Annotated in this window: 49 protein-coding genes, 7 pseudogenes and 1 riboswitch; of the genes and pseudogenes, 42 read left to right on the forward strand and 14 right to left on the reverse strand. The window is 37.8% G+C overall.

The window, feature by feature from the left end:
* The first annotated feature begins 390 nt into the window (after positions 1-390).
* The 4 genes from ADA55_RS01920 (at position 391) to ADA55_RS01935 (ending at position 2,983) form a co-directional block, all read left to right on the forward strand.
* The gene (locus ADA55_RS01920; protein ID WP_048678328.1) at positions 391-1,065 is read left to right on the forward strand and encodes a VOC family protein; all 675 of its coding nucleotides are present in this window, start codon (positions 391-393) and stop codon (positions 1,063-1,065) included.
* Between the two features lie 66 nt (positions 1,066-1,131).
* Positions 1,132-1,581, forward strand: a complete 450-nt coding sequence (locus ADA55_RS01925; RefSeq protein WP_048678330.1) for a hypothetical protein — start codon at positions 1,132-1,134, stop codon at positions 1,579-1,581.
* A 174-nt stretch (positions 1,582-1,755) separates the two neighbouring features.
* Positions 1,756-2,133: a hypothetical protein gene (locus ADA55_RS01930; RefSeq protein ID WP_048678333.1), complete on the forward strand. Its 378-nt coding sequence runs from the start codon at positions 1,756-1,758 to the stop codon at positions 2,131-2,133.
* Between the two features lie 358 nt (positions 2,134-2,491).
* Positions 2,492-2,983, forward strand: a complete 492-nt coding sequence (locus tag ADA55_RS01935; protein WP_048678336.1) for a DUF6584 family protein — start codon at positions 2,492-2,494, stop codon at positions 2,981-2,983.
* 137 nt (positions 2,984-3,120) lie between these two features.
* Here ADA55_RS01935 and ADA55_RS01940 read toward each other — a convergent pair whose 3' ends face one another.
* Positions 3,121-3,765, reverse strand: a complete 645-nt coding sequence (locus ADA55_RS01940) for a YczE/YyaS/YitT family protein (RefSeq protein ID WP_048678430.1) — start codon at positions 3,763-3,765, stop codon at positions 3,121-3,123.
* 109 nt (positions 3,766-3,874) lie between these two features.
* On the opposite strand from ADA55_RS01940, the gene ADA55_RS01945 reads away from it, so the two are divergent.
* The 11 genes from ADA55_RS01945 to ADA55_RS01995 all read left to right on the forward strand — a co-directional run bounded on the left by ADA55_RS01945 (position 3,875) and on the right by ADA55_RS01995 (position 11,729).
* Positions 3,875-4,327: a MarR family winged helix-turn-helix transcriptional regulator gene (locus ADA55_RS01945; protein WP_048678340.1), complete on the forward strand. Its 453-nt coding sequence runs from the start codon at positions 3,875-3,877 to the stop codon at positions 4,325-4,327.
* Positions 4,328-4,352: 25 nt separating this feature from the next.
* On the forward strand, positions 4,353-4,871 hold the full coding sequence (locus ADA55_RS01950) for a GNAT family N-acetyltransferase (protein ID WP_048678342.1): 519 nt from the start codon (positions 4,353-4,355) through the stop codon (positions 4,869-4,871).
* 290 nt (positions 4,872-5,161) lie between these two features.
* Entirely contained in the window at positions 5,162-5,344 is a 183-nt protein-coding gene (locus tag ADA55_RS01955; protein ID WP_034310968.1) for a hypothetical protein, read from the forward strand.
* 67 nt (positions 5,345-5,411) lie between these two features.
* Complete coding sequence (locus tag ADA55_RS30210) at positions 5,412-5,543, forward strand: DUF6254 family protein (RefSeq protein WP_221408526.1); 132 nt, start codon at positions 5,412-5,414, stop codon at positions 5,541-5,543.
* 787 nt (positions 5,544-6,330) lie between these two features.
* Positions 6,331-6,675, forward strand: coding sequence for a hypothetical protein (locus tag ADA55_RS01965; protein ID WP_048678348.1), 345 nt, complete (start codon positions 6,331-6,333; stop codon positions 6,673-6,675).
* A 417-nt stretch (positions 6,676-7,092) separates the two neighbouring features.
* Positions 7,093-7,668: a TetR/AcrR family transcriptional regulator gene (locus tag ADA55_RS01970; protein ID WP_048678351.1), complete on the forward strand. Its 576-nt coding sequence runs from the start codon at positions 7,093-7,095 to the stop codon at positions 7,666-7,668.
* Between the two features lie 111 nt (positions 7,669-7,779).
* On the forward strand, positions 7,780-8,628 hold the full coding sequence (locus tag ADA55_RS01975; protein WP_048678352.1) for an alpha/beta fold hydrolase: 849 nt from the start codon (positions 7,780-7,782) through the stop codon (positions 8,626-8,628).
* Positions 8,629-8,642: 14 nt separating this feature from the next.
* Positions 8,643-9,701, forward strand: coding sequence for an alkene reductase (locus tag ADA55_RS01980; protein WP_048678354.1), 1,059 nt, complete (start codon positions 8,643-8,645; stop codon positions 9,699-9,701).
* A 104-nt stretch (positions 9,702-9,805) separates the two neighbouring features.
* Positions 9,806-10,798, forward strand: a complete 993-nt coding sequence (locus tag ADA55_RS01985) for an NADP-dependent oxidoreductase (protein WP_048678356.1) — start codon at positions 9,806-9,808, stop codon at positions 10,796-10,798.
* A 141-nt stretch (positions 10,799-10,939) separates the two neighbouring features.
* Positions 10,940-11,476 (forward strand): sugar O-acetyltransferase, encoded by a 537-nt coding sequence (locus ADA55_RS01990; RefSeq protein ID WP_048678359.1) that lies wholly within the window; start codon positions 10,940-10,942, stop codon positions 11,474-11,476.
* A gap of 64 nt (positions 11,477-11,540) precedes the next feature.
* Positions 11,541-11,729 (forward strand): hypothetical protein, encoded by a 189-nt coding sequence (locus ADA55_RS01995; protein WP_048678360.1) that lies wholly within the window; start codon positions 11,541-11,543, stop codon positions 11,727-11,729.
* A 25-nt stretch (positions 11,730-11,754) separates the two neighbouring features.
* Here the strand turns inward: ADA55_RS01995 and ADA55_RS02000 are convergent, their stop codons facing one another.
* Together ADA55_RS02000 and proC are read right to left on the reverse strand one after the other, a co-directional pair.
* Positions 11,755-12,813, reverse strand: a complete 1,059-nt coding sequence (locus ADA55_RS02000; protein ID WP_048678362.1) for a membrane protein — start codon at positions 12,811-12,813, stop codon at positions 11,755-11,757.
* A gap of 125 nt (positions 12,814-12,938) precedes the next feature.
* Positions 12,939-13,838 (reverse strand): pyrroline-5-carboxylate reductase, encoded by a 900-nt coding sequence (proC, locus tag ADA55_RS02005; RefSeq protein WP_065421095.1) that lies wholly within the window; start codon positions 13,836-13,838, stop codon positions 12,939-12,941.
* Between the two features lie 724 nt (positions 13,839-14,562).
* Between proC and ADA55_RS02015 the strand changes: the two genes are divergently transcribed.
* The 6 genes from ADA55_RS02015 to ADA55_RS02040 all read left to right on the forward strand — a co-directional run bounded on the left by ADA55_RS02015 (position 14,563) and on the right by ADA55_RS02040 (position 19,397).
* On the forward strand, positions 14,563-15,117 hold the full coding sequence (locus ADA55_RS02015) for a histidine phosphatase family protein (protein WP_048678367.1): 555 nt from the start codon (positions 14,563-14,565) through the stop codon (positions 15,115-15,117).
* A gap of 38 nt (positions 15,118-15,155) precedes the next feature.
* Complete coding sequence (locus tag ADA55_RS02020) at positions 15,156-15,533, forward strand: TIGR04104 family putative zinc finger protein (RefSeq protein WP_055348204.1); 378 nt, start codon at positions 15,156-15,158, stop codon at positions 15,531-15,533.
* 103 nt (positions 15,534-15,636) lie between these two features.
* Positions 15,637-16,392 carry a class I SAM-dependent methyltransferase gene (locus ADA55_RS02025; RefSeq protein WP_048678372.1) on the forward strand — a complete coding sequence of 252 codons (756 nt, stop codon included), beginning with the start codon at positions 15,637-15,639 and terminating at the stop codon, positions 16,390-16,392.
* A gap of 86 nt (positions 16,393-16,478) precedes the next feature.
* The gene (locus tag ADA55_RS02030) at positions 16,479-17,750 is read left to right on the forward strand and encodes an MFS transporter (protein WP_048678373.1); all 1,272 of its coding nucleotides are present in this window, start codon (positions 16,479-16,481) and stop codon (positions 17,748-17,750) included.
* 268 nt (positions 17,751-18,018) lie between these two features.
* Positions 18,019-18,837: an alpha/beta fold hydrolase gene (locus ADA55_RS02035; protein ID WP_048678375.1), complete on the forward strand. Its 819-nt coding sequence runs from the start codon at positions 18,019-18,021 to the stop codon at positions 18,835-18,837.
* Between the two features lie 176 nt (positions 18,838-19,013).
* Positions 19,014-19,397 (forward strand): YkvA family protein, encoded by a 384-nt coding sequence (locus ADA55_RS02040; RefSeq protein WP_048678377.1) that lies wholly within the window; start codon positions 19,014-19,016, stop codon positions 19,395-19,397.
* Between the two features lie 204 nt (positions 19,398-19,601).
* On the opposite strand, the gene ADA55_RS02045 is transcribed toward ADA55_RS02040, so the two are convergent.
* A complete protein-coding gene (locus ADA55_RS02045; protein ID WP_048678380.1) occupies positions 19,602-20,255 on the reverse strand; it encodes a Vat family streptogramin A O-acetyltransferase in 654 nt (217 codons plus the stop codon).
* Positions 20,256-20,280: 25 nt separating this feature from the next.
* Entirely contained in the window at positions 20,281-21,168 is an 888-nt protein-coding gene (locus ADA55_RS02050) for a virginiamycin B lyase family protein (RefSeq protein ID WP_048678384.1), read from the reverse strand.
* 421 nt (positions 21,169-21,589) lie between these two features.
* On the opposite strand from ADA55_RS02050, the gene ADA55_RS02055 reads away from it, so the two are divergent.
* Both ADA55_RS02055 and ADA55_RS02060 read left to right on the forward strand, forming a co-directional pair.
* Positions 21,590-22,690: a CotS family spore coat protein gene (locus ADA55_RS02055; RefSeq protein ID WP_048678387.1), complete on the forward strand. Its 1,101-nt coding sequence runs from the start codon at positions 21,590-21,592 to the stop codon at positions 22,688-22,690.
* Positions 22,687-23,820: pseudogene (locus ADA55_RS02060) on the forward strand (glycosyltransferase family 4 protein); the annotation flags it as partial. The gene ADA55_RS02055 and the pseudogene ADA55_RS02060, both read left to right, overlap by 4 nt.
* A gap of 554 nt (positions 23,821-24,374) precedes the next feature.
* Here the strand turns inward: ADA55_RS02060 and ADA55_RS02065 are convergent.
* Positions 24,375-25,715 carry a nucleobase:cation symporter-2 family protein gene (locus tag ADA55_RS02065; RefSeq protein WP_048678392.1) on the reverse strand — a complete coding sequence of 447 codons (1,341 nt, stop codon included), beginning with the start codon at positions 25,713-25,715 and terminating at the stop codon, positions 24,375-24,377.
* A 247-nt stretch (positions 25,716-25,962) separates the two neighbouring features.
* Here ADA55_RS02065 and ADA55_RS02070 point away from each other — a divergent pair, with 247 nt between their 5' ends.
* Complete coding sequence (locus tag ADA55_RS02070) at positions 25,963-27,147, forward strand: PucR family transcriptional regulator (RefSeq protein ID WP_048678394.1); 1,185 nt, start codon at positions 25,963-25,965, stop codon at positions 27,145-27,147.
* Positions 27,148-27,256: 109 nt separating this feature from the next.
* Here ADA55_RS02070 and ADA55_RS02075 read toward each other — a convergent pair whose 3' ends face one another.
* Positions 27,257-28,447 (reverse strand): PucR family transcriptional regulator, encoded by a 1,191-nt coding sequence (locus ADA55_RS02075; RefSeq protein ID WP_048678397.1) that lies wholly within the window; start codon positions 28,445-28,447, stop codon positions 27,257-27,259.
* A gap of 239 nt (positions 28,448-28,686) precedes the next feature.
* On the opposite strand from ADA55_RS02075, the gene uraD reads away from it, so the two are divergent.
* The 9 genes and pseudogenes from uraD (at position 28,687) to ADA55_RS02115 (ending at position 35,574) form a co-directional block, all read left to right on the forward strand.
* Positions 28,687-29,184 carry a 2-oxo-4-hydroxy-4-carboxy-5-ureidoimidazoline decarboxylase gene (uraD, locus tag ADA55_RS02080; RefSeq protein ID WP_105718765.1) on the forward strand — a complete coding sequence of 166 codons (498 nt, stop codon included), beginning with the start codon at positions 28,687-28,689 and terminating at the stop codon, positions 29,182-29,184.
* Positions 29,185-29,197: 13 nt separating this feature from the next.
* A complete protein-coding gene (gene pucL / locus ADA55_RS02085; protein ID WP_048678400.1) occupies positions 29,198-30,181 on the forward strand; it encodes a factor-independent urate hydroxylase in 984 nt (327 codons plus the stop codon).
* Entirely contained in the window at positions 30,181-30,540 is a 360-nt protein-coding gene (gene uraH, locus ADA55_RS02090) for a hydroxyisourate hydrolase (protein WP_034304629.1), read from the forward strand. The genes pucL and uraH overlap by 1 nt, the downstream gene beginning before the upstream one ends.
* A gap of 30 nt (positions 30,541-30,570) precedes the next feature.
* Complete coding sequence (tpx, locus tag ADA55_RS02095; protein ID WP_048678402.1) at positions 30,571-31,110, forward strand: thiol peroxidase; 540 nt, start codon at positions 30,571-30,573, stop codon at positions 31,108-31,110.
* Positions 31,111-32,016: 906 nt separating this feature from the next.
* Positions 32,017-32,871, forward strand: coding sequence for a hypothetical protein (locus tag ADA55_RS02100; RefSeq protein ID WP_053087354.1), 855 nt, complete (start codon positions 32,017-32,019; stop codon positions 32,869-32,871).
* A gap of 44 nt (positions 32,872-32,915) precedes the next feature.
* Positions 32,916-33,827, forward strand: a pseudogene (locus ADA55_RS02105) (VanW family protein).
* 37 nt (positions 33,828-33,864) lie between these two features.
* Positions 33,865-34,023, forward strand: coding sequence for a hypothetical protein (locus ADA55_RS29080; RefSeq protein ID WP_153246084.1), 159 nt, complete (start codon positions 33,865-33,867; stop codon positions 34,021-34,023).
* A 16-nt stretch (positions 34,024-34,039) separates the two neighbouring features.
* Positions 34,040-34,825, forward strand: coding sequence for a carbon-nitrogen hydrolase family protein (locus ADA55_RS02110; RefSeq protein ID WP_048678405.1), 786 nt, complete (start codon positions 34,040-34,042; stop codon positions 34,823-34,825).
* A 329-nt stretch (positions 34,826-35,154) separates the two neighbouring features.
* Entirely contained in the window at positions 35,155-35,574 is a 420-nt protein-coding gene (locus ADA55_RS02115) for a VOC family protein (RefSeq protein WP_048678408.1), read from the forward strand.
* A 273-nt stretch (positions 35,575-35,847) separates the two neighbouring features.
* Here the strand turns inward: ADA55_RS02115 and ADA55_RS02120 are convergent, their stop codons facing one another.
* A complete protein-coding gene (locus ADA55_RS02120) occupies positions 35,848-36,810 on the reverse strand; it encodes a D-2-hydroxyacid dehydrogenase (protein WP_048678409.1) in 963 nt (320 codons plus the stop codon).
* Positions 36,811-36,938: 128 nt separating this feature from the next.
* Positions 36,939-37,835: a 4-hydroxy-tetrahydrodipicolinate synthase gene (dapA, locus tag ADA55_RS02125; protein ID WP_048678412.1), complete on the reverse strand. Its 897-nt coding sequence runs from the start codon at positions 37,833-37,835 to the stop codon at positions 36,939-36,941.
* Positions 37,836-37,969: 134 nt separating this feature from the next.
* Positions 37,970-38,148: riboswitch (Lysine riboswitch) on the reverse strand.
* Between the two features lie 301 nt (positions 38,149-38,449).
* On the opposite strand from dapA, the gene eutB reads away from it, so the two are divergent.
* The 9 genes and pseudogenes from eutB to ADA55_RS02160 form a co-directional block, all read left to right on the forward strand.
* Positions 38,450-39,463, forward strand: a complete 1,014-nt coding sequence (eutB, locus tag ADA55_RS02130) for a hydroxyectoine utilization dehydratase EutB (protein ID WP_048678415.1) — start codon at positions 38,450-38,452, stop codon at positions 39,461-39,463.
* 434 nt (positions 39,464-39,897) lie between these two features.
* Positions 39,898-40,041, forward strand: a pseudogene (locus tag ADA55_RS31295) (lyase family protein); the annotation flags it as partial.
* Positions 40,042-40,121: 80 nt separating this feature from the next.
* Entirely contained in the window at positions 40,122-41,834 is a 1,713-nt protein-coding gene (locus ADA55_RS02135; RefSeq protein WP_048678417.1) for a PucR family transcriptional regulator, read from the forward strand.
* 61 nt (positions 41,835-41,895) lie between these two features.
* Positions 41,896-41,990: pseudogene (locus ADA55_RS31300) on the forward strand (hypothetical protein); the annotation flags it as partial.
* 610 nt (positions 41,991-42,600) lie between these two features.
* A complete protein-coding gene (locus ADA55_RS02140) occupies positions 42,601-43,788 on the forward strand; it encodes a M24 family metallopeptidase (RefSeq protein WP_048678419.1) in 1,188 nt (395 codons plus the stop codon).
* A 28-nt stretch (positions 43,789-43,816) separates the two neighbouring features.
* Positions 43,817-44,821 carry a cyclodeaminase gene (locus ADA55_RS02145; RefSeq protein WP_048678421.1) on the forward strand — a complete coding sequence of 335 codons (1,005 nt, stop codon included), beginning with the start codon at positions 43,817-43,819 and terminating at the stop codon, positions 44,819-44,821.
* 14 nt (positions 44,822-44,835) lie between these two features.
* Positions 44,836-46,035, forward strand: a complete 1,200-nt coding sequence (locus ADA55_RS02150) for a cystathionine gamma-synthase family protein (protein WP_048678423.1) — start codon at positions 44,836-44,838, stop codon at positions 46,033-46,035.
* A 35-nt stretch (positions 46,036-46,070) separates the two neighbouring features.
* Positions 46,071-47,318, forward strand: a complete 1,248-nt coding sequence (locus tag ADA55_RS02155; RefSeq protein WP_048678425.1) for a M20 metallopeptidase family protein — start codon at positions 46,071-46,073, stop codon at positions 47,316-47,318.
* Positions 47,308-48,096: pseudogene (locus ADA55_RS02160) on the forward strand (homoserine dehydrogenase); the annotation flags it as partial. The gene ADA55_RS02155 and the pseudogene ADA55_RS02160, both read left to right, overlap by 11 nt.
* Before the next feature lie 37 nt (positions 48,097-48,133).
* On the opposite strand, the gene ADA55_RS02165 reads toward ADA55_RS02160, so the two are convergent.
* The 5 genes and pseudogenes from ADA55_RS02165 to ADA55_RS02180 all read right to left on the reverse strand — a co-directional run.
* Entirely contained in the window at positions 48,134-49,588 is a 1,455-nt protein-coding gene (locus ADA55_RS02165) for an aldehyde dehydrogenase family protein (protein ID WP_048678427.1), read from the reverse strand.
* A gap of 21 nt (positions 49,589-49,609) precedes the next feature.
* Positions 49,610-49,816 (reverse strand): annotated as a pseudogene (locus ADA55_RS28135) (homoserine dehydrogenase); the annotation flags it as partial.
* A complete protein-coding gene (locus tag ADA55_RS02170) occupies positions 49,717-50,307 on the reverse strand; it encodes a GerAB/ArcD/ProY family transporter (protein WP_053087355.1) in 591 nt (196 codons plus the stop codon). The pseudogene ADA55_RS28135 and the gene ADA55_RS02170, both read right to left, overlap by 100 nt.
* 21 nt (positions 50,308-50,328) lie before the next feature.
* Positions 50,329-51,081, reverse strand: a pseudogene (locus ADA55_RS02175) (spore germination protein); the annotation flags it as partial.
* Positions 51,082-51,578: 497 nt separating this feature from the next.
* Positions 51,579-52,662: MFS transporter (locus ADA55_RS02180; protein WP_048678441.1), on the reverse strand; the 1,084-nt coding region annotated here is incomplete at its 5' end.

The raw sequence follows: 52,662 nt of genomic DNA on the forward strand, positions 1-52,662 counted from the left end.
GAGGAGGCTCCCTGACCGCCCGCGGAAAGCGAGTGCCTGTAGCGGAAATCCGCTGCAAATTGTACAAGCCATAAAAAAACGGGAGGCAAACTCGATTTCTTCAAATTTGTCTGCAGTCTCAGCAATTCTTTAATAAGAAATGCTTTTCTTTATGAACTAACAGATGCTTTACTTCTTAAAAGGAGCTGTCAGCAGCTCCTTTTTCTTATGCAGCTAAAGGGGGAGTGACTGAAAACAATCAATATGTGAGATTAAAATAACAATCAGTAAGTTGGTATATAAAGGTAAAAATAGAATAAATTTACACGAAATGATAATTATGATTTAATCAGAATGTCAGTACGTTTTATAAATGAATTACTCAATAATACAAGGAAGGTGTTATTATCCATGGAAATTAAATCGATTGTTTTACAGACTAAAAGTTTAATGCAAATGAAAAATTTCTATATTGGAACGTTAGGTTTTTCTCTCATTAATGAAGATAAGAATAGCTTTCGAATGGCTGTTGGTACAGGTGAAATGGAGTTTACAACAAAAGAAGTAAAAGGTGACCCCTATTATCACTTTGCTTTTAACATACCGGCTAACAAATTTAATGAGGCAAAATCATGGGCAAAAGAAAGAGTGAGTTTACTTGTTGAAGATGGCGTAGATGAAGCTAATTTTACTCATTTACCTGCCCATGCTCTTTATTTCTATGATCCTTCTGGTAATATAGTAGAATTTATTTCTAGATATGAAATTGCTGAAGCTAGTATGGAGCCTTTTTCGGTTAAAAGCATTTTAAACATTAGTGAAATAGGTTTAATTGTAGAAGACACTATAAGTGTGAGCGAAAAATTAAAGGAAATTGGTGTGTATGAGCGTGACAATCATACAATAAGTAAAAGATCCCTTAATTTCATGGGTGAAAGAAGGAAGGGAGTATTTATTATATTAGCCCAACCTGGGAGAAGGTGGATATTCTCCGATAAAACATCTGCCATATTCCCTCTTGAGATTACATTAATAAATAACAATAAAATAATCATCAATCCCGAAAATGAATTTCAGATATTTTGAGACAGGTTAAAATTTTCTTTATTTAGTGAGTGTATGGTTTTGATTCTTTGAGGGGGAAAGGCAATTATGAAAAAAGTTTGTATGATATTTATATTTGTTTCTGTACTTTTTTTCGGTTGTAGCAATGAAAAAAAAGATCTGAAAGAAGATCCTGGACTTGATGAATCGCAAAAGATAGAAGTATCGTCAGAAGAAAATCCAGAATTGGTTTTAAGCGTTATAGACAATCAGGTTGAAGTAAGTGAATTTGTTAATACACTTGAAGTTGATAAATGGCGTATTGTAGATACTCCTCCAAATTCAACTAAAGGGTATATTTATAAGATGTACCAAGAAGATACAGTCAAACTTGGAGAGCCAAATAGAGATAAAAAGGAACTTAAACAAATCGCTACAATTATTACATATAAAGATAGCCCTTATATTGAACTTAGAACCAAGAAACTACATTTGAATTTTAAAGTTCCAAAAAATGTAGCAGAATACCTATCCAATAAAGAGAATCAAAAACATTGACCATACAACAATTTCGTCAACAGTACGTTATTTCTTTTTATTGAATTAAATTAACTGGGAAAAGGCAGCTTTTTCTTATGGCAGAAAGGGGCAGGTTAGTAAGGGAACTTTTACCTTTTTAGTTCGTATTAAATGTAGCAGGAAATAAAGGTGTCCTTTGGAGTTGGTGTAAAAATGAAAAAAGTGTTAATGATCTCAGCAATGTCTGCGTTAGTATTAGCTGCGTGTGGTGAAGAAAAAGCACCATCTTGGAAAGGGGAATGGAAAAATATGAGTGGAGAAAAGAGTGTTTGTCGAAAATCCTTTACCTTTAAAGGGGAAAATAATTTTGAAATTCAAAATTCAAGAGTCCAAGGCGGGGGACAATCTTCTGGAACATATAAGCATATTGAGAGCAATGATTACGAATTTGATTATGGTAGAGGTTCTGACAACTTTACTATTATAGTTGAAAAAAATACGATGAAAGTTCATTCATCAGGCAAGGATACCATTTGCGAATATACTAAAGTCGATAAAATTAGAAATAAGTATGATAATCCATGGGAGTAAAAATTGCAGATTGGATTATGTAACTAAGGGGCAGGTTCGTTTTTTAAGCTTAACTTATTCGAATCTTGATTATTGAAAATACCTAAAATTGGGCTAATGATATTGATTGGGCTGTTACTTGTTAACTACTTTAAATATTCCAGGATTAATTCTATCTTCTCTTTTCGCAATATTAATTTTGTTTTTACTAAGAAAACTAGTGCAATCTATTAGACGGTAAAACCGTCTTTTTTATGTCACAGTATATATCACCTCAACAATAAGTGTTATGGAACTAAAGGGACAGGTTGTTGGAGAAGGAACTATTTTGAACGATCTAGAAATAAAGACTATAAAGAAAAGATAATGAGGTGTTTGTATAGAAAAGATACCTGTTAAAACGATTAAGAAGATAGAAGAAGACATTGAAAAAAATGATTTAGGGAAAGCAAGGGATAGGCTACATGGGTTAATTTCGACCTATCCTAATGAGTTAGAACTGCGCAGAAAGCTGGGGGACATCTATTTTGCATTGAAATACCCTTCAATGGCAGGTCGTTATTGGTATTTAGAAAAGAATAAGACATCAGAGATGGTAAAAGCGTGTATTTTGTTCGAAAAATCCATGGGAAACGATCCTTTCAGAATAGCACGAGCTCTGAAATTTAAAGGTGATAGTGAAATTTTAATAAGACTGGAATTGGATCAGGTAATTTCGCCTATACAAAATAAGGTGAAAGAGAGTCTGCTGGAACAACCTGACGATCTATTGAAAGATAATTTGGTTAGTTTGGGTTGCATCTCAATAATCATATTAACAATTCTCTTTGCATTAATCGGAGTTTACGCTTTTTTCAACTGGATTTTTTAATCGGTAACCTTGCTTTACAAGAGAGTTTTATAGTACTTGTTCTTTACCTAATGGGTGCGTTACTTTTAAAATCTGGCTGCCATCGCTGGCAGTCTTTTTAGGGGCAGGTTAGTTGAGCAATAAAGATAAAAATCATTCTATATGGAATGTTTTTTATCTTTATCATTATTCGGTGATGTACTAGGGTGTGTTAATATGCGGTCTAATACTTTTTCAGTAAATGGCATAAAGTAATTGAGTATCAGCCCGCCTAAACAAACAGTTAATAAAGTTCCAACGCCAATTGGTCCATTTGAAATCATTGCCATTATCAAGAATGCGAGGTAAATGACTGTTCTCGAAAAAAATATATTTGTTTTCGTTAATTCTTGTATGATTAATGTTAATCGGTCAACTGGAATCGGTGCAAAATTTGTGTGTAAATATGTTGCCGTTCCTAATCCTATAACAACTAAGCCGATTCCAAAACAAATAATTTTGCTGTACCATAGTTCAGGTGTTATCAAATGGTGCAATAAAAAAAGCCACATATCAATCCCGATCCCCGTTATAAATGCTGTTAACAACCCCAAAACTTCTGGTCTTTGCCTTTTTAAAAATGAATTAAAACATATCAAGATCAAGGCTATTATGACTTCCCAACTTCCCACAGTAAGCCCCGCATTTATGGATAGTCCCACCAAAAGTGCATCAAAAGGTGAAGTCCCAAGATCTGATTGTATAGTGAAAGAAATACCAAGGGTTAATATTAAAATTCCTAATACATAAAAAACATATTTCACTATACCGACCCCTTTATTTTTTTGTTGCAAACGCAACAAAATTACGTTAAATTTAATATAGGTCATTTTTATTGCATTTGCAACAAAAATATGTGCTAAGGAGTTCATTATGAAGGAAATTCTTCGTGAAATTGGAATGATAGCAAGGGCATTAGATTCCACAAGCAATATTGAATTTAAAGAACATGACCTTACAAAAGGGCAGTATTTGTACCTTGTGCGAATATGTGAAAACCCAGGAATCATTCAGGAAAAGTTAGCTGAGATGATAAAAGTAGATCGAACAACAGCAGCTCGTGCTATAAAAAAGCTTGAAATCAATGGCTTTATTGAAAAGAAAGAAGATAAACACAACAAAAAAATTAAAAAGCTCTTTCCAACGGAGAAAGGAAAAAATGTTTATCCTTTTATAAAAAGAGAAAATGATTACTCCAATATCGTTGCATTAGAGGGATTTTCGGAAAGAGAAGTAGAAACCATTTCCGATCTTCTTCAAAGAGTAAGAAAAAATGTAGAAAAAGACTGGGAATTTGTAAAAAAGGGAAACAAGAGAAATTATTGATTATGTAAAGGAGCGGCATATTTAAATGACTGCAAATATTAAAAAGTGTACCCTAGACAATTCGCGCATTCTCCAAGAAATTAGTTATGAAACATTTAATGAGACATTTAAGCATCAGAATTCACCCGAAAATATGAATGCCTATTTGGAAAGGGCGTTTAACTTAAACCAAATAGAAAAAGAATTAGCCAATATTTCTTCGCAATTCTTTTTTGTTTATTTTAATAATGAAGTCGCTGGATATTTAAAGGTCAATACCAATGATGCTCAGACTGAAGAAATGGGTGATGATTCACTTGAAGTCGAGCGGATTTATATAAAGAACAAATTTCAAAAACATGGGCTTGGTAAATATCTGTTAAATAAAGCAATGGACATTGCGATGGAAACTAATAAAAAGAAAATCTGGCTGGGCGTATGGGAAAAAAATGAAAATGCCATTGGTTTTTATAAGAAAATTGGGTTTGTTCAAACTGGAGCCCACTCTTTTTATATGGGTGATGAAGAACAAACGGACTTTATAATGACCAAAACACTCATATAACTTATTTTGAAAGGTGCATCATTGATAAATAATGAAGGAAATCCAAATTCAAACAAATGGCAGAACTGATGGAAAAGAGATTTAAAAAATCACATATAGCCCAAAATTATTTAACCCTCAGGTTCAATAATTTTGGATGGTACTGCACGAACGGTTAAAAACCAATTGGAACTCATTATTCACTTTATTATTTACCCGAATTACATGACGGATTCATGCTACTGCCGGTTTTATTCGGAGTATATTTCTTCTTTCAGATCTCATACTAAAGATAAGAAGGAGGGGTATACATGGCAAAACGAACAAAGAAAAATGATGCAGATCAAAAAAACAAACAAGGGTTTGATTCAAGCAAAACTGATTCTGAATTCTCTAAGGAATTCGGCAGTGCAAATGCCAATCAAGCACATAAAAATAAAGCAAAAAAAGAAAAAGCATCTAAAAATCAAGGTGAGTGGAAAGGCATGCATTGATGCCTGCTCAGTTCGCTTATCGTGCTTCAAACTTTTTACTTAACTTTATGTAAAGGAGCTTATTTAGATGACTCAATCCAAGCGACAACAAGAACGCCAATGGAAAGATCGTAAACAATCTCAGAATCCACATGGTAAGGTCCCTTCATTTGAACAATTAGCTGAAGATACGGGAAAAAATGAATCTGAAACTAAGTAAAACGCTTCTCTTTTCGTTACCTAAAGGCCATAATCATCGATGATTATGGTCTTTTTAGGTTTTTATATACGAGCTGGATTTTTAGAATGATTCGTATGTATCCCCTTAAGTACATACTGTAAAAGACAAAGACTACATAAAAATGCGGATTATTACAAAACCTTTTAGTAAGGAGTTTTTTGGAAGGGGGGAAGATCAGATATATGTTTTCATTACGGGGAGATGCTCATAAAATTTATCTTCAATTAAAAAAAGCCTCATACAAAAACCGATCTTTCAAAGGGATGAAGAAACTGATTGAAGTGGAAGAAATTCAAAATTTTTATAGTTCGATTGATAGCGATACGTTAAAAAAAGTTTATTATTGTATGATAAAAGAGAAAAACGGATCGGGGATCATTCCTATTATAATATCCTCTGGGCCTTGGCTTTTTCTTCTGTTTTCAAATCAATTGCAAGATTTCCTTTTTAAAGATGGGAGTTTGCTTTGGGTCGTCTTCAGTATAATATATATTACCATTCTTTCCATAAGTGTGTTTCTTCACTTTCATGAAAGATCATGGTCTTTTGTTCATATTGAAATCATTCAAGAAATTTTACATGATCGAAAAGGGATAAGGGGAAAGGCATGAGGTTCCCTCCATTTTTTTGGATGATATTTGTATACAAACTCAGCGATTCTTTAATAAGAATCGCTTTTCTTATTGAACTAATAGGATAGGTTACTTTAACCAAAATTCATCTAAAATATAATAAAAAGCGTGTAGTAGAGGAGCCAGAAAATAATATGGAATGTTTTTGTGAACAAAAAGAAACATATGAGTTGAAAGTTGAAGGGGATGTTGGGGCGGACCCTATATGGTGCAATCAATGTGGTTGTAACTTGGATATTGAGGACATTCTAATTTCAAATACGTTAACAAATGAATTAATTGAATGGGTAAATAGGTATGGTGAATGGATTGATTGGGATGAAGATAAATTGCTTCCTAATGGGATTGAACTTGAAGAAGAACACAATAAACAAGGATTAACTTTAACGGGAAAAATAAAGAAAGAACTTGAAGGGAAATATAGAATTAAATTTTCACCTTCGACAATGGCAAGAATGTATGCAAATAAAGATCATTAACCTTTATTCCACGGAGCTGTCTTTAAGGCAGCTTTTTCTTTTGGCAACTAAAGGGGCAGTTTGGTTGAGTAAGGGCTCAGTTGTTTTTTTCTAATTGCTGTTTCTTGTTTATTTGGTATGAGTGCATCTGTAAAAGAGTTTGATCCATTAATTGTACAGTGGAAGGAAAACAATCCTGAAGAAAAGAAATGCTTGGCGGTACCCCTAGGTGAAAGTTATAGGATAACATTGTGGTATGCAGCAAATGTGTTGAGGATTATTGGGTATTTATAATTCTTTACTAATCGTTCTAAAAAGGGTATTATTTAATCAGGGTTTGAAATTCATGTGAATATATTAGAACGTTCATTCTATAATGGATTATGACGTTTGTTTTTGTTAGTATTGGTTTATGGATTTTTTTTAAGGAGAAATAAAATGGCTAGAAGTAAAGAGTTTGACGAAAAAGCTGTATTAAGAAAAGCAATGGAGCTTTTCTGGGAACAGGGTTATGAAAAAACATCCATGCAAGATTTGGTGGATCATATGGGAATACACCGCAGGAGTATATATGATACATTTGGTGACAAGCGTTCATTGTTTTTAGCTTCCCTTAATCACTATGAAGAGCTCATCGTCAATGAGATGGAAAGCATAATTAGTAGCACTTCATCCATTAAACAGACGATACGTGATGTGTTTATTTTCGTACTGAATTCCATTGAACAATACCCAAAAGGTTGTCTATCAGTAAATGCAGCCATAGAATTATCTTTGCTGGACAAGGAAATTGGACGCATAGTTACAAAAATGTTTAACCGTACTGAAGATATGTTTAATAACCTTATAAAACGGGGCCAGACTAGTGGAGAGCTATCAAAAGAAATCGATTCTGATAACACATCCCGTTTCTTACACAACAATTTGGTAGGTATAAGAGTACTAATAAAAACTAATTACAATAAAAAAGAATTAGAAGGCATCATCACTCTAGCACTTTCAGTGTTGGACTAGCTTTCTTTTTTTTACACTTTCTAGAACGTTCATTCTAAAAATAACATGAAACAAACCATCATCATGCAACTTTATAAAACCGTTTTTAAATGTCTAAGGAGGAACACAATAATGACTAACTTTAAAATACCAACAGAATCAGAATTTATTGAAGCAGATGGAACTCGTTACGCATATAGAAAATTTGGTACACAGGATGGTATACCAGTAGTATTTCTTGTTCACTTTAGAGGAACGATGGAAAACTGGGATCCAAACATGCTTGAACCTATTGCAAATACACGCCCAGTAATCTTGTTTGACAATAAAGGGGTTGGTGAGACCGATGGACTAACGCCTACCACAATTGCTGATATGGCAAAAGATACAGCAACATTTATAAAAACTCTTGGATTAGAACAAGTTGACATTCTTGGTTTTTCCATTGGTGGCATGGTTGCACAAGAGCTAGTTTTACAAGAGGGAGATTTAGTAAGAAAAATTATTATGGCAGGTACTTCGCCTGAATCTGGTATTAATCCAAATCCAGAGATTTTTGAAAGAATGAATCGTCACGGCGGAACGGAAGAAGATGGAATAAATGATTTTATGTTCTTTTTCTACGGACAAACCGAAACAAGTAAATCTGCAGGAATGGCTTCACTAAAAAGAATTTTTAATCAGAAAAAAGTAAACAGTTCAGAACAAGTAAAAGAGGCACAATTACAAGCCATTGCAAAATGGGCTAAACAAAAACCCAATCATGATTATGAATGGTTACAAAACATCAAACACCCCGTACTTGTTACTAATGGTGTTAATGATGTGATGGTACCGACTAAAAACAGTTATATCTTAACAGAGAAATTACCCAAAGCACAGCTGATTATATATCCTGATTCTGGTCACGGGCATCTGTTTCAATTTCCAGAACTATTTGCAGAACACGTAAATTCATTCCTTGATTCTAATTCTTATTAAAAAGGAGTATTCGTATGAGCAGATTATTTGAAAAAGTTCGTATCGGAAACATTGACTTGAAAAATCGTATAGGAATGGCTCCGATGACTAGAAGTAGAGCTTTACCAGATGGTACACCGAGCGATTTAATAGCAGAATACTATGGTCAGCGTGCTTCAGTCGGTTTAATTATAAGCGAAGGAACCCAACCTTCAGATGATGGGCAAGGGTACACTAATACACCTGGTATTTATACAGAAAATCATATTAAAGGGTGGAAAAAAGTAACTTCTAAAGTTCATAGTGAAGGCGGTCATATTTTTGTTCAGCTTATGCATGTGGGACGTGTATCACATCCTGATATCACACCTCACCATCGCCAAGCAGTTGCACCGTCAGCTATTGCACCTGGTGTAGAAATTTTCACGGCAGAAGGAATGAAAGAAATTCCAACACCAAGAGAATTGAGTGAGCTTGAGATAAAAGATGTTATCAATGAGTTTCGTTTAGCAGCACGTTCAGCAATTGAAGCTGGTGCAGACGGAGTAGAAATTCATGGAGCGAATGGTTATCTGATCCAACAATTCCTCAGTGAAAACTCCAATCATCGTCAAGATGCATACGGTGGTACGATTGAGGGGCGTTCTCGATTCGCTATTGAAGTAGCTAAAGCAGTTGTTGATGAAATAGGAGCAGAAAGAACAGGCATCCGTTTTTCTCCTCAAGGAACACTGCAAGGCATTGATGAGGGGGAAAATAGCCTTGAGATGTATCGCTATTTAATAAGTGAATTAAATAAGCTTAACCTTGCATATCTGCATTTAATGCACTTCGGAAACGAGCAATTCCTAAAAGATGTGCGTCAACTTTGGGATCAATCACTTCTTGTTAACCGTCCTGGTCGTCCTCTAGATCAACTTTCGTCTGATGTAGATAATAATATTGCAGATGTTGTCACAGTTGGCACTTGGGTACTAGCTAATCCAGACTTTGTAGAACGGATTCAATCAGGTGCTCCCCTAAACGAACCTGATAAAAACACGCTCTATGCAGGGGGAAAAGAAGGTTATACAGATTATCCTTTCTTAAAATAATTTATTTAATATGAATATCCCATCCAGGGATATTCATAATCTTTTTTCTTAGGGTTCGTCATGAAAAGATACATGTGCGTTAAATAAAAATGTGGAGGATTGTAATGAAAGCTTTAGCAATTGAAAACTACGGTGAAAATCCAAATTTTTTAGACTTCCCTATGCCCAAAATGAATAATGATGAGGTCTTAGTTGAGATATATGCGGCAAGTATAAATCCTCTTGATACAAAAATTCGAAAAGGTGAATTAAAATTATTATTGAAATACAAGATGCCGTTAATTTTAGGAAATGATTTTTCTGGAAAAATTGTTGAAGTAGGTGCTAGTGTCACGAAGTTTAAAGTTGGTGATGAGGTATATGGTCGACCTAGAGCAAATAAAATGGGAACTTTTACTGAATATATCTCTGTCAACCAAGAAGATATTGCATTAAAACCGAAAAATTTAAGTTTTGAAGAAGCCGCCTCCATCCCTCTAGTCGGATTGACATCCTACCAAGCTTTACATGATATTCTGCGAATTGAAAAAGGACATAAAATATTAATACATGCAGGATCAGGGGGAGTAGGAACATTTGCTATCCAACTTGCAAAATATATGGGTGCTTTTGTCGCAACTACAGCTAGTGATGGTAGTGATTTGGTGAAATCTCTTGGCGCTGACGAAGTTATTAATTACAAGACAGAAAAGTTCGAACATTCGATTCGTGACTACAACGCAGTTCTTGATACCATTGGGGGGGCGACGTTAGAGAAATCATTTGTAACATTAAAAAAAGGAGGAAAGATTGTTTCTATATCTGGAATCCCGAATGGTCGCTTTGCTAAAGAAAACGGATTTAGCTCATTAAAAAAAACCTTATTTTCCATTGCAAGTTATAAACTTACGAAGCTAGAAAAAAAACATAATGTCCAATACACGTTTCTTTTTATGAAGCATAGTGGAGAGCAGTTGAAAATTTTAACAGAAATGTTAGAGTCAGAAGTAATTAAGCCTACACTTGATAAAGTTTTTATTTTCGAAGATGCCCAAAAAGCATTGGAGTATGCAGAGACGGGAAGAGCAAAGGGGAAAATAATACTTAAATTGAAATAATCGTCTTATCTAACAAACCTTTCCTTAGGTAGAAAGTTGTTATTTTTTCTAACTTATCGAGGTTGCTAATAGAACTATCGGGGGGCAGGTTAGTTGAAGATTATGGTAACATTTGTACTAACTGAAAGGAGGAAATTAGGTATGAACGATAAAGAGAAAATCTATTATGAACGAGGAACAGAGGAAATAAAATTAAAAAATATTCGTGCTCATAAACTTGTTCAAGAATTTAACAACAGTGCTATAGAAGATTTCTCAAAAAGAGAAGAAACTATAAAGAAATTGTTTGGTACTGTAGGTGTTGATCCTAATATTGAACACAATTTCCATTGCGATTTGGGCTACAATATCCACGTTGGCGATAATTTCTATGCTGGCTATAACTGCACTATTTTAGATATGGCAGAAGTTAGGGTGGGTGACAACTGTATGATAGGCCCCAATGTAGGGATATATACGGCTGGTCATTCAATCGAACCTAAGGATAGGAACAAGAGTGGTTATGGAATACCAATAATAATTGGAAACGATGTATGGATTGGTGGAAGTTGCATAATCCTGGCTGGAGTCACTATTGGAGATAATTCAATTGTTGCTGCTGGTTCCGTTGTTACAAAAGATGTTCCTGCCAATACAATAGTGGCTGGAAACCCAGCAAAGATACTAAAAAGTATTTAATTTTCCAGTTGTTCTTTGTTGATATCAGAAGTTATCACACCTCGCGAATAAGGAAGAATTATATATGGATAAAACAAGAGAGGTAATACCAGAATTAAGCTATTTAGATGTCATAGCAAAAACATTTAGGCAAACCATCCAGTACCAATCAATTTTGATTGGTATCATTGCTCTTAGTAGGTTAGTTTGTCCGAAGTATACAGGGGAAGGGAGAGTTTTTCCTTCCTTAACCAACCTTTCTACACATGAGTAGAAAGGTTGGTTAAACAATCCTCAATTTAATTTTCTTTCGTTAATCGACTCATTCGGAATGGAGTAATGATGAGAACGATAATAAGGACAATTCCCATATAGCCAAAGATTGGATAGAGAGAGGAAACAAGTTTAGTGAAGCCAAAGAAGCTTGCTATAAATCCGATCAACAGTGATGAAATAATGATTACTTTAAATTTTGTGGTCTGCGGATCAGAAAAGCGTGTTCCAAATGAGTAGAACATGCTGACTGCCGTATTGAAAATCATGGCGAACAGAACGAGAGAGTACAGAATGCCTAAGAGAGGTGAAATACTGTTGGCGATTCCCAGCATTGGCATATCCAAGCCCGATACAGTATTAATATTTGAGAAAATAGTAAGGTGACTAATTAAAAGAAGTAGACCTAAAGCGATCCCTCCTGTAAGTCCTCCAATGGATGATATCCTTTCATCAGGTTCATTTCCACCCATAACAAGTGTCATGGAAGCCCCCATTGCAATGGTTATTGAAATATAGTTTATTGTAGATACAAGCCAATGTCCCGCAGCTGAATTTTGTTCCAGCGCATGTGGTTCAAGTGACGTAAACGATGAATTCATTGTAAACATACTATAAATAAATAGAAAAAGTACGACAAGAATCAGAAATGGTGTGACGGATGCAATTACCTTAATCACACGGTCAACTTTCAGCATAACTGTTATCATGACAAGAACAGTCATAAGGATGGTTCCTATAAAGGAAGGTAATCCGAATTGCTGATCAAAGATCGAGCCTGACCCCGAAATCATGACAATTCCTATACCAAATAGGATGGCATTCAGAACATAATCAATGATACAGCCGAGAAAGCGACCGCAAATCTTATAAATTACTTCCTGATGCGAATCTGTTTGTGTACGACTGCCAAGCTTCATCAGAATCATTCCAAGGTATGCAAAAATTGCGACTGAAATGATAGCTCCAATTGTGCCCAAGTTCCCGAAGCTTACAAAATAAAGCATGGTTTCTTGTCCTGAGGCGAACCCTGCTCCAACTAGAATTCCGATAAAAGCGCTAGCGATCTTAAGGATTCTCTTCATGTTGTCCTCCGTTTTTCTTACGTTTATATTTTTTCTTAACTATTTGATGGATTGTTATTTGATAACCACATCTTTTGATACATATAATTTCCTAAGGAGGCTCCATGGTGTATTTATGGAGATGATTAACTTAGGCACCGTCCTTTTATGGTACTGAAGTTCCCCATTACTCTCGGGGGATTAGTCGATTTGCTGTACGCTACTGCCATCTCTTCATTCAGCTCTTTCGAACGTTTCGCAGCATGATGAATCGCCTGTGAAATGGCTCTGCCGCCATTATTTTTCCGTAACGCATCAAGTCCGGATGCTGTCGTTCCATTTGGTGAAGTGACTTTCTCTCTGAGACTTGCCGGTGTCTCGTCGTTCACCATAATCATCTTGGCTGCGCCTAAAATCGTTTGGGCGACAATCTCACGGACCATCGCTTCATCCATACCCTTTTTAACGCCAGCGTGTTCCATATGCTCCATTAAATAATAGAAGTAAGCAGGTCCGCTTCCTGCAATTCCTGTAAAAATATCCATATGCTCTTCTTCAATTAAGAACACTTTTCCCATACAGCCTAACAGTTCTTTCACTGCTATCACATTGTCCATCGCTGTATGTCTTCCCGGAGATAACGCAGTTGCCGACTCCCGGATCATGCTCGACGTATTCGGCATCAACCGCACAACCTGCTGTCCAAGCTGTAGATGATTTTCCATGAATTCAGTGGAAATGCCCGCTAAAACAGAAATTACAACTTGATCCACTCTTATTTTATCTTTGAGTGCATCAAGAGCCTCTGCTGCTCCCTGGGGCTTCATTGCCAAAATGAAGAAATCAACTTCTTCATATGGCAATGCATCCTGATGGACCGCATGGACTCCATACACGTGATTCATTTCCTCGAGTCGTAATTGATTGCTGCGATTTGTCACATAAATTCTCTCTGCTGGTATGCTCCCAATCTGCACAATTCCAGAAATCATCGACTCTGCCATCGAACCGGCTCCTAAAAATGCAACAGTTTTATCTCTCAACATTATGCCCTCCTAAAAGTTCATTGTTCGTAATTCCGTTCGTATTTTTTAACCTTGTTATCGTAACATGCTGAGATTTAGATTCAAGGGAAGAGAGGACATTCACAAGGAAAAGGCCGAGATAGTGAAGGGAAGCGTTATCATTTGGGGCTTACATGCCAGTCAGGTCATTTAATCAAGGATAATCGGCTGTAATCGGGGTATTTGCGGATATTTTAGGAAGAAAAACGAAAAAAACAATTCATATCATTACAGGTTTTGGCCGTATTTTTTAAATGCCCTTTTAATAATCGCTCTCCCGTTCTATCAAAGACTTGACCTGAGGGGAGAAGCACATGAAGATGAATATACAACATTATTAGTGCAAGGTGTTGATGAGGACGGGGTATCTTCCGAGTCATTACAGATATTAATGAAATACAAGCTTTTATAGAAAAAGTGAACAAATTGGAAGTTGTGCAACCTCCTAATAAGGAGGTTATAAAGAGTAAAGAATTAAATAAAAAAGGGAATTACTTTTTTATAATACCCGATAAAGAAACCATGGATAACAAAGTATACACTATTAATTTTTTAGTGATGGAAGGGTTATGTTTCAAGAATGGATCGGGGTGCGTTAGCTGTAGATCGGAGCTGTCTTATGGAACTAAAGGGGCAGGTAATTCAAGAAGGAAAATTATAGAGAAATATAGAAACTAGTATTTACTACTTATGTGGGAGGATCTGTATGCAAAAGAAGATTTACATTGTCAGACATTGTGAAGCACAAGGGCAACCTTCGGAATCTCCGTTAACAGAAAAGGGTTTGAAACAAGCGAAATATTTAGTTGATTTTTTCAGCAATGCAAAACTTGACCGAATAATAGCGAGTCCCTTTTTGCGTGCTATTCAATCAGTAGAACCATTATGTGAGAAAACAAAGATTAAAATAGAGATTGATGAACGCCTCTCAGAACGAACACTAAGCACAACGGAATTACCTGATTGGTATGAAAAACTAAAAGCAACATTTAATGATATGGAATTAAAATTCGAAGGAGGAGAGTCAAGTCAAGAAGCGAAAAATCGAATCGTAAATGTTGTAGAAGAAGTCTTTAAAAGTGGGGCTGAAAATACAGTAATCGTCAGTCACGGAAATATAATATCCTTACTGTTAATGAATTATAATAGTGACTTTGATTTCGAGTGTTGGAAAAATCTTAGTAACCCTGACGTTTTTCAAATAAACTGTATTAATAATGAAGTGATCTTGGAACGTATATGGGATGAAGATAAAATTTAGCTTAAGATAGGAGCTGTCTTTAAGGCAGCTTTTTCTTTATGCAACAATCTAGTCAGGATAGTTTAGGAATAAATGATATAATTTGTAATATTGATTTAATTGAAAGGAGTTTGTTGCATATGCCAACCTGTCAGCAATGTGGCTATAAATGGGGTTGGGTAGAGGCCTTTTTTAAAATGTTTACCTTTAAAAAGAGGTTAAGATGTTCATCCTGTGATTCATCCCAATACGTTTCCAAGAAAACAAGAAAGCTATTAAGCCTATTTATATTTATAACTTTATTGATCGTACCTTTAATATCATTTGGTGTACCTAAAGGTTATGCCTTAGTTTTTGAAATAGTTGCGTATGCTTTAGTGATTATTATGATGCCATTTATATATAAGTTAAGTAACAAGGATGAACCGATGTGGTAGTCATTTAAACAACGGGTGCGTAAGCTTAAGATAGGAGCTGTCTTTAAGGCAGCTTTTTATTAATGCAACTATCGGGGGAGTTTAGAAGAAGGGAGGAGTTAACATGAATCGGAATATTGGTACAGAAGAAGCGATTAAAAGGTGGGATAGTTTCGCGGATACATATTCTGCAAATCATACCGAGCAAGGAGACCTTCATAAAGAAGTTTTTTTAAATCCAACTTTATTATCACTTATGGAGCCGGTGAGGAATAAAAACATTTTAGATGCCGGGTGTGGTGAGGGGTATTTAAGTCGGATGTTAGCGAGGTCCGAAGCGACTGTAACGGCTGTGGATTATTCATCACGGATGATAGAAATTGCTAAGGGAAGAACTCCAAATGATTTGTTGATTGATTATAGGCAGGGGAATTGTGAGGACTTGTATTGCTTAGAGGATAAACGTTTCGATTTAATAGTATCAAATATGGTCATTCAAGATCTTGCAAATTACGAAAAAGCATTTCAAGAAATGTATCGTCTATTAGTAGATGGAGGCTGTTTCATATTTTCGATTTTGCATCCTTGTTTTGTTACTCCAGAGAGTGGTTGGGAAAAAACAAAGGACGGTAAAAAATTGCATTGGAACGTAGATAAGTATTTTTATGAAGGAGTGTATGAACAAGGTTTAGGAGATAAAGAAAAAATGCTATTCTTTCATAGAACATTAACAAGTTATATAAACACTTTAATCAAAACAGGTTTTATTTTAGAAAGCATAATAGAACCTAAGCCATCAAAAGAGATGTTAGAAAAATATCCTTCATTTGAAGAAGATTTCAGATGTGCTGATTTTATAGTTTTTAAACTAAAAAAGTAAAGGTGAATATTAATATTAGAAAATCAACTAGAGGAAGGTGTACATGGTGGGGAGAAATTACAAAATTATGAATGAGGTCTTAACAAATGTCCAGTAAAACATATCAAATGAACCAGAGTTATGTAGATTCTCAAGAAAAACAAAAAATGTTATACAAACGTACATTGATTATTATAAGTATTTCACAAATTTTTGGCGGTGCCGGTTTAGCGGCTGGAGTTACGGTGGGGGCACTTCTTGCACAACAAATGCTTGGCACAGATGCATTTGCTGGAGTGCCATCGGGTTTATTTACATTAGGATCTGCCGGGGCTGCTTTAATCGTAGGGAGACTTTCTCAACGTTACGGCCGCCGTACAGGTCTAACAGCTGGTTTTATGATAGGTGGACTTGGAGCAATAGGAGTCATAATGGCAGCCATCATAAATAGCGTTTTCCTTTTATTTGCTTCCCTGCTCATCTATGGTGCAGGAACAGCGACAAATTTACAAGCTCGTTACGCTGGTACGGACTTGGCTAACAATAAACAGCGAGCCACTGCCATTAGTATTACCATGGTGTTTACAACATTTGGTGCAGTTGCCGGTCCGAATTTAGTGAATGTAATGGGGGATTTTGCTCTTTCCATTGGCGTTCCTTCACTCGCTGGTCCTTTCATTTTATCAGCGGCAGCATTTATATTAGCAGGTCTTGTCCTTTTCGTTTTGCTTCGCCCGGACCCATTAGTTATAGCAAGAGCAATAGAAGCGACCAAGCAAGAAAGTAATCGATTAGGATATTCGGCTGATACTGAACAAATGGTAAACAAAAGAGGAATTATTGTTGGTGCGGCAATTATGGTTCTTACTCAAATTGTAATGGTGGCCATTATGACCATGACGCCAGTTCATATGAGGCATCATGGACATGACTTGGGTGAAATAGGTCTCGTTATTGGATTTCATATAGCTGCCATGTATCTTCCTTCACTGGTTACAGGTGTCCTTGTTGATAAGTTTGGCCGTACTGCCATGGCTATTGCCTCTGGAGCTACGCTGCTTCTGGCCGGTTTAATATCGGCGATTGCACCAGGTGATTCTATGATTCTCCTAGTTATTGCCCTTTCTTTACTTGGATTAGGATGGAATTTCGGTTTAATAAGTGGGACGGCTCTTATTGTTGATTCAACCGACACTTCAAATCGGGCTAAAACCCAAGGTACAGTGGATGTTTTAATTGCATTATCAGGAGCCTCTGGTGGAGCCTTATCTGGAATGATTGTGGCCGGTTCAAGTTATACAGCCTTATCATTTATCGGAGGGTTATTATCTTTATTATTGATTCCAGTGGTAATCTGGTCTCGGGGAAGTGACAAATAAAAAGAAGCCATATAATAAGTAAAAAAAGTCATTTCCTATCGTACAGGGAACGGGCTTTTTTTGCTGCGATTTGCTTATCATACAAAATACCACAGTTTGGCGATACCCTTCTATACGTCTATTTTTTCTATGATTAAGGCTCTGTTAAAGGATGTTGTTGATTTTCTTGCTGAACTATGGGGGCAGAATAATTGAAGAAGGAATTGAAGAAACAAAAAGAGAATAGGTACTGTTAGTTAAAATGATTTTTATAGAAAGAAGGATTAATATGGCATATTGCAAAGTTCGCCAAGCTGAAATTTATTATGAAGATTTAGGGGGAGGAAAACCAATTTTAATGATACACGGTTATTCTCCGGACCATCGATTAATGAGTGGTTGTATGGAACCAATATTTACTAAGAGGGAGGGGTGGCGACGTATTTATATCGACCTACCTGGGATGGGATTAACAAAAAAATATAACGAAATAAGTAGTTCGGATGAAATGCTGGATGCTGTTTTAGAGTTTATTCAAGCTGTAATTCCTAACCAAGAGTACGTAATTGCCGGGGAATCTTACGGTGGCTATATAGCTAGGGGCATTATTGAAAAGCATCAAGAACAAATACTTGGTGCAGCATTTATATGTCCTCTTATTATTCCTCTTCCAGAAAATAGAACAGTTGAGATACATAAAATAATGAGAACGGATGAGAAGTTCATTGAGAATTTATCAAAGGGTGAATTAGAAGATTTTAGAAATAACAACATTGTACTTGATGAGTACACATGGTTAAGGTACAACAAAGAAATTCTAAGTGGTTGTAAAATTGGTGATGAAAAGTTTCTAAATAAGGTTAAGAATAAATATGGGTTTTCTTTTAAGATTGACCAGTCTGATTTTATTAAACCCAGTGTATTCCTGTTAGGAAGACAAGACTCTTCGGTTGGATATAAAGATGCTCTGGACATAGCAAACAAGTATCCGCGAGGAACTTTTGCTGTATTGGATATGGCAGGTCACAATTTACAAATTGAACAACCACAACTTTTTAGCACTCTATTAAATGAATGGCTGGATAGAATTGAAGAGTTCCAAAACTAATACTTAACGCAGTAATTGAAGTTTGTGAAATATAGTATTTAAATTAACGGTTGCTTTAGCTTAGGATCGAAGGCAGCTATTTCTTATGGAACGGGGAGGTTAGTCAAATAACAATCCTTTGTAAATCTTATATTGCTATAATGGAAATAAAAGCTTAATTATTATAGGAGATAAAAATGTTTGATAAAATTAAGACTTGGGCGAGGAGACTAAAACAGCAAATTTTTATCCTTTACTTTGCTTGTAAAGATGAACGGGTGCCTTGGCATGCAAAGGTATTTACGGCTTGTGTTGTGGCTTATGCATTCAGTCCGATAGACATAATACCTGATTTTATACCCATTCTTGGCTACTTAGACGATGTAATTCTCGTTCCAATAGGGATAATGATCGCATTAAAGATGATACCAAAGAGTGTATTAACCGACTGTGAAGTTAAGGCAGAAGAAATGATGAAAAATGGTAAGCCGAAGAATTGGATAGTCGGCTCACTAATAGTAATGATTTGGGTCTTAATCATAATATGGGCTATTATATATATTTATGGTTTAATGAACTAACCGGTGCTTTACTTCACTAGGATGCACAAGAAGACCACTTATAGGTGGTCTCTTTTAATTGTTCAAAAAATCAACATTAATCTTTAACAAAGTCATGGTTAAAAAGCGATCTTAATATAGTCAATTGAATTATCCTATTTAAAAAGTGATTTCCCTCCATTAATTTGTGGTACAAGAATCGGATTCTCTGAAGCTGATGCATTGTCATTTTTTATTTTTTAAGATTCTTAGACTTTCCATATCCCCATTTACTATCACATCAATATGAGCAGAAATGATAGAGATATCCCAATCCCACCATTTAATTTCCAGCAGTTCGTTAATGATTTCTTCCGGGAAGCGGGTTTTAAGTTTCTTTTCGGGATTCCCTCCAACGATGGTGTAAGGTTCCACATCTTTGGTAATAACCGATTTGGCGGCTACAATTGCACCATCCCCAATTTTTATTCCAGGCATGATGACAGTATCCATTCCTATCCAAACATCATTTCCAATAATGGTATCGCCTTTAAACGGCAACTGATCTAACGCTGGCGTATACTTCTCCCAACCGTGTCCGAAAATGTTGAAGGGGTAGGTTGAAAAACCATCCATTCTATGGTTGGCTCCATTCATAATAAACGTTACACCAGGTGCCATGGCGCAAAATTTCCCGATGACAAGCCGGTCACCGAAGAATTCGTAGTGATATAACACTTGATCTTCAAAAGACTCACCATTCCTTGCATCGTAATATGAATATTCACCCGCAATAATGTTTGGTCTAGTGATTGTATTTTTAATAAATTGCACGACGTGATTTCCTTTAATCGGATATTTATCTTGAGGATTTGGTCCATGTTGCTTATTAGATTCCATGGATATCCACTGCCTTTCAGGGTTTTTATAATAAACTTAGCCGGCCGATCTTATTGCATTCCTCAGCGAACCAAATGGCACCATCAGGACCTGATGCAATTCCATGCGGCTCAGCATTTTGGGTAGGAATTGGATATTCCGTAATTTCTCCTTGCATGGTAATGCGCCCAATTTGATTACTTCCCCATTCAGTGAACCATAAAGCACGGTCAGGACCTGTCACTATTGCGTGTGGTCGGGCATCTGGAGTTGGGATGGTATATTCACATATTGTTCCAGAAGTAGTAATGCGCCCGATTTTATTTCCGTTAATTTCCACAAACCAGAGTGCACCGTCCGGTCCGCTTGTAATACCTACAGGACCAGCATGTTTTGTTGGCAAAGTGTAATTTGTCATTTCTCCAAGCATCGTAATGCGCCCAATTTGATTACTCTGATTCTCAGTAAACCAAATGGCACCGTCAGTTCCAGCAACAATGAAAGAGGGGTAACAGCCGGGACTCGGTAAATCATACTGAATCATTTCACCTGATGATAAAATTCGCCCTATCCTATTTCCATTCATCTCGGTAAACCAAATGTCTCCATTATGTCCTTCCGTTATTCCAAAAGGTGCTGAGTTCGGACTCGGGAGAGTATATTCGATGATTTCACCTGTACCTGTCAGTTTTCCAATTTTATTCGCCCTATTTTCCGTAAACCATATATCCCCCTGAGTTGTGGAAGTTATAGATAGCACACCAGCATTGGGGGTAGGAACAACGAATGGAGTGACTTCACCGTTAACGGTCATTCGGCCAATTTGATTTGCTTTATGTTGTGTAAACCATAGCGCACCATCTTTTCCGGCAGTTATTCCATATGGGCCTGAATCTTTGTCAAGAAGTTCGTATTCGTCCATTTTTATCCCCATTATATGCCTCCTTCTTTTTGTATGAAATTCTTCTAGTCATTCGTTATAAATAATTGAAATCCTGTGAAAAAGTTTTTGCACAAGGTGTGAAGTCTGTCCAAGGAGAGATTTTAATTCATGGATGAAAAGGTTATTGAGATTCTATGTTTCAAATTGGTCATATTTGCAGGAGAACCCAATTACCTAACAATTTGGGTGAATTGTCTGATACAAAAGTTTTTTTTCCACATAGTTTATTAAAAAGTATGGTTACTCCAGCGGTGTTGATTAATCATGGGTATTTAATAAAGAACAATATTCAACATTAGAAAATTATGCTTGTATATGGATACAGCCTGATATTAGAACATAATGAATCTGTCGTGACCTTGCCCTTATTTTGGCGGAAAATACTTTTATATATATCACAGGAGGGGTTTTCATGGAGAAAGCAATAATTGTGCCTTGGGAAGAAGATGAGCTCACTCATGAGTTTTTTGTTCCTGAATATATTGAAAAAATGGCACTGGAAGTTCTTGAACATTACGGTTTCTCCGTTCAGAACATTCAAGTTGTTACAACAAAACCAGATAAAGGCGGCTCTATATGGAAAATGGAAACAAGTTCAGGGCCAAAGAGTTTAAAACTTTTACACAGAAGACCTACAAGAAGCATGTTTAGCTTAGGAGCTCAAGAATATTTAGTTAATGTTAAGGAAGCAAGAGTACCGCCCATCGTGAAAACAAAAGATGGAAAGGATTATGTTGAGGCTGGAGGGAAGTTATGGTTCGTCGCTGAGTGGATCGAATCATTGGCACCTGTATCAAAGGATTTGGAAGGAGCCAAACATCTTTGTAATGCTCTCGGCGAATTCCACCTTTTAAGCAAAGGGTATGTTCCGCCTAAACAAGCTGAAGTTGCATCCCGGTTATATAAATGGCCAGCGACTTATGAAAAAGTCATCAATAAGATGGATTGGTTTCGGAACATTGCTAATGCATATGAAGAAATGCCTGCAAGCCCCTATTTGCTGAATGTTTTAAATGATTTTGAAGAACAAGCAAAAAGAAGCTTAGAAAGATTAAGTGAATCAAGCTATCTAGAGCTAGCGAAACAAGGTAATGAATATTGGGGATTAGTGCATCAAGATTATGGCTGGTCAAATGGTCAAATGGGCTCTAATGGAATGTGGATTATTGACCTTGACGGTGTTGCTTATGACCTTCCCATTCGCGATTTAAGAAAACTGATTACCGGCACAATGGCGGATTTATATAGATGGGATGCAACTTGGGTAAGGGAAATGATCAAGTCCTATCACGAGGCAAATCCAATTTCATCGCAACTATATGATATCTTAATGATCGATTTATCTGCTCCAAATGAATTTTACAAGAATGTTAAAGAAGTAGTATATGAACCTGAATTATTTCTAACTGATCAAACAACAGCGATGATTCAAACAATTGTTGATACCGATCAAACAAAATGGCCAGTGTTAGAAGAAATTAAAGATGATTGGAAGGGAATGGAACAAACATGAAAATTTTAATGATTTGTACCGAAAAGCTTCCTGTTCCTCCGGTACTGGGCGGGGCCATTCAAACCTATATCTCAGGCATCCTGCCGCATTTAAGTAAAGCCCATGATATTACGGTTTTAGGTATTAATGATCCATCACTCCCTGATCAAGAGACGATTGATGGAAACCGTTATGTACGTGTACCTGGAAAAATATTCGAAGTATATCGAGAAGAGGTTGTCAGCTATCTTAAAGCAAATCATTTCGATCTAATTCATATATTCAATCGGCCTCGGCTAGTCCTTCCTGTCCGAAAAGCAGCCCCTCATTCAAAAATTACCCTTAGCATGCATAATGATATGTTTAATCCAGAGAAAATCAATCCGGAGGAAGCAAAAGCAGCCATAGACGAAGTTACGAATATTGTAACGGTGAGTGATTATATAGGCAATGTCATAAAAAGTTTATATCCACAAGCTTCATCAAAGATCCGCACCATCTATTCTGGTGTTGACACCAATCGATTCCTGCCCGGCAGTCACCCGAAAATGCAAAAAATCCGTAATGAATTACGTAAAGCGAACGGTCTTGAAAACAAAACGGTCATACTATTTGCAGGTAGACTTTCAAGTAATAAAGGTGTAGATAGGTTAATTCGGGCACTGCCTGAGCTTTCAAGTAAATTTAAGGATTTGGCTTTAGTTATTGTCGGAAGTAAATGGTTCAGCCAAAATGATGTTACCGATTATGTAGCTTATGTAAGAGCATTGGCCAAAAAGCTGCCTATCCCAGTTGTTTCAACTGGTTTTGTCGCACCTAGTGAAATACAAAATTGGTTCGCTGCTGCCGATTTATTCGTGTGTACATCAATATGGCAAGAACCGCTTGCGCGCGTCCATTATGAAGCGATGGCTTCAGGGCTTCCAATCGTAACAACTGCAAGAGGCGGAAATCCAGAGGTCATTCGTATAAGGGAGAATGGGCTTGTAGTAGAGAATCCAGAAGATCCTGGGTGTTTTACAGAGAAGATTACAGAAATTCTATCAAACAGGTCACTAATGAAAAAAATGGGCGAACGAGGCAGGGAACTTGCCTTAAGCTTATATGAATGGGATCGAGTAGGATCTGAAATACTTGAAGTTTGGAAAAAATAACTGTATAACCAATCAAGAGTGGATGTGAATTGCGCTTACAAAATACTTGTCACTGGTGCTGAAGGGGTTACGGATCACATTTATGTGAACCATTCCTAAAGGGTACGAAAAACAAAATGATTGGCGATGATGCATCTGCAGGACCTACCTCTATTACCCTCTAATAAGCTAAGGAAGTTAAGCTTATAGCTCTCCAGAACCACCCCAAGTGTCAATTTTATTATGCGGAAAATTTGTCAATGACACCCCACGGAATCAGGCTTTGTAAAAAAAATACAATTTAAGGGACCCCTTGAATGTAGACTCGAAAAAGGTCGGGAATTTCGGGAGTGACTCCAAATTTTTGGAGGGTTATATCGCTCTCCTTTCAAATGAAACAAGTTGAAGAGCCATAATTGAGTAAAAAAAAGCACCTTGCTAACCTATTAAATAGGCTGTTGCAAGGTGCTTGTATTATTTGTTTGAAAATTCCCTGAATAAGGTTATAATTAAAAGTGTTGGAGAACCTAGCCAACTAGACACCCTTAGAGAATTGCCTTGTCCGCTACTTTCTAAGGGTGGATATTAATATTCTGGCTCATGCTTGGTTGAATTTCGGATATGGAATGATGGTGTGTAATGGATGGATTTGTTTTTCCATTCAGGATGGCATTTAACACAACCAGTGTTATTGTACCCATCACGACTCCGTTTCCACATATTAATTGGACTGTTTCCGGGAATTTATCGAATGCTTCCGGGACCCCCTTGACTGCCAGACCGACTCCTATTCCAAGTGCAATCGTCAATTGATTGGAAGGTTTGCTTAAATCCGCTTTGGCTATCATCCCCAAAGCTGCAGAAAGAAGCATGCCGAACATTGGTATCATGGCCCCGCCCAGAACGGGTAAAGGGATCATTGTCGTAAGACCGGCAACCTTAGGCACAAAAGCTAGAAAGATTAGGATACAACCTGCCGTGACTACTACCGAGCGCTGAGTTACCTTTGTCAGCAAGACCAAGCCAACATTTTGTGAGAAGGTAGAATGGTTGAAAGAGTTGAAGATACCGCTTATGAAGCTCCCTATTCCTTCTGCACGGAGGCCCTTTTCCACATCTTTTTCGGTTATTTCCTTCCCGCATACTTCCCCGAGTGTCAAAAAGACGCCTATACTTTCCACAGCTATGATTAAAGATATGATTGTCATGGTGATAATAGATGAAAGGTCGAAGGTAGGTACCCCAAAATAAAAAGGAGTCACCATTGTAAACCAGCTGGCCTCTATAAAGCCGGAGGTATCGACCATACCTAAAAAACCAGCCAATATAGTGCCAAGAATCATGGCGAAAAGAACTGAAACCGCTTTCAAGAAACCTTTAGTAAGTGTATTCAATAAAAGGAAACTTACTAGTGTAAAACAAGCTAGCATTAGATTCATAGGATCTCCAAAGGTGGGGGAACCGACTCCGCCCGCTGCATTTTTCATGGCAACTGGCATTAATGACACGCCTATGATTAATATGACGGACCCTGCAACAATTGGTGGGAAATAGGGTATTAATTTACCGATTACTCCTGATAAAATGGCAACAATTATTCCGGATACCATAACTGCGCCTAAAACCCCGGTTATACTATGGACCGATCCTATGGCTATTACTGGCTCAACCACGATAAAAGAAACAGCCATTAAAGCAGGTAACCTTATACCAAATCCTTTACCGCCAATAACTTGAAGCAAGGTGACTATCCCGCAGGCGAGTAAATCAAACGAGATCAGGTATATGATCTGTTCTTGTGTCAAGCCGATTGCAGGACCGACGATTAGTGGAACAGCTACCGCTCCTCCATACATTACACAAACATGCTGTAAACCTAACAATAACGTGTTTAGTTTGCTCAATTTTTCCATGTTTGCCCCCTTTTAATTAGTCACGACTTTCCAATTATATGAATGTAACGAAATCGCCTCCTTGTGATTTTGTAAATACTTCCTTATGGATGGTTTTGCTGTTGCTTATTAAGAAACGCTATTTACAAAATCGGTGTATTTTTATATTATCACCGCCATAATGCTAAATCAAGACTATTTTTTGGAAAAATATGAATATTCATTCAAGTTCATTCTGTATATAATTAAGAAGAATAGGGGGAGAAATATGTATTTAACGATCGAAAAAGCTTTGAAACTTCCTGCCCTAAACCAAGTGGAAGTTATTGGAGGAAGTCAAGGGTTAACTCGGGTAATTAATTCAGTAAGTATAATGGATCATCCGGATATATCATGGATTAAACGAGGGGAACTCCTGCTGACAACCGGTTATGTGTTTAAGGATGACCTGAATGCTCAAATCAATCTTGTTAGGGAATTGTCGAAAAGAGGAAGTGCTGGATTAGCTATCAAGCTTAAGCGGTTTCTTTCTACGATTCCTCCTGGAATGGTGGAAGAAGCGAACAAGTACAATTTCCCATTGCTGGAGATTCCTTATGAAATGCCTTTATCCGACTTATTATTCAGCTTTACATATGAACTTGTTAATAAGGAGAAAGTGAAAAACAATGGAAAAGGAAGTGTTGAAGTTTTTCATTCTCTTTTGAATGGGGAAAATAGGAGTACATCTTTTATCCCCCAATTACAGGAATTTGGCTTTAATCCCGATAGGCCCTATATTCTGCTCTTAATAAACGGAACGAAAGAAGAAGGGGATTCATTCTTTCCAATTGGCAGAATGTTGGAGAAATTAAACCAAACGGAAAGGGAAGATTTCAAGTATTGGAATATCGACTTCGATGGTCAATTAATTATTCTGCAAGGGAAAGGAATGGTGACTGATGAACACCTTCTTATGCAGGCTCAACGAATTGCCATCCTTTTAGAAGGTCTTATATCCAAAGATGATCCTGGCACTTCACTATCCATGGGGTTAAGCAAGGTGAAAAAAGAAATCTACAATATGAAAGAAGGGTTTATTGAAGCTAAAAAGGCCATTCAACTTGGCTCGAGGCTTAACCCGACTAATATCAATGATTACGCAAGCGTTGAAGTTGAAGATCTAATAAATCAAATCCCTAAGGATGCCATGACTCAATACGTGCTATCCATGATTCAGCCGATTATTGTATATGATAGGGAAAATGAGGGGGAGTTGTTAAAAACGCTGGAAACCTATCTATTTTCAAGAGGGAGAATAGAAGATGCGGCACGGGCTTTGTTTGTGCATCGAAATACTGTAAAGTTCCGTTTGTCTAGAATTGAAGAATTATTGGGAGTTGATTTAAAATCGAGGGATATTGCTTTTAAATTGCAGTTTAGTATAAAAGCTGCGAAGTTATTACATGACTAAGTAAAGGAAGCATAATTTGAATGAATCGGGAATCAAGTGTTACTGCACATGAAAAACTGCCAGGGAATGAAGGATCCCTGGCAGTTTTTCATGTGTATGGGCCATTTTCTTATTGGTTATCCAGCAGACGTTTGGCATATAGGGCAAGTTTTATAGTGAACAGATCATCATTGCTTAAGTCCATTCCTAATCGTTTTTTTATGCTTTTAATTCGAAAATGGATAGTGTTTCGGTGCACCCCCATTATTCTGGCCGTTTCAGCAGGTCGAAGATTGCATTGCAAATAGGCCTCCAAGGTTTTGATCAGATCAGACTGGGTTTCATCGTCATGGTCCTTCAGCGGTGCTAAATTACCTGTAACAATATCCATGAGCACATTTTTTGGAGCATACTGCAAAATCTTAAATGTTATTAATTCTTTGTAGCCGTAAACTTCCTTTCCTGGGTTCAATCGTTTTCCCAAATCAATAGATTGTAAAGCTTCCTGTAGGCTATTGGCCAGGTTATTAATACCTGTATGATAGTTACCGACTCCTAGCGTAAGTTCCATTGGCAGGTGTTTAGATAAAGTAGAAATAATTTGTTGGCTTATCTGGGTGACTTGTGAATAAAAGCGGGTGCTCCCTAGGGGGATGGTATCCAGATAAATGATAACTAGACTGCCCTTGATATTCCTTATGAGCTTATCGATTTTATTTTGCTCGGTTAATGTTTCGATTGTTTTGATAAGCTGTTTATAAGTAATGGGATCATTCTTTTGATTCCATTGCAGCGTTAAAGGTAAAACCGTACATATGAATCCCCCAGTAATTTGTTGGACGCTGGATTTGTCCTCCGTCATTCCTAAAATCCCGTAACTTAAATTTTCGGCACCAACCCAGGAAATATCTTCCATACCATAGCTTTTCTCTTTTTGTTCATTCTGTCTCTTTACAATTTCACGAAGCAGGGGAGACATGATATCTGATAACGAAAACTCAGGGGGGATTTTGAGAATAGGCAAATTGGCCATATTGGCAATGCTGATGGTGGTTTGCGGAATTTCTTCCAGTTTGATGAACAATCCTGAACAATTCATTTTTGCCAATTCGATTACGAATTGGTCTAATTGTTGCGGATTATCTTGAAATAAGTATCCGGTTGTTAGAATCAATTCATTTGGCTTCAACCAGGAAAGCACATCAGGAGCATCAAAGCTATTGATGGATTCTATTTCTCTATTAAGTCCCTGCATGCCAGCTGCCACTTGGCATTGTTTGATCTGTGGTAATTTTAATGCATCAGTCATCGTTAAATGCATGATAGGTCCCCTTCGCTGTGCCTTTTTTCTCTAATTTAACTAATTTTTTGAATATTGGCAACAGAAGCCAAGCTATAAGGATGGCCTGTTCTTTAAACGGTGAGTGCGGTAAGCACAAAGGGGTTGGAAAAATATTAGCTTTTTCAGCTAATGACCTATAAAGGAACGCATGTATATAATTCAATTAAGTTAAGAATGTTTTGAATTATAAAAATAATTGGAAGAAGGGAGGGCCCGTATTGATATCTGACCTTAATAGCATTAATGAGTTGAACAAGGTGGAATTCATCCAAAAGTTAGGTTGGGTATATGAACATTCTCCATGGATAGCAGAGCGTTCATGGGAGTACAAGCCATTCATTTCCTTAGACGACCTAAAGCAGAAAATGGAAGTTGTTGTGCAGAATGCCTCATTATCGGAACAGCTCCAATTAATCAAGTCTCACCCGGACCTAGCAGCCCGGATTGATATGGCTGAAGCATCAGTTAAAGAACAATCCGCAGCCGGTTTGAATTCGCTTTCTCCGGATGAATATGAAGAATTTCATGCGTTGAATAATCAGTATAAAGAAAAGTTTGGATTTCCGTTCATATTTGCTGTCCGTGGCAGCGATAAAACGGTGATAAAGGCAGAGATGAAAAGAAGGATTGGTTTGGATCAGGCAAATGAACTTAAGGAAGCGATCAAGCAAATCCACTTAATTGCCAGCCACAGGTTATCTGATTTTATAAACTAGGAGGAGGAATAATATGACAGCTCAAAATGAAAACAGAACGATGTTTTACGGTAAAGGGGATGTATTTGTATATAGGACTTTTGTGCAGCCTCTTACAGGTTTGAGGAAAATACCGGAATCAAGTTTCACAGAAAGAGATAATACTATTTTTGGATTCAATTGCCAGATCTCTCTGAAAGGAGAAGCTTTTTTATCTTCTTTTACGGAAGGAGATAATAGCTTGGTGGTTGCAACGGATTCCATGAAAAACATCATTCATCGCCAGGCGGCCAATTATCAAGGAAATACGGCGGAAGGATTTTTAAAGTTCATATGTGAAGTCTTCCTTGATAAGTATAGCCACATAGATGCAGTGGAACTGACAGCAACTGAAGTTCCCTTCGATCATGTACTCGTTCCAAAAGGGGAAGGACATGAAAATAGTGATGTTGTCTATCGATGTTCCAGAAATGAAAGGGCTACCACTACAATCGAAGTCAAAAGGACACCTACCGGAAGCAAAATCGTTAAGCATTCAAGTGGAATAGTCGATGTCCATTTAATCAAGGTTAAAGGAAGCTCTTTTTATGGATTTATTCAAGATGAATACACCACACTGCCAGAAGCTCAGGATCGTCCACTATTTATCTACTTGGATTTCGATTGGGAATATAGCCGCTGGGAGGATGGCACTGGAGCGGATCCAGAAAAATATGTAGCAGCGGAACAAATTTGTGATATTGCAAACACAGTGTTTCATGAACTGAATAACCGTTCGATTCAGCAGCTCATTTATCATATTGGCATTAGGATTCTGGAACGTTTCCCTCAGCTGGCGAATGTTCAATTTAAAACCAATAACCGTACCTGGGAAACCGTTGTGGAAACCATTCCGAATTCAGAAGGAAGTGTTTATCAGGAACCACGTCCTCCGTATGGCTTCCAAGGCTTTGTCGTTACGCAAGAAGACGTTAAACAAAAAAAGGCAGCTGATTCAACGGTAGGGGCTTCCCGATAATGGACAGTAAGCTGACCACACATGTTTTGGACCTGTCTAAAGGTCTGCCGGCAAAAGGGATGAAGATAGAACTTTGGGCCATAGCAGAACAGGGAGACCATTCTTTCATTAAAGAGGTCTGTACAAACAAAGATGGAAGAGTTGATGATCCGCTTCTTCAAGGGGATGATCTCAAACCAGGTGAGTATGAGCTTGTCTTTTATGTTGGGGAATATTTCAATGATGGAGCGAATGATCCCAATATAAGGCCATTTTTAAATAAGGTCCCACTTCGTTTTGGAATAAGAAGTAATGAAGAACATTATCATGTTCCTCTGCTTGTTGCTCCGGGAGGATATAGCACCTATCGAGGAAGCTAGTAAATCAGTAAGAGAGTTGGAGGGTTCAATTTGGCACATGAACGTACTGGTGCAGTGACTTTAGGCGGTAATCCAGTGACCTTGATTGGTCCCGAACTAAGAGTAGGGGATAAGGCACCTGACTTCGCACTATTAACAAATGACCGCCGTAAAGCACATTTAACAGACTATAAAAATAAGACATGCATCATCACGACTGTTCCTTCGCTTGATACTGGTGTATGTGATTTACAAACAAGGGTCTTAAATGAAGAAGCAAGCAAAATGGGTGATGATGTAGCGGTGTTGGCTATCAGCGCAGACCTTCCCTTTGCTCAAGCAAGATGGTGTAAAGAAAGTAATGTCGAAGCTATAACCATTCTCTCCGACCATTTTGATTTGTCATTTGGTACTGCATATGGAACGTATATGAAAGAACAACGATTGGAATGCAGGGCAGTATTTGTAATCAATCAAGAAGGAACCATTGAGTATGTGGAATATGTACCGGAAGTCACGGATCACGCAGATTATGAATCCGCATTGCAGGTAGCGAAGGAAGTGATAAATAAAGCTGGTGCAGCTAAATAAACATTTTCCCTTACGAAGGAAAGTAAAAGTACATTCCATTATCCGCAAGACCGTCCGATTTACAAAAAGCTGGACGGTCTTTTGGTGATACTGAATTAAATTAGTAGTTTTCCAGTGACTTATCCATGTCTCTTTCTAATGTAAAATATAATTACTAAAATTAAACATTAATTACTTTTATTTGAAGTAAAATCATGCTATAATGAAAGTCCAATAGCTTTATATAAGATAGAAGCGCTTCCTTATCAGAGGAAGCGCCCTTTTTATGTTTTCACTTACTAATTAACATAACAATGCTAGAAACACCTGAAATAGAAATAAGTATACGTGTAAACTCCTGAAATCCGTCATCTCTGCTCCTTCCACTTCAATTTCTTGATGATAAACAGCCCCTGCAATGATATTTTCTCCCCCAGCGAATGGTAAAATCTATCGAGGGTACTATTTTCTTTTTAAAACCAACTTTTCTGGTCATATCCATTCCCACTTAAGAATGAGCAGTGGTTTAATACAATAAAAGTTTAAAAGCCCTTGCCTTCTTTTATTTCTTGTTGAAAGTGAGAGCTTTACATTATTCCCATTTTATTTATCAATGTAAGCATCTTTAGCATCATATATACTCTACAAAAATCCCTTCAGAAAAAAATCTGAAGGTTCTTTTATGTTCATATAACCTATTGGAAGTTGAGGATTTTAAACTAATATCCTCGATTTTGCTTAAAAAGTTAGAGATGCAATCAACACTAGCATGACTGAGCCTTTTTAGCCTTTTTACTGATTCCCCCAAACACAGTGTTTAGAACATAAATTAACAGGGAGGAGTTTAATTTGAAGAATTTCCAAATTTTCAAAGGTATTCAAATTATTATGTCCTGAAATAATAAGAAAAAATGCAGGAGAGGCCAAATGAAAAACAATAAATTATATCATGTAATTATCGCTATTTTTATATTTGTCTTAATGGTCGATCAGTCGGTCTATGCAATGGAATGGGAAGATGAAGAAGGACCCATAAGCTTTAAAATTGAGATGTTACCTTGGGAGATTGTAAACAACATTATTCCTGATAAAACAAATTTCACCATAATCGATATTGAAACTGGTTTATCATTTAAGGTACAACGAAGAGCAGGTAGCCATCATGCCGATGTACAGCCATTAAGTAAAGAAGATACTCAAATCATGAAGAAAATTTATAATAATAAATGGAGTTGGAATAGAAGAGCCATTATTGTATTAATCAATAATCAAATGATTGCTGCATCTATGCACGGAATGCCACATGGTGCTGGCGCTCTTCCAAATGGTTTTTCAGGTCATTTTTGTGTCCATTTCTCTGGAAGTATTACGCATCGTTTGAAAAACGAAGATCTTTCTCATAAATTAATGATATTGAAAGCTGCTGGTAAGCTTGATGATTATATACAAACGGTAAATCCTTATGAACTTATACGTATTTTTACCATTGCCATTAATCAAGGAAATCAGGAATTATTAGCAATGACCTTATCAAATCCTAGTCACCCTAACCGTGTCAATAAACTTGTTAAAGATATTATATATTTTGGAGTAGTTGACCCTTTAAGACAACCGCCTGAACAGCTAAATGGTCTATTTCTCGTGGATGTACCCGTTCAAGTAGCTATACATAAGAAGAAAGATGGCAAAGAAATAAAGGTTATGCATTTTATGATCCGCAAGGAGAGTTTGTCCGATCGTTGGTTTATTGATCAAGATGCAATTTATGAAGATTTGAAGTGAAAATTGTGAATGTTCAAAGAAACTAACCCAGGAGGTGCATTCAATTGAGATTAACATGGATTGCCGGACTTTTGCTATTCGTTCAACCAGTGAATATTTCTGAAAGCTTATCGGTAACCCACCAAGGACAAACGATTGCCAGTGTAAACCATGCTGATATTACAATGCCCTACCTGGATAGTCCTATGGTGGACGTGGATAAATACAATCAATTTGTCGAAAAAATAGACCGGCAAGTTTACCAAAAACCTGTAAATGCCACAATGGACAAACAAGGTAATATTCTACCTGGGCGGGCAGGTTACAAGCTATACCATCAAGCCTTTAAAGAACAATTTCATTCCTTTTTTACAGTAATAGATCATACAAACTAGAAGTACCTTTGCTTGCTATTCATCCAAAGGTTGACAGCGAAATACTTGCGGAAATTCGTGAAAAAAAGATAGGTGAATATAGAACCTATTTTAATGTCAACAATAAAAATCGTTCAAATAATATCTCACTTGCCGCAGAAGCCATTAATAATTATGTCGTGTTTCCAGGAGAGGTCTTTTCTTTTAACCAAGCTGTTGGCAAGAGATCTGTAGAAAAAGGATATATGCTCGCTCGGGTTATCGTTAAAGGAGAGTTTTCTGAAGGGATTGGCGGAGGGATTTGCCAGGTTTCATCCACCTTGTTTAATGCTATCGACAATGCAGGGTTGCAAACGGTTCAACGCTATTCCCATACAAGGAGCGTTCCGTATGTTCCATCTGGCCGCGATGCTACAGTAAGCTGGTATGGGCCTGATTTTAGTTTTAAAAACAAGTATAATCAACCGGATCCTGATCCGTGCTACGATCCAAGGAGGAATGGTGAGTATCATGGTTTACTCTTCAGATATGATTAATTATAAAATACGAAAGATTCCCGATGCTTCAAAGCAGATATCCAAAGAACAGATTATTCGTTCGTAAAAGTACACGTATACGAATGGGGGCACCTTAGGCAAACTTGGTTATATATAGAGAAGATACTCGTAAAAAACGGCCTTTGCTCATTGGAGCAAGGGCTTGTTTAGAGATGGGGAGGAACCAGCTTTTTGATTACTTGAACAAGCCAATCAATGTCTATGCTACAATCATTACAAGCATGGCCATTAATATAAGTTGATGTTTGGGAGATCACTATGGGAAAAATAAAAATAGCTTTGCTGCACCTATTGCCCATCGCTGGTGATGTGGAGCATAACCAGAAACTAATTGAACAAGCCATTCATATTGCAGCAAATAATAATGCCGAATGGATTATAACACCCGAACTATGTGTCAGCGGACTTCAATTCAATCATAAGATTGGGACTGGATGGATTATCAAGCAACCTGATGCTTGGATGAATAATTTGAGCCGTAAACTAAAGAATTTGAAAAGCACTGTATTTTTGGGCTGCCCTGAAAAAGGCAGGAACGGAGAGTTGTATAATTCTGTGTTTGTCATAGATAAAAAAGGTCATTTAATAGGTAAACAGTGTAAAATCAGTGTTATTGATGATTGGTCAGCTCCAGGGGAAGTATTAGAGCCAATAAAAACAGACAATGTTGAGGTTGGTATTATGATTTGTGCAGATGCATATAACAAAGATATTGCTTGCACCTTATCTGAAAAAGGAGCAGAAATATTACTTGCACCGTCTTCCTGGGGTCCCGGATTACATGGTCCGGAGGGAGAATGGGAACAAAGGTCACTAGAAACAGGGCTGCCCGTAATAGTCTGTAATCGTACTGGCGAAGACGAAACGGTCCGTTTTTGGGATGCAGAAAGCATGATCATAAAAAATGGTGTACCCCTCTTGACTCATAAATCAAAACAATCAGCCATACTTACCTTTGAATGGGATTTACAAAGCATGGAATTACTATCCCCCTCATTTCGACATCGATTACATATAATGGGAACATACACGAACTCTTGTTGAAAGAAAGGGTGCGCTAGTGAAGAAACGGAGCTGTCATTAAGGCAGCTTTTTCTTATTGCTAGAGGCGGTTAGTTCAACAGTGCCGTTTGGACTTTGTTCTACAATCGGGACATTTTCTTGAAAAAGAAAAGGGTTTATTCGTAGGTAAATCGAAGTTAATCAAAGGAATATATGTTCAAACCACTTTTGATGAAATATTCACCTACACTGACATACTGTTGTCAGCATAGACGTTTACACTAGCTATCGGAACAGCAACTAGGAAATCACCCGGTGACCCTAAATATTGAAGTATAGTTACTTACTCAACATTGAGGAGGAAATCGATTATGAGCGAAACAAAGACATTAAGAGGACTCACCACCGTCAGTTTTTGGGCGGATGATCTAGTGGCGGCAAAGAAGTGGTACGCAGAGCTGCTGGGTACCGACCCATACTTCGAACGCCCGGGATATGCCGAGTTTCGCCTCGGGGACTACCAGCACGAACTGGGCCTAATCGATAGCCGCTACGCGCCCGGTGGTTCGTCGACCGGCGCGGCCGGTGGTGCTGTCGTGTACTGGCACGTCGACGATGTGACAGCAACTTTCGAGAAGCTGCTGTCCATGGGAGCGAAAGAACACGAGGCACCCACAGTTCGCGGTCAGGGGTTCATTACTGCATCCGTGGTTGATCCCTTTGGGAATATCCTAGGCATTATGTACAATCAGCACTATTTGGATGTTCTGGATTCGAACAGAAAAGCTTGATCCGCGCTGCCGGCATCCAAAGCATGTCCAGTTTGTACTGCTCGCATCACTAGTTTGTTTATACAATTTATAGAATCGTTACTGATCGCAGCTGTCATTTAAGGCAGCTTTTTCTCTTGGTTAAATGGATAGTACCCTTGCGTTATCTCCATCGAAAAAAAGCCTATCTCTTATGAGGGGCTTTTTGATTTGTAAGAGGAATATAAAGCTAAATAAATGTAAGCCGCATTCCTCCGATGAAAAATGCGGCTGTTTGAAATATTATTTAAGGGTTTAATACCCTCGATTCCGATCTACCATTCCACTTAAGGGTTGTTCACTTGAAAATCGCTTTAGATTTTCTATGAAAAAGTTGCTCACTTCGTTAATCGTACTTGGCCCTGACAGGTGGGAAGTGACAAACACATTGGGCATGGACCAGAAGGCATGTTCTTTTGGCAACGGTTCTGTCTCAAATACATCGAGGACTGCTCCCTGAAGATGTCCTTCCCTCATGACAGATAGTAAATCCCCTTCATCTATCAATGCACCGCGGCCAACGTTGATAAGGTAAGCGTTGGGTTTCATGGCTAAAAGAAGGTCCTGGTTAATGATATGATAAGTGGAATTTGTTAAAGGAAGGGTTAGGACCAAATAATCCAGATCTTTTACAAATTCACCCCATTGATCTGGAGTAAAGTGGAGATCCACGAGTGTTGCTTGTTTTCCACTAAAGCTTAACCCATGTACATACATATCAAATGCTCGAGCTTTACGTACAAGTTCAGCGCCAATCGATCCAAGTCCGGCGATCCCGATTGTTTTCCCTTTTAGGGTTTCAGAAATGAAAGGATCCCACCTCCGCTCCAATTGCGATTGTTTCATCCGAGGACCGTCTTTCACTATGTCCAAGAGAAACAAAAATACATATTCAGAGATGTAAGCACCAAATTGGTCCATAATTCGAGTTAATGTAATGTTTTGAGGTATCGATTGGTCTGCAATCAAATCATTGACCCCTGCTCCCATTGATTGAAACCAGCGAACGGATGAGGCAATTGGCTTACATAGTAATTGTGTCGGGAAATTCCACCCCAAAATAACTTCAGTGCCTGGTAAATATTTTTCTGCTTCCTCCAAAGTTTTCGCTGTCTTTACCGATATGAACCCACTATTGCGGATACGATCAGCATAAGCATCGACCTCTGTCTGAATAGGACTAAATACAAGAATGTTTGGTTTGTGTGTACCCCCCATTGGCTCTCTCCTTATTGATTCTTTAAATATAGTATAAATTCTTCCACCTGAGTCGTACATGGATAAAAAAGCAGTGCATTACTTTCGAGTATGCACTGCTTTTTAAAATTTCTCCAGAATCATTCGTTTTATTTATTTAACAAAATGGCTTCTGCGTTACCAGGCTGCAGAGCTGTTTGCAGTGTTCTTTTTTCTTCATCGTTTAAAGGGACCATTGGTAAGCGGACACCTCCAACATTTAATCCCCGCATATTTAATGCTGATTTTACTGGTGCCGGGCTTGGTGCAGCAAATAATGCTTTCATGATTGGAAGAAGGGTACGATGTGCAGCGGCAGCACCATGGACATCACCATTTTTAAAGCTATTGATCATTTCTTGCATTTCATTACCAATTATGTGTGAAGAAACCGAAACGATGCCTGCTCCACCGATGGCTAAAACCGGTAATGTTAACCCATCATCGCCGCTGTATAAAGTAAAATCACTAGTTGTTTTGCTTATGATTTGTGCCATGGCATCCAAGTCACCGCTTGCTTCTTTTACTGCCACGATATTGTTAATTTTTGAGAGACTAACAATCGTCTCCACTGACATGTTTACAACGCTTCGTCCTGGAATATTATATAGCATTACCGGTAATGATGTGGAATGGGCAATAGCGCTAAAGTGCTGAAATAATCCTTCTTGAGACGGCTTGTTATAGTAGGGGGTAACGAGCATGATTCCGTCGACTCCTGCTGCCTCCGCTTGCCTTGTTAAGCTGATGGAAGCTCTCGTGTTATTTGAGCCGGTTCCAGCTATGACTGGAACTCTTCCATCAACAACTTCTACAACAAATTTGAATAAATCCACTTTCTCTTCTTGAGTTAATGTAGGGGACTCTCCAGTAGTACCGGTTATTACTAATCCATCAGAACCATTAGCAATTAAATAGTTTACTAAAGTTCTCGTAGCATTAAAATCAACCTCTTCATTATGATTGAACGGGGTAACCATTGCGGTTAAAACTTGGCCAAAATTCATAACTTCACACCCTTTAGTATAATTTTTAAAAATATTCAGAGGTGGTTAGGGCCATTCAGGAGTAAACGCAAAAAAGCAACAACGAGGATTCGCTGCTGCAGTAGAAACAATATTTACCAAAAAAATGTTTCCGCGCATAAGATAGCCCTCCATATAGTTTCCTATATGACAGTCCTGTATTTATTCAATAGCAGAACCAGCTTCAAGAACATGAGATTCTTTCCGCTTCGGCAAATTCCCCTTTCCACAATAGTCATAGGATCTCATTCTCCTCAAAATGTGTACTAATGGTCTTTGCTCCTCTATCCTCACTTCAAAAGATTCCGAAGTAAGAAAATATTTAATTGATTGTAATATAACAGGGAATCCATTCTGTTGCAAGCCTAATTATGAAGTTTTTTAAGAATGCTAGAAATCTATGGAAATGGCTAGAGTATTGGGGTGGATTCATCTTTATTAGTTATTATGTAAAACTCAATATAATAGTTTTATAAAACAAACTGTATGAAAAGTTTTACCCTTTTATAGTCAGTTTTTACAATTGATATATCTTATAGAAGGAATTAGTATTTATCTTATGAATACCTAGAATAATGATCAAGGAGGAGGATAACATGACTAATGCAAAACTAACAAAGGATAGAAAAGATATGAAAATTCGTGATGTTTGGGAAGCAAGAAAACGAATAGCTTCAATTGTAAGTAGAACTCCATTGATTCAATCTACTATACTATCAGAAAAAACTGGCCGTCCTGTTTTCTTAAAGCTTGAAAATGTCCATGAGGTTGGAGCATTTAAAGTAAGGGGAGCTGCCAATAAGATACTCAGCTTGAGTGAAGAAGCAAAGAAACGTGGGGTTGCAACGTTTTCAACTGGAAACCATGGTATGGCTGTAGCATATGTAGCAAAAAAAATAGGGATTGATGCTGTTGTATGCATTTCAAATCGAGTACCAAAAGCAAAAGTTGATTCATTAAAAAGACTGGGAGCTCAAATTGAGATAGTTGGTGATAGCCAAGATGCCGCAGGAGAGCGTTGCTATGAGCTGGAAAGAGGGAAAGGATTAACGGTGATTCAACCATTTGATGATCCTCACGTCATAGCTGGACAAGGAACAATTGGCTTGGAATTGTTAGAGGATCTTCCTAATCTAACAGATGTAATTGTTCCCCTTTCAGGTGGTGGGCTTCTCTCCGGAATTGGCTTGGCATTAAAGTCATGTGATCGTGACATAAGAGTAACTGGTGTTTCAATGGAACAATCAGCCGTCATGTATGAAAGTTTGAAAGCTGGTAAACCAGTAAAACTAGAGGAAAGCGAGACACTCGCTGATAGTTTATTAGGTGGAATTGGCCTTGATAATCAATACACGTTTGAAATGGTCCGGCAATATATAGATGATGTGGTACTCATACCTGAAGATGAGATTGCATTTAGTATGGCTTTGATGATGGATAAACACCGAATCATTATGGAGGGCGCGGCAGCAACGGGAATTGCGGCTGTTTTAGGAAACAAAATTCCTCAGCAAGATGGTGATATCGCCGTTATTATAAGTGGACAAAACGTTGATCTTTCGATACTGCTTAAGTTAATCCAAAATTATACCTGTGAAAATAAAGGGTGAGCTTATCTCCAATAGCAGTGACATCAGTCTTGATAATTTGAAAATTAAAAGCGGTTTTTTAGGATTGAGAGAAGGGCCAGGGAAGCATAATATGGCATCCAAACATTACGTGCCATTGAACTTCTCTATTTACATGAAATCGATTCATGAGGAATTTAATTAAATCATAATCAAGTGATAAATGGCAGCAGCAATTACAGGGACATGGTAATTTCGATTGTTAAATCAGCAATGAATGGTACGAGTATTTCATTGGTGAACGAGTTGCCAAACTGGCGAAAGGGGATACATGCAATTAAGTTCTAACAGCCATGTAAATATGTACAATCAACTAGCGATGACCTTCTAACTGAGATCCATATTACAAACCCTAACCCCGAAAAATTACTACAGACGAAGCAAAAGATGCAGGCTGTATTTAAGAAAAACCACACCAATTCAATCATGTGATAAAAATGGGAGAGAACAAACTTCAAGACGCAATCCCTATCCGTCTTGGCCAAGAATTTGAAACACATAGACTTGTAGTAGAACGTAATTTTAAAAATATTACCTCAATAAAAAGCGGAGTACAGTAGACGGTATCCTGATAATATGGTTTCCTATAAATAGTAGTTTTTTATCTTTTTTAATCTTTAGATGGTCAGAGGGGGACAACATGAGATTAACTATAAAGGATGTTTTAAATTACGAGATTATGAAAAAGGCAAGAATTATAACTGGAAAAGACTTTGAAAACGAACGATATATTCAATGGATTTCTGTGATAGAGATGCCCGTGGAAAATTTTGTTCGTAAAAATGAGGTTGTACTAACGACTGCTATTGGATGTAACAACGATGTTGAAACATTAAAAACGTTTGTACAAGATGTTATAGACTCTGAAGCATCAGCACTGTTAATCGCAACGGGAAGGCATATATTCGATATTCCAAAAGAAGTAATTGATTTAGCAGAGAAGCATAATTTCATGATTATAGAACTCCCATGGGAACTCCGTTTTTCCAGGATTATTGAAAAGGTTATGAAAGAGATTAACGATATTCATTACAAAGAACGGGAAAAATCAGAGAAGGTACAGCAAGAGCTGTTGAAGTTAATTCTTAAAGAAACAGACCTTAACCATATTACAAAATTCATCCAAAGACTTATTGGCTGTTCAATCATCATTACCGACCGATCAGGATCAATTCAAGAAATAAGTAGCCATACTCAAAGCTTTATTAAAGAGTGGAAGAGTTATGTTTTACAGGGAATTCTTCCTTTAAGGAAAGAAACATACATAGAAACGCATGATCCTATGTTTCAGAAGTTTCAAATGATTGAAATAAAAGATCAGACAATACTACAGCTTCCAGTGCTGCAGGTTTTAGGGGATGCACAAGGCTATATATTTGTGTTGTTACCTCGTAAGACATCTGTAGATTCCTATTTAACCCAATATCGCGTGAATGTGTTAGAGCACTCAGCTACAACAATCGCTCTTTGGCTTTCAAGAAAAAATGCCGTTGAGGATACGAAAATGCGTCTTCGCAGTGATTTTGTACAAGAGCTTGCCAAAGGTGAATTTGTTTCAAGTGATCAGGCAAGTTCAAGAGCCAAATTACTCGGATACAATATAAAGCTGCCTTACGTTTCCATTGTAGGGTACCCTGAAAATCTAGAGGTGCTTTTTCGGAAGCGAAAACAAGATGATGATTCATTTGAGCATTGGCTTGAAAATATGATTCGCTATATTGAAGAAGAAATTTATTACGCAGCACAATCTCTTAAACGAGAAGTAATGATGACATACCAAGGGGAACAGCTCCTTATTTTTCTTGAAATCCCTAGCAAAACTGAAAATGAAAACGCTACAAATTTCTTAGACCTAGTAGAACGCCGCTTAGGAAATTTACTTCCAGAGGTTATCATATCTTGGGGAATAGGAAACTACAGTGAAGATTTTAATGGATTTGCAGAAAGCTATCAACATGCAAACGTTGCTTTAAATATTGGAAGACGTAAAAAGGGAACAGGGAATCGTATGATGTACGAGAAAACACGGGTTGACCGAGTGCTCTTAAATCTTGCTCAGAATAACGAAATGAAAGAAGTCATAATGTCAACGATTGAACCACTTGTTCAATATGACAATCAGCGTAATATGGATTTAATTGAGACCTTTAGTGTATATAATCAGTTTCAAGGTAATGTAAGCCAGACGGCAAGGTCATTGAATTTACATAGACAGTCCTTGTTGTACCGCCTAAGAAAGATTGAATCATTGACAGGACTTTCTCTTATAGATCCAGAGGATTTATTTTTATTGGATTTAAGTATTAAGACTTGGAAATTGGGTGTAACTGAAAAAATAACACAACAAAGATAAAATTCGGAGATAGAAACATACGGTAAGTAAAGGTCCTAATGTATAAAACCGGTAAGGTGAAATGCTAAAAGGTGACTCAATCAATGCTGAACAGGCAAAAATTGCTGAAGAATCAAGTACGGTAGCTGTATTGCACTAGAACGTGTACCGGCTGATGAAGAATATCATCTTGTTAAACGTAAATACGTTGTACCGTTTGTAGGTGGTTGGCGGACTGCTTCGATAATATTTCCTATTTTCAGACTCTCCCTTTGTCCAAAGCATAAATGCATACCCCATCACCGATACCCTTACCAAGATTATGAATTATTGTCTCAAAAGGGCTTTTTACAATCCTATGAATTTATTGAGATATTTACTTATTATTCACAGTATTTCCAGGAGGATGACCAGTAGTCTATTATTCTCAAGGATCCGAAAAAGTTAGACCGTCATGAAAATCTAGTAACAAAGATTTTCATGACGGTCTATTTTGTTTTTCTAGGTGAAGTAGTATTGGGACGAATAACCTAGTTTCATGATTAATCGTCTTTTTTGAACTTCGTAGTTAGAATGCATTCCTTATAAATAGAAAGTCTTGTTGAAAGGATAAAATGTATGGTTTTTTGGTCAGCTTTTTCGATTTTATTAAATTTTATAATTTGTCTACAAACTTGTTTGAATCTTCATACATTTTTGCGGATGATAGAATTTTCGTTCTACCATTATAATGAACCCATAGAGTTAAAAAAATTAAAAACTTAGTTGAACGAGGAGGGAATGTTCCATGTCATTTGGAACTGCAGAGTATAAAGAGAGAATTCGTAAAACAAAAGAGAGAATGGCATCAAAAGGGATTGAAGTATTACTTATTACAGATCCGGCAAATATGAACTATTTATCCGGTTATGACGGTTGGTCCTTCTATGTACATCAAATGTTAGTGATTATTAGTGACGAAGATCAACCGATTTGGATTGGAAGGGGGCAAGATGCAAACGGGGCCAAAGTAACAACATGGCTTTACCACGAAAACATCATTCCGTACCCAGACGATTATGTACAATCTGATACAAAGCACCCAATGGACTTTGTAGCCGATATTGTAAAACAAATTGGCCAAGATAAACGTTCCATCGGTGTTGAGATGGAAAACTATTATTTCACCGCAAAATGCTATGAACAGCTGAAAAAGGGACTACCAAATGCCTCGTTTCAAGATGCAACGCTTTTAGTAAACTGGGTTCGTAATGTGAAATCAGATCTAGAGATTGAGTACATGAAGCGTGCTGCAATAATTGTTGAAAAAGCAATGATGGATGGAATTGGACTAATCAATGAAGGTGTTCGTGAATGCGATGTAGCTGCAAAAATTTTCCATTCTCAAATCACTGGAACAGAAGAATTCGGTGGTGATTATCCAGCAATTATGCCACTGCTTCCATCAGGAGAGAAAACATCAACTCCACACTTAACGTGGACAGATGAACGCTATAAACAAGGAGATACAGTGATTCTAGAATTGGCTGGTTGCTATAAGCGCTATCACTCACCACTCGCAAGAACAGTGAATATCGGTCAACCTTCCGAAAAAATAAAAGCGCTTTCAGAAGTGGTTGTCGAGGGATTGAACACGTGTCTTGACATGATTAAGCCAGGCATTGCATGTGAAGAAATTGAAGAAACCTGGAGAAAATCAATCAAGAAAAGCGGGATCATAAAAGAGTCACGACTTGGATACGCAATGGGACTTAACTATCCTCCTGATTGGGGTGAGCATACGGCTAGTATCCGTAAAGGAGATAAAACGATTCTTCAGCCGAATATGACATTCCATCTCATTCCAGGGATTTGGTTAGATCAGTATGGATTTGAAGCGAGTGAATCATTTCGTGTAACAGAAACTGGCTGTGAAACATTTGCATCACTTCCAAGACATTTGTTCATCAAAGATGGAGTCCTTACAAAAAACTAGACACCATTAAAGGAGTTGAATCGGCACCATGCTTATATATACTGAGCAGGAGCTTAAACAATATGTGCCATTAAATCTTGAAGCAATCAGCATCGTAGAAGAAGGATTTTCTAAACTAGCCAAAAAAGAAGTGGAAATGCCACCGATTATGCGTGTTGATGTTCACGATCAAAATGGCGAAGTAGATGTAAAAACAGCATATGTCAAGGGCAAAGACATGTTTGCGATAAAGGTTTCTTCGGGATTCTTTAATAACTATAAGCTAGGTCTTCCTAGTGGGAATGGACTAATGATGTTGATTAGTACACAAACTGGTATTCCACAGTCGCTTCTTTTAGATAATGGCTATTTAACTGAGGTTAGAACTGCTGCAGCGGGAGCGATTGCTGCCAAGTACCTTTCACGGGAAAATATTGCAACAGTTGGCGTGATTGGCGCTGGAAGTCAAGCAAGATTCCAGGTTAGGGCTTTAAAATTGATACGCGATTTTAAGAAAATACTAGTGTATGCTCGTTCGACTGATCGTGCAAAAAAGTATGCAGAAGATATGGCAGCAGAAATAGGCATTGAAGTCCAAGTGATGGACAATGCTGAACAAGTTGTTCGGAACAGTGATTTGATTATAACCACAACCCCATCAAAAGAGCCGATTATCAAAGCCGAATGGCTGCATCCAGGCCTTCATATTACAGCAATGGGATCTGATGCTGAACATAAGCAAGAGTTAGAAGCTGAAGTGCTGGTACGAGCGGATAAGCTTGTGTGTGATACGAAAGCACAATGTTCCAGACTTGGAGAATTGCATCATGCGCTTGATAGTGGTGTGTTAACAAAAGAATCATCCATTATTGAACTTGGTCAATTAACATTGAAAGAGTTGAGAGGCCGTGAAAATGACGGAGAAATTACCGTTTGTGATTTAACGGGAACAGGAGTTCAAGATACAGCGATTGCACTTTTTGCTTATAACGAAATGGCGAAACGGAATTTAGGAATAAAGGTTGAAAATAAAACGTTATCATTAAAAAATTAATGAGGAGTGTTTATATGACAAACAATAACGCTAAATTGGGTACAAAAGCAGTATGGGCCGGGGAAAAAGAGTATTTAGTTCACGGAGCAACACAAGTACCGGTCGTGCTAAGCGTAGCTTACGGTTATGATGATATGGATGAATGGTATGATGTGGCAATCGGAAAGAAAAAAGGCCATATTTACGGACGTAACACAAATCCAACAGTTCAAGCATTTGAAGATAAACTGAAAATTCTAGAAGGTGCCGAAGCAGCAACAAGCTTTTCAACTGGAATGGCAGCTATTAGCAATACATTGTCCACCTTTTTATTGCCGGGTGATCGGATTGTGTCGATAAAAGATACTTACGGCGGTACGAATAAGATCTTTACAGAATTCCTTCCACGTCAACAAATAGAAGTTTCACTTTGCGAAACAGGAAACCATGAGCAAATTGAGGTGGAAGTTGCAAAAGGATGCAAAATCTTATACTTAGAAACACCGACAAACCCAACCGTGAAAATTACGGACATTGAGCGCATGGCAAAAGCGGGTCGTGATGCAGGTGCACTTGTGATTGTTGACAATACATTTGCGACGCCAATCAATCAGAACCCCCTCTCACTAGGTGTAGACTTGGTAATCCATAGTGCAACAAAATTCCTTGGTGGTCACGCAGATGCATTAGGTGGTGTTGTGTGCGGTTCTAAAGAGCTTGTTGAAAAAATCTATCACTTCCGTGAAATTAATGGGGCAACAATGGACCCAATGGCGGCATACCTAATGTTGCGCGGTATGAAAACACTTCACCTTCGCGTTCGTGAGCAATGTAAAAATGCAATGGCTCTTGCTAAATACTTACAATCAAAAGAAATGGTAGAGAACGTCTACTATCCAGGACTAGAATCGCATCCACATCACGATATTGCGAAAAAGCAAATGAAGGATTTTGGTGGAATGCTTAGTTTTGCAGTAAAAGGCGGAGTAGATACAGTAAGAGACCTTCTTCCGAAATTACAATTTGCAAACCGCGCTGCGAATCTCGGTGCTGTTGAAACAACAGTAGGACCTGCTCGTACTACAAGCCATGTTGAATGTACTCCAGAAGAGCGTGCAGCAATGGGAATTCCTGAAGGGTTAATTCGCGTTTCTTGTGGAATTGAAGATATTGAAGATTTAATTGCAGATTTTGAGCAAGCATTTAATCACGTTGAGAGCGTTTTGCAAGTCTAATAGATACCTAGTTTACTATAGGAGTTGAGAGGTGAATGTCAAATAATCATCCTATGGTTAAACAAGCTAATTACTTGTTTAACCAACTGATTGAATGGCGCCGCACGTTTCATCAACATCCCGAGCTTAGCTTTCAAGAGTTCGGGACCTCCCAATTGATTGCTGAAACGTTACAAAAAATCGACGGAATGAAAGTAGAAAGAGGAATTGCAGTTGAAACAAGCGTTGTCGGTATATTAACTTCTGGTGAAGGTCCGACGATTGCAATCAGGGCTGATATTGATGCTCTGCCCATTACAGAAGAAAATACTACAAGTTATTGCTCAAAAAATGATGGTATTATGCATGCATGCGGACATGACGCCCATACAGCTATTTTACTAGGTGTCGCTATCATACTTGCTGATCTCTTTAAAAAGGGTGAAGTAACAGGAACAGTTAAATTCATATTTCAGCCGGCAGAGGAAAGTACTGATGAAAGCGGACTTTCTGGATCGCCTTATATGGTGCAAGCAGGTGTTTATGACAAGGTAGATGCTGCTATCGCCCTTCATATGTGTCCATGGCTTCCAGTCGGTGACGTACAAATGAGTGATGGTTACAGTATGGCAAATGTCGATGTATTTGAAGCGAAGATTTATGGAACAGGTGGCCACGGAGCGTATCCTGAACTTGGAACTGATCCAATATGGATGCTCGGACCTGTTATGCAAGCGTTACACGGTATTGTTGCTCGCAAGATATCAGCATTGGATGCAGCGGTGATTAGCATAGGTCAAATCCATGCAGGAACAGCAAGTAATATCATCCCAACAGAGGTCTTAATTGAAGGTACGATTCGCAGTTATACACCCGAAACCCGAGATTTATTAGCTTTAGAATTAAAGAAAGCGATTTCAATTGTTGAACATCTAGGTGGGAGTTTTTCCTTGAATATCGAAAGAGGAGAACCAGCCTTAAATAATAGTGCTTTGGTCAATCAATTGATTACCGAAGCCATGCTTGAGATCTATCCTGAAATACAAATCACGAAACGTCCATTCGGACTAGGAGGAGAAGACTTCGGCTATGTGACACAAAAAATTCCGGGTTCTATGTTTTTTCTAGGATGTGCACAAAAAGAAGGAGTTCAAAGAGATTTGCACACACCGATTTTTGATATCGACGAAACATGCTTACCTATAGGAACAGCAATTCTCGCGCATACAGCTGTAAGGTTTTTAAATGGAGAGGTATACTTACCGATCAATCATAATTTGGAGGCGCAAAAACATGGCACATAAACTAGCATTTATTGGATTTGGTGTAGTTGGTCAAGGATTAGCTGAAATCCTGCGTGATAAAAAAGAAGAATTAAAACAAGGTGAAGGCTTTCAAGGTGTAATTGTCGCAATTTCGGATTTAATGAAAGGCTCAATCTATCATCCGAGCGGTCTTGACATCGATACAGCTTTACGAGTATTAAAAGAAACGGGAAGTCTAGAAAACTACCCAAAAACGCCAGGCCTTGTGACGGGGTGGGATAGCCTAAAAACGATTCGTGAAACAAATGCAGATACAATTATTGAGGTTTCATACACAGATGTAAAAACAGGTCAACCCGCCATTAACCATTGTAAGGCTGCATTTGAAAGTGGAAAAAATGTTGTCATGACAAATAAAGGTCCTGTTGCTCTAGCTTACAAATTGCTTTCTGAAATTGCTAGTAAACATGGCGTATACTGGGGATTTGAAGGAACGGTCATGAGCGGAACACCTGCTTTACGTATGCCAATTGCAACGTTGGCAGGAAATGATATCACCGAAATACGCGGAATTTTAAATGGTACAACAAACTACATTTTAACCAAAATGGAAGTAGAGGGTGTGTCTTATGAGGAAGCGTTAAAAGAGGCACAAGAGCTAGGGTTTGCAGAAGCAGATCCTACTAGTGATGTTGAAGGCTATGATGCAAGATATAAAATTGTCATTTTATCAAACTATGTCATGAACGCACCACTAACAGTGGAAGAAGTATCATGCAAAGGGATTACTGACATTACATTAAAAGATATTGAAGATACTTATTGATTTACTTACCAAAGGCTTCAGTCTGTTTTCAGGATGCGAACGTTGAGTTCGACAATTTATAACAAACAAGTTTTGGTTCTGTCATTTCATGAATCGCAAATTTGATCCCTTCACGTCCTAGCCCTGAATTTTTCATACCACCGAACGGCATCGCATCTATTCGGTAGTCACTGCTGTCATTAATCATAATGCCACCAACATCCATCTTTGCAATGGCTTTATGGGCTTTGTCGATATTTTTTGTAAAGATACCTGCCTGTAATCCGTAATTTACTCCATTTGATTTTTCAATTGCTTCATCAAGATTCGAAACCGGGAAAAGCAAAACAACAGGTCCGAAGATTTCCTCTTTTGCAATCGTAGAATCTTCTGGTATATTTTTCAAAACGGTCGGCGAATAGAATGCCCCGTTACGCGTTCCGCCTGTCAATAATACAGCACCTTTTTGAAGGGCTTCATTTACCAGATTCTCGACACGTATCGCTTCTTTTTCTGTAATAAGTGGCCCCATATCGGTAGATTCTGATTGTTTATCACCAATCTTATATTGGTTGGTACGTTTCACAAATGCTGCTTCAAATTGATTAATAATATCTTCTTGAACGTATATCCGCTGGACACCAAGGCAGTTTTGACCAGCTGCCCAAAAAGCACCGGAAACCGTTGATTCTACGGCTTCTTCTACATCGGCATCCTCCAATACGATAACAGGGGAATTGGAACCTAGCTCCATACCGATTTTTTTCAATCCTGCTTTACGAACGATTCCTTCTCCTGCCTCAATCCCACCTGTAAATGAGATCATTCGTATCGCTGGATGTGTCACAAGAACGTCACCAATCTCATGTCCGTAACCAGTTATCACGGCTAACACTTTTGGAGGAAGTCCCGCTTTAGCGAATGCTTCTGCAAGTAAAAGAGCACTTAATGGAGTGACAGTTGCCGGTTTTACGATAATGGCATTTCCTGATGCAATCGCCGGCCCTACTTTATGGGCAACAAGGTTTAATGGGTCATTAAAAGGGGTAATGGCGCCGACAATACCGATTGGAACTCGATAATAATACCCGACCCGATTCTCATTTCCTGGCATTTGATCAAATGGTATCGTCTCTCCATGAATCCTTCTTGCTTCTTCTCCACTAATTCGAAGTGTCTGAATGCATCTTGCAACTTCTTTTGTCGCTTCACGGATTGTTTTACTTCCTTCCTGCGCAATGGTTCTTGCATATTTTTCTTTATTCGCTTCGATATAATCGGCTGCTTTATTAATGACTTCCATTCGTTCATGTACAGACATAGCAGCAGCAATTTTTGCCCCTTCTTTCGCTGCCTCGATGCATTTAAGCATATCTTCGGCTGAAGCAGCAGGCACTGTATCAATAATACTGTTATCCTGTGGATCCCTCACTTCAATAATTCGGTCACTATTCACCCATTCACCCGCAAGAAACATCTTTCGACCAGCAACTTGAGTTGCCATAACATTACCACCCTTCTTCGATTAGATATTTACTAATTTCCTTTCACGATCAATGGTAATTAAGTCTATTAAGAGGGAGAATCCTGTTTCAACTTTCCCGGCACCTGCACCGCTTAAAGTCACTGTGCCTAAAAGATCACATTCGTACGCAATCGCGTTAGTGGCACCGCTGATTGAGGCAAGAGGATCTGTAACATCGACTTTTTCTGGAGCAATTGAGGCAATGACCTTGTCGCGAAATAAAAAGTTAGAATTAAATAAGAAGGGATACTGATCCCTAAAAAACAAAAACCGGCGACCACTCTAAACCCACCTAAAACCACATAATAAATTAATAAAGCAAATATGGAGGTCACCAACCATGTGTTAATTTGGGGGAATACCCATGATTGAACGATTTCAAGATAGGATCTTAAAACAGAAATACCCACCATCAGCCAATACAGTATCCAAATGATATTTAGTAAACCGCCAAGCCACTTTCCAAAAAGTCGTTTCTGTATGCCTATTAAGTCCATATCGTGCCGATTTAATAGGTTGTACATACCCCAAATACCCAATGACAAGACTACACCACTTATAATGACCGCCATCCAAGCATCATGGCCAGCAGATTGAATAATTATCCTTTGAAATCCCAGGACCCCTACACCCACCTGAATTTTAACGATTAAAAAAAAGACTAGAAATGGCGAGATTTGATCACTTTTATCGTTCATGTAAGAAACCTCCACTCTCACTTACTCTTTAGAATCCTCCTTGGGTTCTAACCTAACAGTGTCTTCCGTCTGAACCTCAATTGGACGTTTAGCCTGAAGAAAAAATGGTAAACGAATCAAGGCATCCCGCATATCATAAATCCTTGGCGGATATAACGGTTCAAGAAATGGCCTCCCTAAGGAAGTTATCCTCAGTAAATGCACAAGCAAAAAACAAAAACTGATAGCTATACCCAATAATCCTAAAAAATAAGCCATAAGTAGGAGAGGAAATCGAATTAAGCGAATGGTATTACCCATTTGATAAACAGGTGTAGTAAAAGAACCAAGAGCCGACAATGCAACAAGAATTAACAATACATTACTCGTCAGCCCTGCTTCAACAGATGCCGTCCCAATAACAATACCACCTACGATACCTATTGTTTGACCTACTTTAGTCGGCAGTCTAGCTCCTGCCTCCCTGAGAAGTTCGATGGCTAATTCCAAGATTAATGCTTCTAAAATCGGTGGAAATGGAATTCCGCTACGAGAAATCACAAGCGTACTGACTAAATCCTTTGGGATCAACTCATAATGATAGGTGAGAACTGCGACATATATGGGGGTCATTAAGATGGAAAACAATACAGCAAAAAAACGAATAAGCCTAAAGAATGAGGCAATTGTCCAGTTGAGAAAATAATCTTCGAATGCCGCAAAGTATTCAAAGAATGTAGAGGGCCCAAGTAAGCCATGTGGAGCTCCATCCACCAAGATCACTACTTTGCCCTTGATTGTAAGATATGGATATTATTAACGAATGGTAGGATTTTATACGCACGAATACTTAGTTGAAATTACCGATTAAAATTAGTGGCCAACTGTAATTTGAGTTTTAATCGAATAAATAAAAAAGAATCATAAAAGGGGAGTTGTATTTTCTACTACTCCCTCGTTTAGAACCTATAAATCTAGTTGTTTAGCGATTTCTCCCTTATATGAACTCTGGCATCATTTGTTCTGATTTACGGAATTTTTTCAAGCTAAATCCGGTTACATTAAAATAAACCTCAAGGTGTCAAGTATGGTCAAATAGGCGAGGCCAATACCGAAAAAGAGGGTCTATTCCTGAATATATAATTTTTGTTTGTTACTTTTTTCCCATTCGCTATAACTTTTATATTTTTGCGCTTTTTTAATCCTTACTTTGTGTTAATAACACAAATAAAGGATCATACATATTAACCTGCCTAATATGTATGATCCTTCTATATTTATTTTTGTATAGGTTAAATTATGCCCTGCTTATTCATACCCTTCTCTTTCATTTCTTGCACTTCCTCTTTCCACCATAGTGCTTTATCTGGATTTTTCAATAATTCTTGGATTTCGCTTTGCTCCTTAACAACTGGTGGAGATCCACGTAACGATTTACCAGCTGTTTCTTTGACAAATAAAGAAACAATGATAAGTCCGAATAGACAAACAGTCATTAGGTAATAAGCTGGGAACATACTATTCTTAGTGATACCAACGAGCCAAGCGATTACAAGGGGGGTAGTCCCTCCGAATAATGATGTTGAAATATTATAGGTAATCGCAAGTGACCCGTAACGTACTTTCGTAAAAAATAATGAAGGTAGCGTTGCTGGAAGTGCTCCTTGGAAAGCAGCGAGTAGACTACTAAGAAGGAGCAAGCCGCAAAAGACAATATAATTATTGCCGTTACCAATCATCATAAATGCTGGTACACTGAGTAAAATGACACCGATTAAAGCTCCCGTAATAATGCGATTACGACCAATACGATCACTCAAATGGCCCATTGTTAAGATAATAGGCATCATGATAATCATAACGATAATCATCAAAACTAATCCTTTAGTTTCACCATAACCAAGTTCTTGCGTTAAATAAGCTGGCATATAAGTGAGTACCATATAGGACATCGTGTTATAAAAGAGAACTATACCTATGCAAATTAAAAGTGGTTTCCAGTGATTTATAACAATTTCTTTAAGGGAAGTATGGTGTTTTTTTTCTTCTTCTTTTATCATCGCTTCAAAGGCAGGTGTTTCTTCTAAGCGAGTCCGAAAATATAAACCGATAAATCCTAAAGGACCAGCAATTAAAAATGGAATCCGCCAACCCCATTCGACCATCTTTTCAGGACCGAGAAGGAATGTGATAAAAGTGACTAACCCAGCACCAGCAGAGAAGCCTGCGAGCGTTCCAACTTCTAAACCACTCGCCATGAAACCACGTTTTTTATCTGGGGTTGATTCTGCGATAAAAGTCATTGCACCTGCATATTCTCCTCCTGTTTGGACGTTGATTTCCACTCCAGGCACTCGCTTTCCGCGGGCGGTCGGG

Origin of the sequence: Bacillus sp. 220_BSPC (assembly GCF_001054655.1) — a bacterium.
In the GTDB taxonomy this organism is placed as follows: Bacteria; Bacillota; Bacilli; order Bacillales; family DSM-1321; genus Peribacillus; species Peribacillus frigoritolerans.

What these genes read in the sequence shown, in the direction of transcription:
- ADA55_RS01930 (WP_048678333.1), top strand. Translation starts at nt 1,756, where the DNA reads ATGAAAAAAGTGTTAATGATCTCAGCAATGTCTGCGTTAGTATTAGCT.
- ADA55_RS02020 (WP_055348204.1), top strand. Translation starts at nt 15,156, where the DNA reads ATGCAACAATCTAGTCAGGATAGTTTAGGAATAAATGATATAATTTGT.
- ADA55_RS02110 (WP_048678405.1), top strand. Translation starts at nt 34,040, where the DNA reads ATGGGAAAAATAAAAATAGCTTTGCTGCACCTATTGCCCATCGCTGGT.
- ADA55_RS02055 (WP_048678387.1), top strand. Translation starts at nt 21,590, where the DNA reads ATGGAGAAAGCAATAATTGTGCCTTGGGAAGAAGATGAGCTCACTCAT.
- ADA55_RS01980 (WP_048678354.1), top strand. Translation starts at nt 8,643, where the DNA reads ATGAGCAGATTATTTGAAAAAGTTCGTATCGGAAACATTGACTTGAAA.
- ADA55_RS02100 (WP_053087354.1), top strand. Translation starts at nt 32,017, where the DNA reads ATGAAAAACAATAAATTATATCATGTAATTATCGCTATTTTTATATTT.
- ADA55_RS02050 (WP_048678384.1), bottom strand. Translation starts at nt 21,168, where the DNA reads ATGGGGATAAAAATGGACGAATACGAACTTCTTGACAAAGATTCAGGC.
- ADA55_RS01950 (WP_048678342.1), top strand. Translation starts at nt 4,353, where the DNA reads ATGACTGCAAATATTAAAAAGTGTACCCTAGACAATTCGCGCATTCTC.
- ADA55_RS02030 (WP_048678373.1), top strand. Translation starts at nt 16,479, where the DNA reads ATGTCCAGTAAAACATATCAAATGAACCAGAGTTATGTAGATTCTCAA.
- ADA55_RS01965 (WP_048678348.1), top strand. Translation starts at nt 6,331, where the DNA reads ATGGAATGTTTTTGTGAACAAAAAGAAACATATGAGTTGAAAGTTGAA.
- ADA55_RS01945 (WP_048678340.1), top strand. Translation starts at nt 3,875, where the DNA reads ATGAAGGAAATTCTTCGTGAAATTGGAATGATAGCAAGGGCATTAGAT.
- ADA55_RS02170 (WP_053087355.1), bottom strand. Translation starts at nt 50,307, where the DNA reads ATGAACGATAAAAGTGATCAAATCTCGCCATTTCTAGTCTTTTTTTTA.
- pucL (WP_048678400.1), top strand. Translation starts at nt 29,198, where the DNA reads ATGACAGCTCAAAATGAAAACAGAACGATGTTTTACGGTAAAGGGGAT.
- ADA55_RS01920 (WP_048678328.1), top strand. Translation starts at nt 391, where the DNA reads ATGGAAATTAAATCGATTGTTTTACAGACTAAAAGTTTAATGCAAATG.
- eutB (WP_048678415.1), top strand. Translation starts at nt 38,450, where the DNA reads ATGACTAATGCAAAACTAACAAAGGATAGAAAAGATATGAAAATTCGT.
- ADA55_RS02120 (WP_048678409.1), bottom strand. Translation starts at nt 36,810, where the DNA reads ATGGGGGGTACACACAAACCAAACATTCTTGTATTTAGTCCTATTCAG.
- dapA (WP_048678412.1), bottom strand. Translation starts at nt 37,835, where the DNA reads ATGAATTTTGGCCAAGTTTTAACCGCAATGGTTACCCCGTTCAATCAT.
- ADA55_RS02140 (WP_048678419.1), top strand. Translation starts at nt 42,601, where the DNA reads ATGTCATTTGGAACTGCAGAGTATAAAGAGAGAATTCGTAAAACAAAA.
- ADA55_RS01995 (WP_048678360.1), top strand. Translation starts at nt 11,541, where the DNA reads ATGGATAAAACAAGAGAGGTAATACCAGAATTAAGCTATTTAGATGTC.
- ADA55_RS02065 (WP_048678392.1), bottom strand. Translation starts at nt 25,715, where the DNA reads ATGGAAAAATTGAGCAAACTAAACACGTTATTGTTAGGTTTACAGCAT.
- ADA55_RS02150 (WP_048678423.1), top strand. Translation starts at nt 44,836, where the DNA reads ATGACAAACAATAACGCTAAATTGGGTACAAAAGCAGTATGGGCCGGG.
- ADA55_RS02145 (WP_048678421.1), top strand. Translation starts at nt 43,817, where the DNA reads ATGCTTATATATACTGAGCAGGAGCTTAAACAATATGTGCCATTAAAT.
- ADA55_RS02000 (WP_048678362.1), bottom strand. Translation starts at nt 12,813, where the DNA reads ATGAAGAGAATCCTTAAGATCGCTAGCGCTTTTATCGGAATTCTAGTT.
- ADA55_RS01925 (WP_048678330.1), top strand. Translation starts at nt 1,132, where the DNA reads ATGAAAAAAGTTTGTATGATATTTATATTTGTTTCTGTACTTTTTTTC.
- ADA55_RS02025 (WP_048678372.1), top strand. Translation starts at nt 15,637, where the DNA reads ATGAATCGGAATATTGGTACAGAAGAAGCGATTAAAAGGTGGGATAGT.
- ADA55_RS02155 (WP_048678425.1), top strand. Translation starts at nt 46,071, where the DNA reads ATGTCAAATAATCATCCTATGGTTAAACAAGCTAATTACTTGTTTAAC.
- ADA55_RS02165 (WP_048678427.1), bottom strand. Translation starts at nt 49,588, where the DNA reads ATGGCAACTCAAGTTGCTGGTCGAAAGATGTTTCTTGCGGGTGAATGG.
- ADA55_RS01985 (WP_048678356.1), top strand. Translation starts at nt 9,806, where the DNA reads ATGAAAGCTTTAGCAATTGAAAACTACGGTGAAAATCCAAATTTTTTA.
- ADA55_RS01955 (WP_034310968.1), top strand. Translation starts at nt 5,162, where the DNA reads ATGGCAAAACGAACAAAGAAAAATGATGCAGATCAAAAAAACAAACAA.
- uraH (WP_034304629.1), top strand. Translation starts at nt 30,181, where the DNA reads ATGGACAGTAAGCTGACCACACATGTTTTGGACCTGTCTAAAGGTCTG.
- ADA55_RS02135 (WP_048678417.1), top strand. Translation starts at nt 40,122, where the DNA reads ATGAGATTAACTATAAAGGATGTTTTAAATTACGAGATTATGAAAAAG.
- ADA55_RS02070 (WP_048678394.1), top strand. Translation starts at nt 25,963, where the DNA reads ATGTATTTAACGATCGAAAAAGCTTTGAAACTTCCTGCCCTAAACCAA.
- ADA55_RS01990 (WP_048678359.1), top strand. Translation starts at nt 10,940, where the DNA reads ATGAACGATAAAGAGAAAATCTATTATGAACGAGGAACAGAGGAAATA.
- ADA55_RS02040 (WP_048678377.1), top strand. Translation starts at nt 19,014, where the DNA reads ATGTTTGATAAAATTAAGACTTGGGCGAGGAGACTAAAACAGCAAATT.
- ADA55_RS02075 (WP_048678397.1), bottom strand. Translation starts at nt 28,447, where the DNA reads ATGCATTTAACGATGACTGATGCATTAAAATTACCACAGATCAAACAA.
- proC (WP_065421095.1), bottom strand. Translation starts at nt 13,838, where the DNA reads ATGTTGAGAGATAAAACTGTTGCATTTTTAGGAGCCGGTTCGATGGCA.
- ADA55_RS01975 (WP_048678352.1), top strand. Translation starts at nt 7,780, where the DNA reads ATGACTAACTTTAAAATACCAACAGAATCAGAATTTATTGAAGCAGAT.
- ADA55_RS01970 (WP_048678351.1), top strand. Translation starts at nt 7,093, where the DNA reads ATGGCTAGAAGTAAAGAGTTTGACGAAAAAGCTGTATTAAGAAAAGCA.
- ADA55_RS02015 (WP_048678367.1), top strand. Translation starts at nt 14,563, where the DNA reads ATGCAAAAGAAGATTTACATTGTCAGACATTGTGAAGCACAAGGGCAA.
- ADA55_RS02035 (WP_048678375.1), top strand. Translation starts at nt 18,019, where the DNA reads ATGGCATATTGCAAAGTTCGCCAAGCTGAAATTTATTATGAAGATTTA.
- ADA55_RS02115 (WP_048678408.1), top strand. Translation starts at nt 35,155, where the DNA reads ATGAGCGAAACAAAGACATTAAGAGGACTCACCACCGTCAGTTTTTGG.
- ADA55_RS02045 (WP_048678380.1), bottom strand. Translation starts at nt 20,255, where the DNA reads ATGGAATCTAATAAGCAACATGGACCAAATCCTCAAGATAAATATCCG.
- ADA55_RS30210 (WP_221408526.1), top strand. Translation starts at nt 5,412, where the DNA reads ATGACTCAATCCAAGCGACAACAAGAACGCCAATGGAAAGATCGTAAA.